Here is a 56,680-nt window from a genome sequence, read left to right as displayed (position 1 = left end):
AGCGGATGAGCTGCATCTCGCCGAGCATTGTGGCGAGGAGCTGCGGATCCGCCTGCTTCCAGTCGTCTGCGGTGGTGGTCAGCTCGACCCAGGGAACCCCGGTATCGAGTTTGCGGCGTCGCGGCATTGACTTCTCCGTTGATCTGTCGGCGGGTACGTGACCGACCTTACGTCGAATTGGATCCAATCACAAGCAAAGCGACCGTAACACGGGACATTTGTCCCATCTAGGCCCCTTCTTTGGATACAATAAAACGCAATCAGAGCGAGGAGATGTCATGGCAATTCCAGGACTGCGCGGGACCGACCACATCGGATTCACGGTGCCCGACCTCGACGAGGCGCATCGATTCCTCGTCGGCGTCCTCGGCTGCGAGCAGATCTACACGCTGGGCTCCAAGCAGTCCGACGACGACTGGATGGAAACGCATCTCGGCGTGCACCCGCGGACGGAGATCACCGAGATCCGCTTCTACCGGCTCGGTCACGGTACCAACTTCGAGGTATTCCTCTACGAGTCGGCCGACGGGCAGCAGCCCGAGCCCCGCAACAGCGACATCGGCGGTCACCACCTCGCGTTCTACGTCGACGATCTCGATGCTGCGGTTGCCTACTTGCGCACAGAGGGTGTCGAGGTGATGGGTGATCCGACCGCGAGCAAGCAATCAGCGGAGGGCCAGCGCTGGATCTACTTCCGCTCGCCCTGGGGTATGCAGTTCGAACTCGTGAGCTTCCCCGGCGGCAAGGCGTACGAAGCGGAAGCCGATCGGTTGCTCTGGCACCCGGCGCATCCCCACCGATGACATACGGTGAGTGGGTGAAGAACTCCCGAAGAGACGATATGGCAACGCTTGAGGCTCCCGGCCAACGAGGCGGCGATGCTGGCGAGCGCGTCGCCGTCCTGCTGCGCGACGAGATTCTCCGCGGGGTGCTGAGCCCGGGCGAACGGATTCGTCAAGAACATCTGGCCGAGAGATTCGGGGCGAGCCGAGTGCCGATTCGAGAGGCGATCCGGATCCTGGTGCATGAGGGTCTCGTCACTTCCAAGGCCAATGCCGGCTCGTGGGTCGCGCGGCTCACTCTCGCCGAGTGCGAAGAGGTCTACATGATGCGTGAGCGCCTGGAGCCATTACTCCTCAGGTGCAGCGCCCCGTCGCTCACCGACGCCGATTTCGTCGAACTGGAAACGCTCGCCACGCAGGTCGCCCGCGCATCGGACGAGGGAGACGTCGACGGCTTTCTCCGGCTCGATCGCCAGTTTCACCTCGTGAGCTACGCGCATGCTCACACGCAGCAGCTCGGCGATGTCATCTCGAAACTGTGGAACAGCACGGCTCCGTATCGGCGCGCCTATATCGCGACCTGGTCGCCGGAACTGCGCCGGCTCGCGAACGACGAGCACAATATGTTGATCGAGACCCTGCGCGACGGCGACCTCGACGAGGCAGAACGGGTGCTCGCGGGTCACATTCGTCGCACACGCCGTCAGCTCTCGAAGCACCCCGAGATATTCGAGGGGGCGGGCTCCTAGTACTCGTTCGCGATGAAGAGCTCTTGCGCCGGAAACTTCGTCAGCACGGTGGTCCCCGTCTCCGTCACCACGAGCTCCTCCTCGATGCGGGCGGCCGAGAAGCCATCGGCAGCAGGAAAATAGGTCTCCATCGCGAAGACCATGCCCGGTCGAAGCTCAACCGGGTCCTCGAACGAGTTCAGGCGCGAGATGATGGGCCGCTCGTGCAACCCGAGTCCGAGCCCATGCGCGAACTGCAGCCCGAAGGCGGCGAGTTCGCTCTCGAATCCGAAGTCACTGGCTTTCGGCAGAACCTTCGCGACATCATCGCTTCCCACACCAGGTCGGATGGAATCGATCGCGGCGTCCATCCACTCGCGCGCCTGCTGATACGCGTCCTTCTGCACTTGGGTCGCCGACCCCACGCTGAAAGTGCGGTAATAGCACGTGCGATATCCGTTGAACGAGTGAATGATGTCGAAGAATGCTTGGTCACCCGGCCGAATGACCCGGTCGGTGAAATTGTGGGGGTGCGGGTTGCAGCGCTCGCCGGAGATCGCGTTGACCGCTTCGACCTGCTCCGACCCCATCTCGTACAGGCGCTTGTTGGCGAGGGCGACGATGTCGTTCTCCCGGATGCCGGGCTTCAGCACGTCGACGATATCCTGATAGACGCCATCGACCATCGCAGCGGCCTGATTCAGCAGCGTGATCTCGTCGATCGACTTGATCACGCGGGCGTCCAGCATCGGCTGCTGGGCGTCCGCGATCCTCAGTCCCTGGCGTTCCATCTCGAAGAGGAACGGCGGTTCGATGATGTCGACGCCGATCGGCGCGTCAGCGAGCCCTTCCGAGGCCAGGATCGAGGCGATCTCCGCCACCGCCGTCTGCATGAGTCCGGCGCGCGGCGCGACCGCTCCACGGAAGCCGAGGAATCCGGCTCGGTAATGGTCTTCGGGAGTCCACTGCGAGTAGAGCTGATGGTGCTTCACGGCAGACCCGAAATCCCAAAGGATCGGCTCCTGGCCGGGCAAGAGGAGCGCGTAGCGGATCATCTTGTCACCGAGCGCCCCGCCGATCCACGTCTGCGTCGTATAGCGAATGTTGTAAAAGTCGAAGAGCAGGAAGGCGCCGCATCCGGAGCGCTCGAGCGACTCGTGCGCCCGCGCCAGACGGTACCGCCGCAACCGGTCGAAATCGACGCGCGACTCGTAGTCGACCCCGCTGTGCCCCGGAGCGGGAATGGGTCTCGTCCAGTCGTAATTTGGCGACAGGTCCGGTCGAGCCGGTCGCTGCGTCGCGTCGTGTGCTGACATGTCACTCTCCTCACGTTCGGACGTCACTGAAACGCACCGCGCTTACTGCGCGGTGTACCCGCCGTCCAGCACGAGTTCTGCGGCCGTCATGTAACTCGATTCGTCACTCGCGAGAAAGAGTGCGCCGTTCGCGATCTCTCTCGGTGTACCCAACCGTCCCAGAGGCGTCTTCGCCAACACGTCGGCCGTGATGTCCGCATGCTGAGCTGCGATGAGCGGAGTGTCGATGAGGCCGGGATGCAGCGAATTGCAGCGGATACCGTCATCGATGTACGACAGCGCCACATTCTTGCTGAGCTGACGCACCGCCGCCTTCGAGGCGGTGTACGCTGCGACCCCCGCCGCACCGGCGATCCCCCAGATGGACGAGGTGTTGATGATCGATCCGCCCCCCGAAGCCTGCATGTGCGGAATCACGGTGCGGCACCCGTAGAAGACTCCATTGAGGTTCACGTCGATCACGCTGCGCCAGTCCTCGAGCGGGATCGTCGCCACCGGCTCGTACGACTGCACTACGCCGGCATTGTTGAAGAGTATGTCGATGCGCCCGTGCTGCGCGATGACGAGGTCGACGGTCTTCTTCCAATCCGCCTCCGACGTGACGTCCAGCACCACCGGAGTGATGCGCGTCGAGGTATATCCGGTCGCCGGCTGCACGTCCGCGGCGAAGACCGTGGCACCCTCTTCAGCGAACCGTTCCGCGGTGGCCCGCCCGATACCCCCGGCCGCTCCAGTGACGAGCGCGATCTTGTCATTCAGTCTCATTGCGTTCCCCCCAGCGACCCGGTGATACTGCACGGCGTTCGGAGCGCGCTCAGAGCGCCGCGCTCAGTTCGACGTGAACCTTGAGATTGCGCGAAGCGTCCCTCGACGCGTCCAGCGCAGTGATCGCATCGTCGATCGCGAACCGTTCCGTAACGAGCGGCGACAGGTCGATCCCGGTCCGCTCGAGGAATCGGATCGCCTCCGGCCACACCCCGGGAGACCCGATGGTGCCGACAATGCGCAGCCCCTTGGACTGGATGAGGCCCAGGGGCGCGCTCGCCTCGCTCCCGACGTTGATGCCGATGAATCCCAGACGCGCACCGTGTGCGGCGATGCGGATCGCGTTCGCCATCACCGCCGGGTTGCCGCTCGCCTCGATCACCACGCTCGGCCCCCGACCGTCGGTCAGGGTCGCCAGGAGAGCTTCGGCTTCAGCAGGATCCACGGCGTGGTCGGCTCCCAGCTGCAGTGCCGCCTCGCGACGCGGAGCAGAGGGTTCCACCGTGACGACCACCGCGCCGAGTGCGTGAGCAGCAGCGGTGGTCATGAGACCCACGGGACCGGCTCCGAGCACCGCTACCGTATCGCTCGCGTTGATGTTCCCCACCGACATGAGCGCGTGATAAGCGACGGTGAACGTCTCGATGAGCGCCGCGCTCGAATAGTCGATGCTCTCGGGAATGCGATGCAGCCACTCCGGGCGCGCCACGAAGAAGTCGGCGATCGCACCGCTGATCGAGAACCCGAAGTGATCCTCGCCGATCACGCACTCGCCTACGACGCGGTCGCCCACGGTGAAATCCGTCACCTTCTCGCCCACGGCGACGATCTCGCCGGCCCATTCGTGCCCGGGAATGATCGGGTAGCTGAACGGAATGATGTATCGGCCCTCGAGAAGCTCGATGTCGGAATGGCAGATGCCGACCGAACGAGCGGCGACGAGCACCTCGTCCGCCCCGATTTCGGGGGTGGGCAGCTCGGATACTTGGGGCTCGTTCTCCGAGACGAACTGCAGCGCTTTCATCACATCACTCCTTTGTCGGTTCGACTTGCCGTTCAGCCCGCAGGGCCTCCCGCGGAGACCCACAAGGATTCAGGCTTACTACGCAAAACGTACAGTGCTAGCGTACACTGAACTGCGATCCGGTCCATAGCTCACACGCTCGAAGGGCATCAATTCATGTCATCCAATCATCGCGCTCCGCGCGCGCTCGTCGTCGGCGCAAGCGGCATCTCCGGCCAGGCGGTTTGCCGAGAACTCGTCGCACAGGGGTGGGAGGTATTCGGGCTCAGCCGGTCGCCCCGCCCTCTCGAAGGCGTCACGCCGGTCGGAGCAGATCTGCTCGATCCCGAGACGCTGACTAGGCTCGCCGAGCTCAAACCGGAAACTGTCTTCATCACTACCTGGATGCGCATGAGCACCGAGGCCGAGAACATCCGGGTGAATCGTTTGGCGATGGCGAACCTGCTGGCGGCCCTCGAACCGGCTGGAACCGTGTCGCACATCGCCCTCATGACCGGGCTCAAGCACTACCTCGGCCCCTTCGAGGCCTATGCGAGCGGCGCATCAGCCGACACGCCCTTTCACGAAGAGGAACCGCGGATCGAGATCCCGAACTTCTACTACGCGCAGGAGGACGAGCTGTTCGCGTCCGCAGAGCGCGCAGGCTTCACGTGGAGCACCCATCGGGCGCACACGATCGTCGGTTTCGCGACCGGCAACGCCATGAACATGGCCCTCACGCTCGGCGCGTACGCGGAGATCTGCCGCGCGACCGGCGAACCCTTCATTTTCCCGGGCTCGGAGACGCAGTGGAACGGGGTGACCGACGTCACCGACGTCGACCTCCTCGCCGAGCAGATGGTCTGGGCGGCGGCGACCCCGGCCGCGGCGAACACGGCCTTCAACATCACCAACGGCGACGTCTTCCGCTGGCGGTGGATGTGGCGGCGCATCGCCGAGTACTTCGACGTGCCGTGGGAGGGCCACAACGGCGAGGATCGGCCGCTCGAACCCCGGATGGGGAGCGCTGCCGCCGCGTGGGATGAGATCGTCTCCGCCCATGAGCTTGTCGAGCCGGATCTCTCACGCGTCGCCTCCTGGTGGCACACCGACAGCGATCTCGGACGCCCGATCGAGTGCTTCGCCGACATGCGCCGCAGCCGCGAGCGCGGTTTCGACAACAATCGCATTTCGCTGGAGAGTTTCCGCACCGCCTTCGACCGGTATCGCGCCGCCGGCATTCTTCCGCAGCGCTGACGATGTCGGGGGCACGGCAGCCGTTACCCGGCCGCCGCGCCCCCGAACCGTTCTCGAGCTATGCAGCCGAGACTCGATGCTTCACGCGAGCGCGAACGACCGAGTAGACGACGGCGGCGACCAGGATCATGAGCCCCTGCAGGTAGTACTGCCACGACTGATCGAGCTTCAAGAAGAACATCGCGTTGAGTACTTGGGTGAGCAGCAGCGCGCCCAGAAGACTCCCCACGAACGTGCCTCGCCCGCCGAAGAGGCTGGTCCCGCCGAGCACGACCGCGGTCACACTCGTGAGCGTGTAGTTGACCCCCTGGGATGCGTCGCCGACACCGAGCTGCGCCATGAGCATGAGCGCTCCGAAGAACGTGAGCAACGAGGCGAAGATGTACGCGCTGATGACCGTGCGATTGATCTTCACGCCGACTCGGCGCGCATTGGCCTCTTCCGAGCCGGTCGCACGAAGACGCCAGCCCCACACCGTCTTCTTGAGCGCGAACTCGAGCCCAGCGGTGCAGAGCAGCAGGACGATGAACGCGACCGGCACCATGTCCAGCACCTTGAACTGGATCACGTCGGAGACCGCGCTATCGATGTTCCCACCAGGAGTAGGGCGGAGGATGAAACTGAACCCTTGGAGGGCGAAGTACATCGCGAGCGTCGCCGCGATCGCCGTGAATTTCAGATAGCGGATCAAGAGCCCGTTGATCAGCCCGGTCAGGATCGACACGAGAATCATCGCCGCGAGTCCGAGCAGCATCGACGCCGCATGAGCCCCGCCGGAGAAGTGGAATGAGGCGATGACGACGAGCACCCCGGCCAGGGGGCCGACCGACATGTCGATGCCGCCGAGAAGCAGCGCCATCGTCTGCCCCAGCGCGATGAACCCGAGCGCGGTGGTCAGCATCAAGACAGAGGAGACGTTGAAGGCATTGAGGTATTTGTCGTTCAGCCCGAGGATGTAGGCTCCGAGCCCGATGATCACGACCCCGAGCAGCAGCACCGGCGCATAATCGCCCTGCAAGAATCTCGACAGCTTGCTCGTTCCGACATCGCGCTTCGCGACGGTCGAGAGGGTCTCGGTCGTGGAGCTCACCGCGGTGTGCACCATGCGATCCTCCTGGATCTCATCCCCGACGAGATCCGCAACGACCTGCCCGCGCGAGAGGACGATGACCCGATCGCACAGGCCCTCGAGCTCCTTCGCGTCGGACGAGGCGACGATGACCGGGGTGCCCTGCGACGAAATCTCTCGGATGATGCGGTACAGCTCGGCGCGGGCTCCGACGTCGACGCCCTGGGTCGGCTCGTGTGCCAGGACGAGGTTCGGCTGGGCGAGCACCGTTCGAGCCATGACGACCTTCTGCTGATTTCCACCCGACAGAGCCGACACCTCTGCGTCGAGCGATGGTGCCTTCACCGCCAGTGCGCGCAACTGCTCGGTGACCAGGTCGTGCTCGGCTCGGCGACTCAGGACGGGCCCCTTTCGGAACCGCTTCAGCGCAGCGATCGCGGCGTTCTCGCGCACGGTCAGACGCATGATCAGACCTTCGTGGTGGCGGTCGGCCGGCATGTAGCCCGAAGTCTCGAGGAGCTGCTTCGCGCTGAATTCGCGTCCGTCGATGACGACCGAGCCTTCATGCGGAGCAAGACCGGCGAGCGCGCGCATGAGTTCTTCCTGCCCGTTCCCGACGACGCCCGCGATGCCGATGATCTCGCCCGGTCTCGCGGAGAAGGAGACATCGTGCACGCCCTCGGCGCTGAAGTGCTCGATCACGAGGTTGGGAACCGCATCACTCGGGGCGTGGTACTTCTCAGGGAACGCGGACGCCAGGCGTCGACCGACGATCAGCGCGAGTAGTTCGTCATCGGTGACCTCCGACATCAGCGCGTCAGCCCGAGCGACGTGACCGTCACGCAGCACCGTGACACGCTGGGCGAGCTGGCGCACCTCCGCCATGCGATGGGTGATGTAGATGATCGCCGTGCCATCCTCGGTCCATTCGGCGATGAGATCGAACAGCATGTTCACCGCATCGCTGCCGAGCGGGGCTGTGGGTTCGTCGAGCACGAGCACCCTCGGCTGCACCGCGAGCGCTTTCGCGATCTCGAGCAGGTGCTTTTGGGCGACGCTCAGGTTCTCCACCCGATCGGCGAGGTGCACGTTCAGGCGCACGCGTCCGAGCAGCTCCTGAGCGACTTCATTCGTGGGACGTCCGGCGAAGACCGAAGTCGGCAGTGCCACGCGCAGGTTCTCGAGCACCGTGAGGTCGGGGAGCACCGCGGGGTGCTGATGCACGATGGCGATCCCCAGCGCGGTCGCCTGGGTCGGCGTCATCGCGGTGAACGTCTCATCTCCGACCGTGATCGACCCCGTGTCCGGGGTCAGCGATCCCGTCGCGACATTCATCAGCGTCGACTTGCCCGCGCCGTTCTCGCCCAGGAGCGCGTGAACCTCACCGGCGTGGATCCCCAGGGACACATCCGTGAGCGCCGGGACCCCCGAGAAGCTCTTGCCGATCCCAGCGAGTGACATGACCGGCTGTTGCGCGTTGGCATCGCTCTGCTGCACGTTGGTTTCCTTCGATTCTGATTGCGAATCCGTCGGCGACGGCCACGGGGCCCCCGCCGACGGAAACGGTTCTCTGACTAGTTGCCGATGAGTTCTGCCTGCTCCTCGCCCGAGAGCGCGGCGGAGGAGAGGTAGATGTCGTCCGGCAGATCCGGCTCGCACTGCACGGGCTTGTCGTCCGACGTCGAGTCCTCGAAGACGCCGCCCGCGTACGCCGTCTCTGCGGGCACCTCGCCACCGGTCGCGCGTGCGATCGCGTGTTGCACGGCGAGCGCGATGTTGTCGGTACCCGTCTTGATGGTCATCATCTTGAAATCGGGGTTCGACTCCTGGTTGTCCGTCCAGAAGCAGCCGAGCACATTGCCGTCGGATGCCGCGAGTGCCGGGATCGAACGTCCCGCCTTCTCGAACTCGGGAAGCGCGCCGACCAGCGAAGGCCCGTAATCGGAGACGATCACGTCGATCTCCGGGTACTTCGCGATTGCAGCGGTGAGCACCTGCTGAGTCTTCGACGGATCCCAATCGGTGATTTCGAAGGGCTGCTCGCCGATGAATTCGTACTTCTCGTCGCTCAGGACCTCGTCGAGTCCGGCCTTCTCGTCGAGGCCTTGGGTCGTTCCCGCCGGCCCGCTGAGGAAGAGCACCTTCGCTCCGTCGGGGAACTGCTCCTTGATCCAGTTTCCGAACGTGCGCCCATCCTCGACGTAGTCGGAGCCGATCCAGACGTCGTAGTCCTTCTCGTCCTCGCCGCCAACCCCGTCGCGGTACGGCACCGTGACGACGCCCGCGTCGTGCGCCGACCGGAGGGCGGGCAGGATCGCCTCGCCAGACGCTGTATGCACGACGATCGCACTGGAGCCGGTCGCCACTGCGCCGTTGATATCAGAGATCGCCTTCTGCGTGTCGCCCTGACCATCGATGATCTCGAACGACGTGACACTCGGGCACATCTCGGCTTCGATCTTGCCCGTCTCGGCTGCGATCTTGCGCCAGCCGTTGACGATGTAGCCGTCGAGGAACGTGACGCTCGCCTCATCGGGCCCGCACCACGCGGGTGCGTCGCCCATGTCGGCACCCGATTCGCCGCCGGCCTCATTTGAGCCGCCGCCCGAACACGCGGTGAGCAGCAGCAGGCCCGCCGAGAGCGCCGCAGCTCCGGTGAGCAGTTTCCTGGAGATTTTCATGTTTTTTCCTTTCACATCACGTGCGAGTTTCGGTCGGAGCGTCGTTCAGAGGAGCATCGGGTCATGCCGCCGCGGGCTGAACTGACGCCCGACCTCGAGACCGCAGCCACCGCCGCACTCGACCCCAGTTGATGGTGTAGATCGCGACGCCGAGTACGAGCGCGCCAGCCTGCATCAGCGTGCGCGCGGCGTACGGGACGCCGAGCGCGAGCGAGAACTGCTCCAACTGGGTCAGGAAGAACGCCGCGACGATCGTCGCGATCGGGAAGCCCCGACCGCCGAGCAGTGATGTTCCGCCGAGCACCACGACGGCAACGGACGGGAGCAGGTAGTTGTTGCCGAGATAGGCCGTGGGCTGTGCCACGATCCCGGCGAGCATGATACCCGCGAGCGAGTAGAGCAGTTGCGCCCAGACGTACGCGCTGACCTTGTGCGTGCGCACCCGGAGACCCATGGCCCGGGACGCGGCAGGACTCGCGCCGATACCTTCGAATCGACGACCAGGAACCGTCTTCTTGAGGAGAAGCGACACGAGCATCAGCGCCACGGCGAGCAGGAGCAGGCTGTTCGGGATCCCGAGTACGGTGCCGTTGGTGATACTCGCGAGGAGCGATGTCGTCGTTCGCGGAACGCCTCCCGAGATGGCGAGGATGACTCCGAACATCAACCCGTTGCTGCCGAGTGTCGTGATCACGGCGTTGAGCCCCATCACCCCGACGAGGAATCCGTTCACGAGACCACCGACCACGGCGAACGCGATGCAGAGCAGCACGGCGATTCCGAGCCGGCTCGAGTCCCCGTTCGGCACATGGGTGGTGAGCACCACTGCGATGGAGACGGCCCCCGGCACTGACAGATCGATACCGGCCTGCTGGACGACGAGCATCTGCCCGAGGCCTGCGATCGCGAGCACCGACGCGAACGGGATCATTCCCAGGAGCACTCCGGGAGCCAGGCTCGAGGGAGCCACGAGGAAGCCCAGCACCAGCACTGCGACGACGGCGATGACCATGGTCACCAGCCCCTGCGAGATCTGCAGACGTGAGCCGCTGAGCGCGGGTCGCTGGGACTCGGGTGCCATTCTCTCTCCTTTGAAGATCGTCACCCGCGCGAGTGAACACACAGCGCGCGTTATGTTGAGTGTGACTTTACATTCTGTGTGCCAGCGTTCACAAACCCGAAACAATAACGAATTGGTATCGACTCGGGTCCCGGCATTCCCTCGCCGCCGCCGGTTCAGCTCGGAGTCGCCTGCACCAGCACCTTCACCTGGTCACCGGCCGGGTCGAGCAGTGCATCGAAACCCTGCTGCACGACGTCGTCGATCGATATCTGTGCGCTGACCGCCTTCTCGACGGGCAGCCGCCCCCGACCGATGAGATCGATGATGCGCGGCCAATCGGTGACCGGGAAGCACCAGGTGCCCGCAAGGGTAATGTCGCGCTCCGACAGCACCATCGGATCGATCGCTGCCGCCTTGGTGTGCAAGCCGGTCTGAGAGACGTGGCCGGCAGCTCGCACTGCGGAGAGCGCGGTCTGCAGCGCACGCTCATTTCCCGAGCATTCGATCACCGCGTCGACACCGACCCCCTCGGTCCGGTCTCGAAGCTCCGCGACGACGTCGGTGCTCGTGGGGTCGAGCACCGCTCCGACGTCGAGGCTTCGCGCAAGTTCGAGACGCCTCGGGTTCACCTCCGAGATCGTGACGTTGGCTCCAAGCGACGCGGCGTAGAGCGCCGCCAACACGCCGATGGGCCCGGCGCCCGTGATCAGCACCTCGTCTCCAGGGCGCACTCCCGCGCGGTCGACGCCGTACGCTGCGACAGCTGTCGGCTCCACGAGGGCGCCCTGCAGGTCGGTCATGCCCTCGGCCAGCGGTGTCACCTGCGCGGCAGACACGACGCACTGCTCGGCGATGCCGCCCCAGCGGTAGCTCAGTCCGACGCAAGCCATGGTCGCGCAGAGGTGTCCGCGGCCCCGTCGGCACTGATAGCACGTGCCGCAGAAGATGAGTGGCATCACGGAGACTTTCTGGCCGACGCGAAGTTTCGTGACGGCAGCACCGACTTCGAGCACTTCGGCAGAGAACTCATGTCCGAGAATCTGCGGCGCCTCGGCGTGAGTCAGCGGGTGGGGGTGACTCGGGATCACAATCGGACCCTGCGCGTACTCGTGCAGGTCTGTTCCGCAGATGCCGCACCAGATCGGCCTCACGCGCACCTCGTGCGCACTCACATCCGTCGGCTCCGCAACCTCTTCGACCCGTACATCTCGAGCACCGTAGAACACTGCTGCCTTCATTTCAGTCTCTCCTTCGAGTTCCGGTAGACGACCTCTGCAAGACGACTTCCATGCGTCATCGCAGGGGCGTTCGACTGTTCAGTATAACTACACTTTTTGCGCATTCCGCGACCTTGTTCGAGCAAATTCGAGCGGGCGATATTTGCTCTTCGTTACGTGGGCAGGGATCTCCCGCACTTCTCAGCTGTAGCCCTTGATCACAGCCACGAAACCGTGTTAAGTAGCGGTGTCCCATTCCACCACCACAGGAGCTCATATGGCATTCGTCGTCGAAGGCGTGCACCACGTCGGGATCACCGTGCGCAGCATGCAGCGCTCGTTCGAGTGGTACTCCCGCATGTTCGGGTTCGAGCCCGGCCCCGTGAATCACAACGAGGGCCCCGACCTCGAGGCCGGCGTGCAGGTACCCGGAGCCGTACTCGACTACTCCATGATCCGCATCGGGTCGGTGAACGTCGAGTTCCTCGAGTACGCGGAGCCGGACGGCGAGGAGCATTCGCCGCGCAACTGCGACATCGGAGCGACGCACCTCTGCTTGCAGGTGGATGACTTGGAGGAGGCGTACCGCGTGCTGCAGGAGCGCGGGGCGGTGTTCAATGCTCCCCCGGTCGAGCTGACCGAGGGAGCATTGGCAGGATCTCGCTGGGCGTATCTGCGCGACCCTGACAACGTGCAGCTGGAGCTCTGGCAGTATCCACGGCCCCAGTGAGTCCGCTCGCGTGGGCTACTGCGCCGTGTACCCTCCGTCGACCACGATCTCCGTGCCGGTGACGAACTTCGACTCATCGGAGGCGAGGTAGAGCATCGCGTAGGCGACGTCCTCCGGGTCGCCGATGACACCGAGGGGATGCTCCCCCCGCATCTTCTCCAGGTACGCGTCGACCCCGCCGGGCAGCAGCTTGCCCTTCTCGAGGTTGAGCGGCGTGAGTATCGTGCCGGGCATTACCGAGTTCACGCGGATCCCCTCGGAGGCGTACGTGATCGCGTCGGTCTTCGACATCATGCGAATCGCTCCCTTCGTCGTGTGATAGACGGGAACGTCCGCATTGCCGATCAGGCCGTAGATCGACGACGTGTTGACGATGCTCGTCATTCCCTCGGTGCGCCGCAGGTACGGGATCGCGTGCTTCGTGCACAGAAACGGCCCACCGACGTTGACCGTGAACACCGTTTTCCAGTCCTCGAAATCGACGTTCTCCACCGGATCGGTCGGCCCAGAGATGCCCGCGTTATTGATCAGCACGTTGAGGGCCCCGAAGCGTTCGAACACGGCCGCGAACACCTCCGCGACCGTCGCCTCGTCAGTCACGTTCATCTGCCAGAACTCCGCGTGACCGCCACTGCGTCGGATCTCTTCGGCGACCTCCTCGCCCCTCGGCGACATATCCGTCAGCGCCACCACGGCTCCCTCCGCGGCGAAGAGCTTCGAGATCGCCTCTCCCATTCCGTTCGCCGCTCCGGTGACGAGTGCCACCTTCCCGTTCAGTCGTCCGCTCATGGTCAGTACCTCTCCTTCTTCTTCATTGAGCTTCGGGTTCCCCGCCGCGCATGATTCCGTGCGCCTGGTCCAGCAGTTCGAGCACGCCCGCTTCCAACCGAGGCGCGAATGCCGTGTCGCCGGGCCGTTCTCCGGCCAGCCACCGGGAGTAGATCGCTTCGCAGAAGACCGCTGATTTCCACAGTGCCAGCACCTGGTACCACGCGATCGCCGAGAGGTCGAGACCCGTCCGCACGGCGTACCGCTCCGCAAGGTCGTTCCGGGTCAGATACCCGGGAAGCGCGGTGACCGAGCTGAGTTGCATCACCGATCCCGCTCGCCCGGGCTCCGCGTAGGTCGCCATCAGATACCCGAGATCCGCGAGAGGATCCCCGAGGGTCGCCATCTCCCAGTCGAGCACGAGGATGACGCGCGGACCACCCCCGTCGGGCTTCGCGAACATGACGTTTCCCAGGCGATAGTCGCCGTGCACGATGGACGCCGCCTGCGGCGTCGGAACGCGCGCAGCGAGCCACGAGCCCAGCTCCGAGACGAGTGGGACGCGACGGGTCGAGTTCACGTCCCACAGCGCACCGAATCGCCGCACCTGGCGCTCCAGGTATCCGGCTGGGCGGCCGAGGCTGGCAATCGGCTCGGCCGCGATGGGCAGCTGATGGAGATCGACGAGCGTATCGACCAGTTGCGCACTCACGCTCGTGCGCGATTCGGCGTTGCACCAGGGTTCGGGCTCGGTGTCGGTCAGGATCACGCCCTCCGAGAAGGGCATGACGTAGAACGGCACGCCGAGCACGTGTTCGTCTTCACACACGGCGAGGATCTCGGGAACGGGCACACCGCTGGCTGCGAGCGCACGCAGCAACCGGGCCTCCCGCACCATATCGTGCGTCGACTTCGGGAGCGGAGGGCGGGGACCGCGGCGGAGCACCAGGGTTCGATCCCCCTGCGTGACTCTGAAGGTCACGTTGGACTGCCCGTCGCCGATGCGTTCGGCCTCGACCGCTCCGCTGCCGAGGCCGTGAGACTCGAGGAAGCGCCTCACCCGCCCACGATGGAACAGCTCGTCAGGTCCGCGATCATGCATCTCCGACCCCCCATTCGCGCAGGGCATCCAGCGCAGGTTCGCCTGCCGCTCGCTCCCGGGAGCGAGACTTCACCGCTCGTCGGGCGATCGCCCATCGCTGCGTCTCGTTCGAGCCGTCGTAAATGCGGAACGGGCGCACCTCGTTGAAGAAGCTCGCGAGCGGCAGGTGCTCGGAGACCCCTTCACCGCCGAGCAGCTGCATCGAGCGATCGACGACCCGCACGATCGCCTCGGAGCAGTGCACCTTCGCGACCGACGAGAGCGCCGCACCGGCGCGCGGGTCGTTCGCGAGCAGCGCGGCCGTGCGCGAGATGATCGCGTCGGAGGTCTCGATGTCGATCACGGAGTCCGCGAGCATCCCCTGCGCGATGCCGAGCTCGTTCACGCGGGAACCGAAGAGCTCGCGCGCCGCCGCCCGGTCGAGGGCGGTGCTGTGCGCACGCCGGGCGAGACCGAGCCATCGCATGCAGTGAGTGAGACGGGCCGGCCCCAATCGCACCTGCGCGTAGCGGAACCCCAGTCCGACCTCGCCGAGCACCGCGGTCTCGGGCACGCGCACGTCGTCGAAATGCACGTGCGGGTGGCCCCCGACGATGGCACGATCCATGGTGCGCAGCGGCGCGCCCACGCGAACACCGGGGGTGTTCATGGGCACCAGGAACATCGTCGCGCCGTCCCCGCCGTCCCCGTCGTCCCCGAGAGTTCTCGCCATCACGATGGCGAGGGCCGCCCCGACGGCCCCGCTGCTGAAGCGCTTCACTCCCGAAATGACCCACCCGTCCCCGTCGCGCGCTGCAACGGTGCGGAGCGCCGACGGGTCGGATCCTGCGCCTGGGTGCGGCTCGGACATGCCGAAGCACGAACGGGTCTGGCCCGCGGCGAGCGGCCTCAGGTACTCTTCGCGCTGTGCCGCGGTCGCGACCTCTCCGAGCATGTGCATGTTCCCCTCGTCGGGGGCCATGCAGTTGAGGGCGAGCGCGCCGAGCGGGGAGTACCCGGCCTCTTGGAATACCGGAGACCAGTGCTCGATCGGGAGGCCGAGGCCGCCGAACTCGGTCGGAACCTGAGGCGCGAATACTCCGGCAGCGCGAGCATCCGACTGCAACCGGACCCGGAGCTCGTCGTCGACGTGCGTGCCCGGTGCGGGTTCATGGGGCATCACCCGATCTCGGATGAACCTCCGGGTTTCGATCCGAAGATCTTCGACGCGGTCGGGCGTCCAACGGGCGGTGGCGTTCATGATTCGTCCTTCGTCTCAGGCGGTGCCGCCGACGGCCGCCAGTCCGCCGTCGAGCGTGAGCACCTGTCCGCTCACCCAATCGGCATCGGCAGATGCCAGGTACGCGATTGCGGCGGCGACATCTTCGGGTTCTCCCAGTCGTCCAAGCGGGTACTTGGCCGCGACCTCGGCTTCCTTGTCCGCGTAGAGGGCCGAGGCGAACTGGGTTCTCACGACCGCCGGCGCCACGGCATTCACCCGAATCGCGGGACCGAGCTCCGCGGCCAGAGTGCGAGTGAGGTGGCTGAGCGCGGCTTTCGCGACGCCGTAGAGGCCGATTCCCGGCGACGGCGTCTCGGCTGTCGACGACGAGATGTTGACCACCCGCCCGCGTCGCGCTGCGAAGTCCAGACCCTCGTGGCGCACCGACCCCTGCACCCAGGCCAATGCCGCGAGAAGATTCACCTCGATCGTTTTGCGGGCGGCCGCGAGTTCGAGATCGAGGAGGGGCCCGAAGGCCGGGTTCGCGCCGGCCGCGTTGACGAGCACGTCGAGCCCGCCGAAGCGGTCGCGCACGGCGTCGAGCACCGCGGTTCGGTGATCGGGATCATCCGCTTTGCCCGCGACGCCGAACGCACGCCCCTCGGGCAGACGTTCCAGTGCGCGGTCCAAGCCCTCAGCACCTCTCGCGGTAATGCACACGGACGCCCCTTCGTCGGCCAACCGCATCGCCGTTGCGAGACCGATGCCGCGGCTCGCCCCAGTGACGATCGCAACCTGTCCGGCGAATCTGCGGCCGCTCACGGCAGGGTTCGGGGAGCGTTCCATCGGTCTTCCTCCTGGATGTGACACGTTCACAGGGACTGGTTCAGCGGCATCAACCGCTCCAAGAACCACTCGGTCGCCGCGGTAGCGCACTGCAGCAGCAGTGTCTGCTTGCTGTACAGAGCCAGATGATCGGATTTGTCGATCACCACGAGCTTCTTCTTGGCGGTGGGAATGGCGTTGTACGCGCCGATCTCCTCCTCCCAGAGTGTGATGTCGTCTTGCTCGGCGACGATGACGAGGGTCGGGGTGTTGACGATACGCGGCAGAAACGATTTGACGTTGTACGACATGAGGAGGTCGACCGATTCGAGCGTCGCGTCGTACTGATAGTTGGGCGCCACGGTCTTCTGGAAATTGCCGAACACCTCGTATCCCTCGGGGAAGGGCCACGCAGAGATCTCGTTCTCCGTGTCGAGCGTGAAATGCGGCACCATCGTGTCCTCGCCGGTCGAGAAACGTCGTCGCCGCGCTTCGAGGATCGCCTGCTCCAGGCGCCGGAAATTCACCGTGCCATTGTTCAAGCGCATGTTGAGATATCCGTCGATGACGGGGATCTGCGACACCGCGCACTTCACGCGCGAGTCGATCGCTGCGAGCACCAACGAGTGCCCGCCGCTGTAGGAGAGTCCCCAGACACCGATGCGATCCGAATCGACTTCACTCAGGGTTTCGGCGAAGCTGATCGCATTCCGGTAGTCCTCGATCTGCATGGTGGGATCGATGTGCTGTCGGCGCTGGCCGTCGCTGTCGCCGAAATTCCGATAATCGAACAGCACTGCGGCGAAGCCGTTCTCTGCGAACATCTGCGCGTAGTGCGGTTGCACGATCTCCTTCACGTAGCACCACCCACCCGCCATGACGATGGTGGGGAAGGGGCCCTCTCCACCGTCCGGGGTGTAGAGCCAACCGCGCACCGCGTCCCCGTTGCTCTGAAATTCGATCTCCTGTCGCATTGCGACTCCTCTCTCTCTGCTCACTGCTCTCTCTGCTCACTGTGCGCAGCTCCGACTGGTGCCGGCACTACCCGGGTCTCCGCGGTTCCCTCGGCGATCGCTGCGCGCACTCGCGCTCGCAGCTCGAACTTCTGCACTTTTCCGGAGACCGTTCGCGGAAGCTCGTCGACGAGCAGCAGCGCCTCCGGGAGTTTCTGCATGGCGACCCCGAGCTTCTCGAGCCCGCGAGCGAGACGGGATAGGCGCAATTCGGGATCGGAACTCACGATCACCGCGCACGCTCGCTCCCCCATGACTTCGTCCGGGTATCCGACAACGGCCGCATCCCGGACCTCGTCGAACTGCACCAAGAGGTCCTCGACCTCTTTCGCGCTGATGTTCTCACCGCCGCGAATGATCAGGTCCTTCACCCTGCCGACGATGGTGAGCGCGCCGTCGTCGTCGATTCGCACGAGATCTCCTGTTCTGAACCAGCCGTCCGCCGTGAAGGCGTGCGTGTTGTCGTTCGCGTCGAGGTAGCCGGCGAACATCTCCGGGCCCGAGACCTCGAGCTCGCCGGTCCCGAACGAGGCTCCTCCCGCGAGCCGCGCTCGCGCTTCACCGATCGGGGTGCCGTCCGTGCTGTATCGGTGGGCGTCGGTCGCGCCCGGGTGCACGGTGGAGAGGGTCGGAAACTCCGTGGATCCGTAGGTTCTCGAGATGCGCGTCCCCATCGCGAGTTCTGCACGCTCGATCAGGGACGCCGGAATCTCGGCGCCGCCGCAGAGGAAGTAGTGCAACGACGACGGTGCCCCCGACTCCGTGTAGGCATCAGTCAGCCCGCGAAGAAACGGCGTCGCGGCGACCGTGATCTCGCATCGGTGGGTCTCGATCAGCTCGCGCGCGGCGTCCGGGTCCCATCTGTCGAGCAGCACCACCCCACCCTCGGTGAGCACCGGCATGAGCACTCCGTACAGCAGCCCGGTGATGTGCGTCAGCGGCGAAGGCATGAAGACCAGCGCACCGCTGGTCGCGAATGCGTCGGCGATCGATTGGGCTTCGACGAGCAGCGAGCGGTGCGTGTGGAGGACTCCTTTCGGGCGGCCGGTCGTTCCCGATGTGTACATCAACATGCACACATCGTCGGGAGCGCCCGTTTCCGATCGGTACCGGGGAGGGTTCGGCGAGGATTCTCGCGAGCCCTCGGCTCGCCCGCGCACCTCGAGAACCGCTGCGCGGCTCCCGCAGTTCCGGAGCACCTCGGAGATCATCGATGCATGATCGGTGCCCCGGTACCGGTGCGGTGCGACGACTGCGTCGGGCGGTTGCATCGTGAAGAGCACCTGCAGGTCGTGTTCGCGATAGATCGGCGTGAGGAGGTTGACGGTCGCTCCGAGGCCCCACACCGCGTACATGATCGCGACCGTCTCCCACCAGTTCGGAAGCTGGACCGCGACGAGGCTTCCGCGCGAGATCCCGTGTTCGCGCAGGCGCGCTTGCCATCGGGCGGCCTCCTCCACCAGTCCGGCGAGTGTCAATCGCGCCGTGCCGTCGATCACGAATACGCGATCAGGTTCCCGCTCGGCCGCCTCCCGCAGTCGCTCGGTGATCGTCCGATCCTGCGCCGCGGAAGCTGCGAACGCGTGGCCACCTCGCCACGTCGGCGTGATCATCGTGCTCCTCCAACGGTCCGTCGCGTGACCATCAGATGCTCACCGTGCGCCGGATCGCCGCAGCGATATCATCGTGCCCCGGCAGCCACTCCCGCTCCAGCACGGGCGTGTACGGCGCGGGCTGAAATCTCGCGCCGACGCGCTCGATCGGGGCGTCCAAGAACCAGAACCCGTCCTTCGCCACCGTCGCCACGATCTCCGCCCCGACGCCGAAGTCGGTGACCGCCTCGTGGACGACGACGAGCCGACTCGTGCGCTGAACGGAGTCGAGTACGAGATCACGATCCCACGGCGCCACGGTACGCAGGTCCACGACCTCGACGCTGATTCCCTCTTCGGCGAGCTGCTCAGCGACCTCGACGCACTCGAGGACCATGCGCGAGTACGAGACGACGGTGACCTGCGTTCCGGGCCGCGCGACGCGCGCGACGCCGATCGGCACGAGCGATCCGGGGACGGGAGCCGGGGAGCGTCGCCCGTACAGCATGCGGTTCTCGATGAAGATCACGGGATTCGGATCCTGCATGGCACTGCGCAGCAGGCCGTACGCATCTGCCGAATTCGACGGCATGACCACGGTGAGTCCGGGAATATGGGCGAGAATCGCCTCGAGACTCTGCGAGTGCTGGCTCCCGGCGGATCGCCCGGCACCGAATTGGGTGCGGATCGTGAGCCCCATCTTGGCTCGCCCGGCGGTCATGAAATGCAGCTTCGCCGCCTGGTTCAGTATCTGGTCGAACGCGACTCCGATGAAGTCCAGGTACATGATCTCGACGAGCGGATTCAGCCCGGCCATCGCACCGCCGACCCCGATTCCGAGGATCGCCGACTCCGAGATCGGGGTGTCGAGCATTCGATCGGGGAACACCTGCGCGAGGCCGCGCGACACCGCGAACACGCCGCCTCCCGCCGCCACGTCGATACCCGCGAACACCGCGTTGGAGTCGGCGGTGAGCTCGTCGTGAATGGCGAGTTGGATGGCGGCGAGGTATTTCATCGGCTCACCGCCGGGGTGGGGCTCCTCGACCGCGGCCGGCTTCCGGGGCTCGATGACGTAGTCGCCGACGCTCTCGGGTTCCGGATCGGGCATCGTGAATGCGCGCTCCGCGTCCGAGGCCACTGCATTCCGTTCCTCTTCCTCGATCGCCGAGACGGCGTCGGCGTCAGCACCGCGTTCGAGCAGCTGTCGTCGTGTGATCTCGAGGCAGTCGACCTCAAGACCCGCGCGAAGATGACCGGCGTCGCGGTACTTCTGCTGGTCGCCCTCGTAGTGACCGTGCCACCTCACTGTTCTGGCCTCCACGATCACGGGACCACCGGTGCGCGCATAGCTCGTCGCCGCGGTCATCGCGCCGATCACCTGCGCGACGTCTCCGCCGTCGACGCCGACGTACGGCACGCCGTACCCGCTCGCCCGCTGTTCGAGCATCGCGGGGTGCCCGTCGTCAGCCGCGGTGAACTCCGCATACCCGTTGTTCTCGCAGAAGAACACCACGGGGAGCGACCAGAGCGATGCGAGGTTCACCGCTTCGTGGAAGGCGCCCTGCGACACCGCTCCGTCTCCGAAGAAGGAGACGGTGACTCGGCCGTCGCCGAAGTGCTGCGCTGCGAGCCCGGCGCCCACCGCGATCGGGAGCCCGGCGGCGACGATGCCGTTCGCGCCGAGGATGCCGAGGTCGGGGTCGGCGATGTGCATCGACCCCCCGCGCCCGCCGACCGTGCCCGCGGCCCTCCCGTAGAGCTCGGCGAACATGCCGAACGCGTCGAGTCCTTTCGCCAGGCAGTGCCCGTGACCTCGGTGGTTCGACGTGATCATGTCCGACCGTTCGAGTCGGAGGCACGCGCCGACGGCCGTGGCCTCCTGTCCCAGGGAGACATGCACGAACCCGGGGATCTTCCCCGCCGCGTAGTCGCGGGACACCGTCGTCTCGAAGGCGCGGATCCGTGCCATGACGCGGAACGCTTCGAGCAATTCGTCGATCTCGATCTCCGAGGTCGGTACGATCGACGCGGATGCTTCGGTACTCGCCATGCTGCGTCCTCTCTGACGCTGAAGTTCAACCGGCTGGCCGGTCGGTTTTTTCCGCCCGTCGCGTGCTGGGTGGAGCGGCCACGGGCCGCTCTCAGTGGAAGAGCACGCCGCCGTTGACGTCGATCGATGCTCCTGTGATGTAGCTCGCCTTCTCGGAGGTGAGGAACTCAACAGCGTCGGCGATGGAACCCGCCGGACCGGCGATCCCGAGCGGGATCTTGGCCCATTCGATCGCCTTCATCTCCTCGAAGGTGATGCCGCGCTCCTTCGCCTCGGCGGCGAGCGCGTCGCGGTGCATCTGCGTGTCGATGTTGCCCGGGCACACCGTGTTCGCCCGGATCCCGTCTTCGGCGAGCTCATCGGCCAGGCTCTGCGTCAGGCTGATGACACCGGCCTTCGAAGCGCAGTACGCGGCGAAGTAGCCGTGCCCCGAGTGGCCGTACCACGACGCGATCGTGGCGATGCTCGACGCACCGCCCTTCGGCATCAACGGCACCAGGAACTTGGCCATGAGGAAGACGCCGCGAACGTTCACATCGTTCACACGGTCCCACTCGTCGATGTCGATGTCGGTGACCTTGTTCGCGCGCTGCAGCACTCCCGCGATCAGCGCGAGCACATCGACCCGGCCCGCCCACTCCTGCACCTGATCGGCCACGTTTCGCACCGATTCGGGTTTGGAGACGTCAGCCGGAATCAGCAGCACCTCGGTGGTCGGCCATTCCTGTCGGAGCGCCTGCACGGCACGATCCAGACTCTCCTGGGTCAGATCGACGAGCACCAGACGATCGCCCTGGGCGGCGTAGCGCGCTGCGACCTCGCGGCCCATGCCCCCGCCCGCACCGGTGACGAGCACGACTCGTGAATCGCTCATACGAGGATCATCCCTCCCTCGATGGGCACGATTTGACCTGTGATGTAGTCGGAGTCGGGCGCGGCGAGGAAGATCGCCGTCGGCACGATGTCGGCGGGCTGCGCGGGGCGGCCCAGAAGAATATCGCCGGCCATGGAATCGAAGCCGGCGTCGCCCTCGCCGATGCGCTCCAGATCCTCATCGAGCTTCTTCCACAGCGGCGTCGCGACAACGCCCGGCGCGAACCCATTCACCGTAATGCCGTGTTCTGCGAGCGCCCTGGCCCCCGCCTGCGTCAACGAGATGACCGCGGCCTTCGCGGCCGAGTACGGAGCGAAGCTCGGGAACCCCGTGCGGCCCGCGATCGACGCGGTATTGACGATCTTGCCGCCGCCGCCCTGCGCGATGAACTGCTTCGCCGCCTCCTGCGCACCGATCAGCGTTCCCAACGCGTTCACCTCGAGCACTTTCGAGAAATTCTCCTCCGTGATGTCGAGGTACTTCATGGGGACGTTCATGCCCGCGTTGTTGAAGTACGCATCGATGCGTCCGAAGCGCTCAACCGCGGACTGGATGCCCGCCCGGACCTGGTCGCGGTCGGTGATGTCCACCTGCACCGCAAGCGACGACCCGCCTGCGGCGCCGATCTCGTCCGCGATGACCCCCGCGGCTTCGGCGTTGAGGTCGGCGATGACGACGTTCGCCCCCTCGTCCGCGAAACCGCGCACGATTGCCTCACCGATTCCCGAAGCCGCTCCTGTCACGATGACGGTCTTGCCTGAAAGTCTTGACGCCATTGTCTGCATTCTCCTTCTTGGGCCGCACGTATTCCGGCCGCCGTGCAACGGGCGCCCGCAACACTGCAGCACACCGCGCAACCGCCGCAGCCGGGGTCACTGAGGCTACACGCCTCGAGTAACACTTTACAGCCGATACCACCGATGTCCAGAGACGCATTCCAATCTATACCGCTGCCATCAGGATTTCTGTGCAGAACTTGCGCCTCCTGTACGCTCGGGTGCCGCCCGCGTAGATGTTTAACCGAACTCTACATTCTGACATTCTCACCCCTCATCAGGGCCTTTTCCCGGCAATGACCGGCCAGCCGGTCGGTCACGGTATCTCCCTCTACAATCGGAGGACTCAGAGTAAGGAATGCGATGCGCCAGAGCCCGAACGATCTCACCCCCGGCGGCCAGCAGCGGCGTGCGGCGATCATCGATGCCGCTGCGCAACTGTTCAACGAGCACGGCTATCACCAGACGTCGACGGCGATGATCGCCGAGCGGGTAGGGTGCGCGAAGGCTACCGTGTACCACTACTTTCGCCAGAAACCGGAGATCCTCTTCGAAATCCATGACCAATGGATCGAAGAGCTCTCCGCCCACGTCGCCGACACCTCGGACGACGTGCCGCTCTCGGAGTTCCTGCGTCAAGTCTTCCGTGACATCCTGCAACTCATGGAGACGAAATCCGACCACGTGCGGGTCTTCTTCGAGTACTACCGCGAACTGCCCGACGAACTCCGCGCGGTCGCGACGTCGAAACGCGACCACTACGAACGCGTCATCGAATCCCGCATTCGCACCGGCGTCGACACCGGAGCACTTCGCCCGCAGCATCCCCGCATCGCCGCCTTCGCGCTCTTCGGCATGTGCAACTGGAGCTACCAGTGGTACCGCCCCGGTCACGAGCTGAGCGACCGTGAAATCGCGGACGAGCTCTTCGAGATCTACTTCGCCGGTGTGCGTGCGGAGTCGCCTGCCTCACCCTGAGCGCTCGCTCGCGAACGCGACCAGCAGGCACGGATGAGTTGCATGAGCGTGGCCCCTCCGATGAGCGCGACGGCGATCGCCCCCACCGATGCAGCACCGGCGACGGCCAGACCAGCGCCGCCGACCGCCGCGCCGAGGAAGCTGCCCAGGTTGATCGTGCCCGGTGCGAGCGATGCGGCCAACCGGGAGTCGGGCCGAGCGGTGCGCATGTAGAGCACCTGCGCCGCGGGCGTCAGGAGCCCCAGGCTGAGACCGACACCCCAGATCCCCAGACTCATCGTCACTCCGGACGCCGACGGAATCAGCACGAGTACCGCGCCGGCGATCCCCGCAATCCCGCTCGCGAGCAGCGTTCGATCCGCCGACCGGTCGGCCGCCCACCCGCCCCCGACGTTTCCGAGGTTCATCCCTATCCCGAACAGCAGCATGAGCACCGCCACCGGCACGGGCCCTCCGACGCCCCGAGACAGATCTGCGAGTGGGGCGACGAAGGTCGTGACAGCGAAGCACCCGCTCGCCAGCACAGTGACGACCACGACCAGCATCCAGAGTCGATTGCCGCCGGGAGCCGCACGACCGCCGCTCAGGCGAGGACGTTGCGCGGACAACGGCGCGTGTGAGATCCACAGAGTGACCATCGGAACCGCGAAGAGTACCGCGCAGATCGCGAGCACCGCACGCCAGTCGCTTCCCGAGCCGAGTGCCGTCAGCACGGGCACCCCGAGCAGGTTCGCGACCGACAGCCCGCCGACCACGATCGCCGCCCCTCGACCCTGATGCGCGTCACCCAGCTCCCGGCCGACGACCGACGAAGCGATTCCGACGTACGACGCGTGAGTCAGCGCCGAACCGAAGCGCAGCACGACAGCGATGAACAGACTCGGGCTGACGGCGGTCAACCCGGTGCCGACCAGCATCACCGCAGCGCACACCAGCAGAATCGTCCGCTCAGAGCACCGCCGCAGCACGAGCGGAGTCACGAGCATCCCGACCACGACGCCGAGCGCGTACCCCGACACCATGCCCCCCGTGAGCGCCAGAGCCGTGCCGGGTGACCCAGCAGTCAACGCGGGTTCGAGATCGGCAGCGATGTCGGGCAACAGCCCCATGACCACGAACTCACTCACTCCGATGCCGAACGAACCGCAGACGAGCGCCGAGACCAGGCTCACGCGGCGTCGTCGGCCGCCATTCGAGCGCCTCCGCCCGGTCAGGGCGTCACGCCGATGCTCCGTCGCGCCACTCCCAGCGATTGTTCTCAGGAAGACCGACCGACCACTGCTGCTCTTCGAGCGGCAAACGCGATGCGAGCAGCTCCGCGAGGAGCTCCTCGTCGATCGGCGTTGTGAGCGCGGATACGGCGGAGGTCAGGTGCTCGATGTTCGTGGAACCGATCACGGTCGTGTCGCACTGCACCCGCTGGAGCGCGTACTGATTCGCGACGAATGCGATGTCGGCACCTCTCCGCTCGGCGGTGCGCGCCATCGCCTGCGCCGCGCGCAAGGAGACGTCGGATGCGATGTTGTGCTTCTCCATCCCCAGCACCCCGGGCGTCAGCATGCCGAGCGACACGGCAGCCGCGTTCATGAGCCCGACGCCTCGCTCCTTCGCGATCGGTGCGAGCTCGTCGGTCATGGAGTCGTCGAGCAGCGTGCCGTGCGAGTAGTTGAGCACTACGTCGACGTCGGTCTCCAGCAGGACCCGTCGGATCGTCGGAAGCGAGTAGCAGGTCATCCCGATGAACCGGCACTTCCCCTCCTCGCGCAACTTCACGAGTTCGGCGAACCCGTCCTCGAGTACCGGGCCGAGCGGCACGAAGTCGATGTCGTGCAGTTGAAAGACGTCGACGTGATCGCGGCCGAGTCGTTCCAGGCTGGCTTCGAGGCTCGACCGGATCGCTGCGGGGGTGAAGTCGAACTCGTCCCATCCCAGCCGACCGCCCTTCGTCGCGGTCAGCACATCGTCGGGCAGGTCTCCGATGATCCGCCCGAGGCGCTCCTCCGCATCCCCGTAGTACGACGAGGTGTCGATGAGGTTCATGCCGAGATCGACCGCAGCGAAGACCGCGTCTCGCGCCTGCTCGAACGGGACGGGACCGAACAATTGCCCGAGCGGCGAAGTGCCGAACGAGATGGCTGAGACGTCAACGCCGGTGGTTCCGAGTGGGCGATATTCCATTGCGGCTCCTCTACTCGTGGGTGCGGGTCAGACCATATCGGCGACGAGATCGACCTCGGTGAGCGGGGTCTCGGGAGCGACATCGTATTCCGCGCGGATCCTGCCGTCCTTCATCACAAGAATCCGGTCACTCATCGTGATGAGTTCGGGCAGATCATCGCTGATCAGAATGACCGAGATCCCCTGAGCGGTGATGTCATCGAGTATGGAGTAGATCTCGCCCTTCGCGCCCACGTCAACGCCGTTCGTCGGGTTGTCGAGCACCAGGATCTTCGATCCGAGCGTCAACCACCGTGCGAGGATCACCTTCTGTTGATTCCCGCCGCTCAAGTTGCGGATGAGCGTGTTCGGGCCGGGCGTCTTGATACTCAGTTGCTCGATCGCCGCGACCGTTTGGCGTTGCTCCTGCTTTCCGTCAATGACCGGTGACGGCGCGATCGCAGCCCCGACGTACGGCAGCGAGAGGTTCTGCGCGACCGTCATCCCCAGCACGAGACCTTCACGATGGCGTTCGGTCGGTACATACCCCACCGACTCTCGGATCCCATACCGTGATCCTGTCTTACGGGGGCTGCTGCCGCGAACCTGAATCGTGCCGGTGCAGCCCTCTCCAAGTTCGAAGATCGCGCGACCGAGATGTGATTTCCCGGAACCGACCACACCCGCGATGCCAACGATCTCGCCGGGAACCACCTGCAAGGAGACGTCCGTGAAGCTCTCACTCGAGAACTCCTGCAACGAGAGCACGGGCTCCGCAGCGGCACGGACCTCAGCCGTCACTGCGCGCCTCCGGCTGTGCATCGCGATACTCCGACCCACCATCATCGAGTGGATCTCGCTCTCGCTCAACTCACGGGGGCGGTCATTCTCCGCGACTTTCTCGCCGTCCTTGAGCACCACGAGTCGGTCGCACAACGCGACGATCTCTTCGAGGCGGTGCGACACGAATACTTGCGCCGCCTGAGGCTTGATACGGTTCACGAAATCGAAGAAGAAGTCGATCTGACCACGAGTGAGTGCGCTTGTCGGTTCGTCGAGCAGGATCACCGGGTGGGCGATTCCGAGCAACCGCGCCTGGGCGAGGCAGCGCACGATCTCCACCACCTGCCGTTCGGCGAAACTCAATCGGCTGAGCTGCGCGCTCGGCTCGAGCGTCACTCCGAGATCATCGAAGATCTCCTGGGTACTCCGCTCCATCGCGCGCTTGCTCAGGACGCCGAAGCGGGTGAACTCGGTCTCCTGCGCCAGATAGATATTCTCCGCAATGGTCACATTCGGAACGAGCGCCTGGTGCTGATAGACGCGGAACACGCCGCTCTTCGTCGCCTGGTGATAGGTGCCGAACTTCACCACCTCACCGTTGAGTTCGAGCGTGCCCTCATCAGCCTCGAGCGTTCCGCTCAACATCGACAGGAGCGTCGATTTCCCCGCACCGTTCTCGCCGACAAGGCCGAGCACTTCGCCGACGCGGAGATCGAGATCGACGGCCTTATTGGCGTGCACCGGCCCGAAACGCTTGTCGAGCCCTCTCGCGACCAGGATGGGTGTCTCATTCATGACTGCTTCTCCGAATCTCGGAAGCTACTTGATGACCGTGAGCTTGGCGCGATCGAGCGTCAAGGCGACCGCCGCCACAACAACGAGACCCTGGATGATCGCCTGCATGTAGGGCTGCACGCCCATGGAGTTCAGGCCGACGCTGAGGATCGTGATGACCAGCACGCCGAGCACGGTGCGCTGCACCCCGCCGACGCCGCCGGTGATCGCGGTGCCGCCCATCACGACGGCCGCGATAGCGTCCAGCGTCAGACGATCGCCCATCCCGGGAGTGGCAGCACCGATGCGAGACGTGAGCAGAATGCCCGCCACCGCCGCGCATAGACCGGCGATGGTGAGCGCCCAGAGCTTCACTCTCCGATTGGGAATGCCGGCAAGGGAGCTCACCGCCTCGGCGCCGCCAATGGCGAAGGCGTACCGACCGAACCGTGTCTTCATGCCGACGAAGGAGAAGATGAGCCACACGAGCACAGCCCAGATCACCAGTGTCGGAATGCCGGGAATCAACTGCGACTGCGAGACCCAGCGCATGCCCGGGTCGGAGACCTGCACGGGACGGCCGTTCACCAGCCAGGTGCCGATACCGCCGACCACCATGGACATACCCAGTGTCACCAGGAAGCTCGGCACCTTTCCATACGCGAAGATGAGACCGTTGACCAGTCCCACCACGAGACCGACGGCGAGCGCTGCAAGCACTGCGACGAACACATTCGCCTCCTTCGTGACCGACGCGGCCACAAGCCCGGCGAGCGATACGGTTGCGCCGACCGAGAGGTCGATGCTTCCCTGAATGATGACGAGCGTCATGCCAACGGCGACGACGAGGAGTACCGATGACTCCCGGAGAATCGTTACGAACGTGCTGCCCTGCAGAAACGTGGGACTCAAAATCGAGAACAGAACGAGCAGGAAGACGATGGCGACGAGCGGAAGTCCGACCGACTTGATCGTCTCCTTTCTTTCAGCACGCCCGATATTGATGGATTGAGTGAGTGTCATGGGAGATGGGTCCCTTCAGCTGGGTGCTACTGCGTTCAAGTGAGGCTGTGATGGCCGAAGGTGCCGATGGGCACCGATCGACCACCACAGCCGCGGAAAGACGAACCGTACGAGGCGTCGAGCTCAGTTAGTCGCGTCGAAGCATCTTCCAGTGCTCATCCCACTCGGCGTTGACCGCGTCCAGGTCTCCAAGTGCACCGGAGTACTCATCAGGCAGCTCGTACCCTGACGGCTGCGGCTCCCACGACCACATGTCGTCCATGACGAGCGCCTCGACCTTGTTCTGCGGGTCCCAGTCATCGGGGTGCGCCACTCGGCTCATCTTCACCCAGTCGTACGGATCGTTGTCGCCCACATACGTGTCCAGGTAGTCCTGCACGTTGTCCTCCGACACGAAGATGCCGCCCGACCAGAGCTGTCGGTTCAGCGGTTCGGGAGTCTCACCGCTCATGCAGGCGTCGAGCGCTTGCACGAACGAGAACCCGGCGGACCACTGCGGAAGCGAGGAGTATGCGCCGAAGATGTCGCCCGACTGGATAAGCTCCATGGTCCCCTCGTTGCCGTCCATGCCCGTGATCGGCACGTCTTCGACGCCGGCTTCGGTCAGTGCATTGAGTGCACCGATCGCGACATCGTCGTTCTGACCGAAGACCCCATCGATATCTTTGCCGCTCCGGGAGATGATGCCGGCCATGGCGTTGCGGGAGTCATCGCGGTTCCACTCGCCCGGCTGCCGGTCGACGAGCGTGATGTCGGGGTACTCCTCCAGCGCATCATCGACCGCGAGGGTGCGCTGCGTGTCGGGCGTCGATCCGGGATGGCCGGTCAGGTGCACGAAGTTGCCCTCACCGCCCATCTCCTCGAACAGCGCGGTGACGGTTTCGTACGCCGCCTCGTAGGAGTGATTCGTGTGGTAGGTGACGTACTGATCACCGAAGTCGAAGGGAGACTCCCAAGGCACCATCTCCCAGGTATTGGCGAAGCAGACGTCATTCTCGTTCGCGATGCGAGCCATCTCCCCCACGCTCGACGGGTCCGGTGCGGTCACGAAGATAATCTTGACGCCCGCATCAACCTGTTGCTGGAACTGTGAGATCTGAGTGGCAGGGTCACCCTCATTGGTCATAGCGACGTATTCGCCGTTGAAGGCTGCGACTGCGCGACTCGCGCCCTGGTCCCAGCTGGAGTAATAATCGTTGTTGAGACTGGTGAACAACGAGGCGACGGTTTCGCCCTGCAGGTCGACCGATTCGGGCAGATCAGCGGCAGCTTCGCCACCACCAGCACCGCTTCCACTGCATGCGCTCAGCACCAGCATGCCGGCGGCGACTGCGCCAACGGCCGCTGCGGAGCGTGAATATTTGTTACGCATGAATCCACTTCCTTGTGTAGGTAACCAAGCCTGTTCAGTAGCGCGCAAGCCTGTTCAGTAATGATACACATGCGGCCTGTTTTCGCCGGCATGTTTCGTAACGGCTCGGTAAAGGTTCCGAAATGTGTGCTTTCAGTTAACGAAGCGGTCAGTTGCTGCGAAGTTGCAGGCCCGCGTCGATGACCTCACGCGTTGTTCGCGCCGAAACCTCGAGCGCGTCGCGCAGTGGCAAGGCCCGAAGTTCGGTCGAGATGATCTCGACCCCCCACGGGCCCTGAAAGCCCGTTGCAGCGACCCATCGAACGAACTCAGCGACACTCGCGTCGCCCTCGCCCGGGAGCCGCCGATTGTCGACAGTGTCGGCCCAGAGAGATCCAACGGGCTCCTCGGCGCAGTCGTTCAGCTCGACGACCGCGACGAACTCCAGGGGCACGATCTCGGGGATACGCTCGTACGGCGTCCCTGCTCGAAACACATGCCAGGTATCGATGGTCAGCCCTGCGGCGGAGTGATCCACCTCCTCCAGCAACCGCACTCCCGCCTCAAGGGTCGCTACATTCGAAGAGAAGGGCATGGGCTCGAGCGCGAGCACGACACCTGCATCGGCCGCCCTCCTGCTCAGTTCCCGCAATTCCCGTACGAAGCGCTCGTGCGGCGGAGGCGATGCGTCGAGACACGACATGACTTTGATGCGCTGCGCCCCGAGCTCTGCAGCCGCTTCGAACAGCTCGTCGCGCAGTCGATCTGCCCGTTTCCGCTCCTCCCCCACCGTCCACCAGTTGTCGAGGATCTCCACTTCTCGATACTCGAGGCCGGCTCGATCCACGGCCGTCCGCAGTGCGGGGTATCCCAGCTCGCGCTTCGCGCGTTGCAGATCCGCGTTCACGAGCCCGATGCCGTTCCATCCCGCACGGGCGAGCTCTTCGACGCGTTCGAGAATCGGGAACGAGCTCTCCTCGTTCCCGCGCTGCGGGGCGGCATTCCCCGCACTCGTCCAGCAGGTGGCGAGAAGATCTGCCCTCACCGACGCGCTCATTTCGAGCGGCCTTCCTCCCAGTAGTGCGTCGACACGAAATGCGGTTCCCTGCCGTCGGTCGGGTGCGCGGTGTACCCGACCTTGTCCTCCGGCATGTAACTCACGGCGAAAGCGACGGCCCGGATATCAGAGCCCTGATCGGCACGAATCGAGTGGATCAGGTTCGGGCGGATCCGAACCAGTTCCCCCGCCCGAAGCACTTCGCTCTCGTCGGCGACCGTCATCGTGCCGCTTCCCTCGAGCAGGTAGTAGAACTCGTCGGAGTCGTGCGAGTGGGGTTCGAGGGCGCCACCAGCCGCCAGCGTGAACTCATCGATGAATTCGAGATAGCCCCCCATCGTCTCGGTGCGAAGTTCTTCCATTTTGTAGAAGAACAGGCTCTTGATGGTTCCGCCGTGCTCGGAAATGAGTTCAGTATCGCGTCGTCGAATATCCATAGTGGCTCCCCGCCTCAGAACAATGCTCGGATACTGCCGCCGTCGACGCCGAGCGTCGCGCCGGTCGTGAACCCTGAAACCTCGGAAGCGAGGAAGGCGACCGCGGCGCCGACCTCCTCTGGCGTCCCCATGCGAGCCATCGGGATGCCGCGGTCCTCGATCAGGGCGTCGAGCGCCGCCGTGCCCTCCTTGCCGTACGCCCCCTCCACCTTCTTCTGCCATCCGTATTGCTCATCGGACCAGAACGGCGTGTAGATCGGCCCTGGGGCGACGCAGTTCACACGAACGGTCGGCGCGTAGAGGCGCGCGAGCGATTTCGCCACCGAGGCGACGGCCGCCTTAGAAGCGGCGTAATCGGTGATCGAATCCTCCGGTTGCCGCGAGAGATCCGACGTCACTGAGACCACCGAGCCGCCCCCGGCTTCCTTCATCTCCGGCAGGAACGCCTTGCAGATGCGGACCATCGCGAACAGGTTCAACTCGAGCGTGCGGTGGAAGTCCTCATCGCTCGTCTCATCGAGCGTGCGGAGCGTCCCCGTGCCGACGTTATTGATGAGAATGTCGGGCGCCGCTCCGAAGATCGCCGCACCTTCAGAGACGACGCGGTCGACTCCTTCCTGTGTCGACAGGTCGGCGACGATGCGTGCAGACGGCAGATCGAGGCGTTCCAGTTCGCTCGCCTGCCGCTCGAGACCCGCTTCGTTGATGTCTACCGCGATCGGAAAGGCCCCCTCGTGCGCGAACGTGCGCACGATGGCATCGCCGATGCCAGAAGCACCGCCCGTCACCAGTACTCGTTTACCGTTGAGCTTGAGATCCATCGTTCTTTCTCCTTTGAAACACGTGGTCGAAACTGGGGCGAGGCCGAACGTCCGGCCTCGCGGCCGCTGCCGGCTTACGTCATGACGACGCCGCCGTTGACGTCGAGCGTTGCGCCGGTGATGTACGACGCGTGTTCGGTCGACAGGAAGTAGACGGCGTCCGCGATCGAACGTGGAGGGCCGGCGGCCTTGAGCGGGATCTTCGCCCATTCGATATCTCGCATCTCCTCGAAGGAGATGCCACGCGTCTCGGCTTCCTCCGTCAGTGCTTTCCGGTGCATGTTCGTGTCGATATTGCCCGGGGCGACCGCGTTCACGCGGATACCCCGGTCCGCGAGTTCGCCGGCCAGGCCTTGCACGAAACTGATCACACCGGCCTTCGACGTGCAGTAGGACGCGAAGAACGGATGAGCCTCCCGGCCCCAATAAGACGCGATGGCGATGATCGAACCTGAGCCACCCGTCGCAATGATCGGAATGAAGTGCTTCGAGGCCAGGAACACGCCGCGAAGATTGACCGAGTGCACGCGATCCCACTCCTCGACCGAAAGTTCCTCGACCGGTACCCCTTCGGCCTGAACGGTTCCGGCAACCAGCGCGAGAGCGTTCAACTCGCCTCCCGACCAGGTACGCACGGTCTCCGCGGCTGAACGGAGTGAATCCTCGTCGGATTGGTCGACGACGAGAGGCAAGACGTCGATGCCAGAGAATTCGCCGCGCAATTCTTCGGCGAAGGCATCGACTCCTGCTTGCGCGAGATCCGCTACGACGATGCGGTGACCTTCTTGGGCGAACCGGCGGGCGGTCTCGCGCCCGATTCCGCCGGTAGCGCCGGTGATCAGAACCGAGGGTGCTGCGTGAGTCATGTTGCTCCTTTGCGGTGGCGGTATCGGCGGGGTCGCCGATACCGATGGACGAATATTGCGAGAAGATGTCACGTCGGTGTTTCGCCTGGCGCCGTGCGCGGCGCGATGTGCGGATATCAATACATGACTTCTCCGCCGGTTACCGGCGCGATCAGCAGCCGCGGACTGTCGAGTTCGACCAGCAGCCGCGCCGCTCTGGCGAGTTCCGCTGTGCTGCCCAGACGACCCGCAGGTGTCTGCGCGTTTCGAGCGGAGAGGAGATCCTCGTAACGGATTCCCTGCGCCTCGGCCATACCCCTGAGCGCGTCCTCGAGAAGCGGAGTCTCGGTCGCGCCGGGACAGAGAATCCGCAACCGTCCGCGTCCGTCGTCGAGTCGCTTCCGCGCCCAGCCGACCAGCGCGAACTTCGACGCGCAGTACGCGCCGTTATTCGCCTCGCCGACCAAGCCTGCTTGACTCGAGATCGCGACATAGGCGCCATCGCGATCCTCGATCAACGTTTCGAGAGCGTCGAAGAGTTCGATGAAGGTGAGGGTGTTGATCCGCATGGCTCGGTCTGAGAACTCACGGGAGGTCTGCGATACTGCGGCAGCAGCTGCAATGCCGTGAGCGGCGATGACCGAGGTCACCCCGTCCTGGCGGCAGCGTTCCACCACTTCGCGCATCGTCTCGGATTCGAGCAGGTCTCCCACGATGTCCGGCGTCAACGCATCCGTCGCTCTGAGATCCTGGGTGATGACTTCGTGGCCCGAGCATTGCAGTTCTCGAACAATCGCGCCGCCGATACCTCCGGTTGCGCCGGTTACCAACACGCTCACTTTCGCTCCTCCCGAAGGTCGAACAGAGAACCTCGCGAGAATGCGCCGAGTTCGCTGGTGAAGTACTCGACCGCGGCCTCTCGGGCCGCGTCCTGGCCGCTCTCGGAGACAACGACGTTGGCGGGGCTCGAAGCGGATCCGCGCTCGAGCGTCCAGCTCTGCACGAGGCCTTTCGCGGCGTGCACGAACGCTTCCGCTTCCGCGGCTTGACGCGCCCCAGTGAACGGCGGGAGTCGGATGTCGATCACGGCCGAACCCTGAGGCGGGGCGTGCTCGACTGCAGCGAGGAACTCGACGACGGAGTACACCGTCGCAGTGAGGAGCGCACTGCGAGCCGGCGCAATCGCATCACCGACATGCACGGTGAGCCTCGTTCGCTCAAACCCGTCGTCCGCATGCGTCTCAACCCGCGTTCCGACGATCGACTGCGTTTCACTCATGAACCGCTCCATTCACTTCTTGCGCCACGAGAAGGAGCCGCGGCTGATCACAACGTCTGACAGCGTCGCGACGACGAGCACGGCGCCCGTGACGACGAGTTTGGCCTCGGTCGGCAATCCGAGGAGATCCATGCCGTTGCTGATCGAACCGATGAGCAACGCACCGATCAGGGCAGACCACACTGTTCCGCGGCCGCCGAACAGGCTCGTGCCGCCGATCACCGCCGCCGCGATTGCCTCGAGGAGCAGCGAGCCGCCACCTGACTGATTGGAGACTCCCAGGAGGCGAGAGGCCGCGAACACGCCTCCCAGTGCAGCGAAGAGTCCGGCGAGGGCGAAGCACCACAGGATCGTCGAGTTCACAGGAATGCCAGCGCGACGTGCCGCTTCGCGGTTGCCCCCGACGGCATAGATGTTGACACCGAACTTCGTCTGGGTCGTGATGAACGAGAGCGCACCCATGATCGCGATGATCACCGCGAATACCGCCGGCATGCCTCGGTGGCTGTTCATGACTGCCACCACCCCGAGCACGACTACCGCGGTCGCCACGATCGGCACGATGAGGTTGCGACGGAAGTGCACGGTCACCTGCTGTCGCACGCGCGACCGGTACTGCCGTACATAGAAGAGCGCAGTTACGGCGACCCCGAAGGCGCCGAAAGCCCAACCCGCCCACACGGGAAGGTAGCTTCCGGCGATCAATCGAAGATCGTTCGTCGCAAGGCTGATCTGCCCGCTGTCTGGCAGCAACATCAGAAGCACTCCTGCGAGCGCGAGTGATCCGGCCAGAGTCACAATGAATGACGGCGCACCGTACAGCACCAGCACCGCTTGCACGAGCGACCACCCGATCCCCACGGCGAGCGCGACGAGCACCGCGAGCAACGGATTCCACCCCGAGTTCACAGCGAGCCCTCCGGCAGCTGCGCCTCCTACCCCACTGAGCGCCGCAACGGACAGGTCGATCTCACCCAGCAGCAGAATGAAGACGAGCCCGATCGCGAGTGTCGCCGTCACGGCAGTCTGCTGGGTCAGGTTCGAGATGTTGCCCGGCGACAGGAAGAGCGGGTTCTGGATTGTGAAGAACAACCAGACGATCGCGAGCACCACGAGCGCCGGCCCCAGCCGAAATTGGGTGAGCAGGAGTTTGATGCGCTCGCGACGTGGCAATGACGCATTCGACTCAGCGACCTTGACCGCGCCGGTCCGATCAGTAGTAGACGTCACGGTCATGCAACGGCCTCCCGTTCTTGAGTTGTGGCACCAGTCATTGCTCCCAAGAGGTCCGTCGTCGAGTAGTTGCCTCGTGTGAACGTGGCCGCCTTCGCTCCGAGCCGCAGGACTTCGATTCGATCTGCCAGTTCGCGGACATCTTGCATGTCATGGGATATCAGCATCACGGCGAGGCCCTGGTCGCGTAAGCGGTTCAGCAGGCTCCTGACCTGCGCCTTCTGCGTGACGCCGAGTGCGGCCGTCGGTTCGTCGAGCAGCACGATGGCCGGATCGGTGAGGATGCTGCGTGCGATGGCGATGCCTTGGCGCTGCCCGCCGCTCAGCGTGGCTATCGGACTCCGCAGATTGCGGATCCGCACGCCGAGGTTCGAAAGCGTCTCAATGGCGCGACGTTCCATTTCTGCCCACGAAAGCTGCCCGAGCGAGAGGAAGCCTCCACCGAGTTCGCGTCCGAGGAACAGATTCTGAATCGTGTTCAGATTGTCGCAAAGTGCGAGGTCTTGGTACACCGTCTGGATCCCGTGTTCGGCGGAATCCGCGGGACCCGAGAAGCGGACCGGTTTCCCGTCCATGAGGGTCTCACCGGCGTCTGCAGCGTAGATTCCCGAAATCACCTTCGTCAGCGTTGACTTACCCGCGCCATTGTCGCCGACGAGCGCTGTGATCTCTCCCCGTTTCAAGGTGAGATCGATATCTCGAAGCGCGTGCACCCCGCCGAAGTGCTTATTGATTCCTCGGAGTTCGAGCGCTGGCGCGGCTTCCATCCCATTTCGATTCGACATTTCTCACTCTCATTCACAGGCGCGGGGTGCGCCCCGCTGACGAGGCGCACCTCTCGAACCAGCTAGTCGCAGAATCCGGAGGCGGTGACGCCTTCGCAGATTTCTTCTTTCGTGTAGAGCCCGGCGTCGACAATGTCGCCCATGGATTCCGCGTCGACCGCCTCCACTTCGAACATCGCAGCGGGTATCTCGCCGAACCCGTTGTCGAACGTCGAGTTGATGAGCTCGGAATCATCGACGCCCATCAGCGCATCTGTCATGAGCTCGGCTGCGCCAGCACCCATGACGGGGAAATTCTTGAAGACGGTCATCTCCTGCTTGCCTTCGAGTACGAACTTCAGTGCTTCGAGGTTCGCGTCGAGGCCGCCGAATACGGGCACGGTTCCCGCCATATCCTGACCCTCGAGAGCGGCGATCGTGCCGGAGGCCGTACCGTCGTTCGAGGCCAGCACCGCATCGACCTCGTTCTGCGTCTTTGTCAGGCACTGCTCGACGAGTTGCTGAGCATTGGCAGGATCCCAGCCGGCGGCGTTGTCTTCGCACACCACTTCGATCTCTCCGGAATCGAAGAGCTCGGTCAGCACTTCGTCTTGACCACGTTGCACCTCGGTCGTGTAGTTGTCTCCGGCGTTGCCGTACACACGTGCGAGTTGCAACGGTCCGTCTGTCTCGGGGAGATGGTCCCGCAGGTACTCGCCCTGAGCGATACCGACGCGGTAGGGGTCGAACATCAACTGATACGCGACAGGACCGTCGAGCGCTTCATGCTCGTAGCTGATCACCGGAATATCCGCATCACCCGCGCGCACCAGGCCTGCGGCCGACACGAGCGGATCCGCCGTCACCAGCACGATGCCATCCACGCCCTGATTCACGGCAGTCTCGATCTGCGTCAGCTGCTTCGCTGCGTCACCCTCGGCGTTCTGAATGTCCACCTTGACATTCGGGGCGATTTCGGCCATCGCCTTCTCGAATCCCGGACCATCATGCTCGACGAATCGGGTGGTCGTCGTGTTCGGAAGGAGCATCACGACGGTACCGGTGAGATCATCGGCACTTGTCACCTCGTCCCCCGCGGCGTCACCGGCAGCGCCGGAGCATCCCGCGAGGCCGATGGCTCCCACCAGGGCGAGCCCGGTGATGCTGGTACGGATTCTGGCCATAATTTCTCCTCTTTGAGATGAGCTTCATGCATCCGACACGGCGTTACTACCGCGATTATGTTTAGTAGACATGTACAAGCGTACGCTATTTGTTACCATGCGGCAACAATTCGTGCAGTTTGACGGACCTTCACTCACCGAAGGTCATGAAGACGAAACGTCCGCGTCTCGGGCCGCGAGACTCCCGCTACAGGCGAGGATCGAACAGCACCTTGCCTTCGAGCTGTCCCGTCGCCAGGCGGTCGAGTTGCGCGGGCAACTCCTCGAGCGCTCGGACGGAGTCGATCATTTCGGCGGCGAGGCCGGTCGTTTCAAGAATGCGAAGCGCGTCAGGCATGTCGTCGGCGCACACGTGAGCAAGGGTCGTACGAATAGTGATCTCTCGGAAGACGAGCTGGTGGATGTCCACCTCCTGCAGGCTCGTGGGAAGACCCACCTGGAGCACCGTGCCGCCGTCTCGAGTGAGTCCGATCGCCCGGTTGAGCTGGCCGCGCGCCCCGCTCGCTTCCACGGCGACGTCGAGCCTTCCGTGCAGCTGCGCGATCTCACTCTCGAAATGCTCACCATCGACCGCGATCGCCCTTGCGGCCCCGAGGCGAAGCGCGCGCTCGAGTCGACTCCCGGCGAAGTCGATAACGGTCACATCCACGTCCGCGAGATGCGTGAGTCCCGCGAGCACGAATGTTCCGATCGCACCAGCTCCGATGAGCACAACGCGATCGCCAGGCTGAACGCGGGCGCGTCGCGCTGCGTGGAGGCCGACGGCGAGCGGTTGAGCGAGCCCTGCGGCGTCGTCCTCGAGCTCGTCAGGAATCCGCACCAGCGTCTTCGTCGGCACAGCCACGTACTCTGCCATGCCACCCTCGACATTCAATCCGTGCGTGCGGTACTTCTGACAGAGGTTGGTTCGCCCCTCGACGCATCTGGGGCATTCGCCGCACCAGACTCCGGCGCCGCTGGCGACCCGTTCGCCCGGTGTGAACCCCGGACCCTCGCTCTCGACGATCTCGCCGATGAACTCGTGCCCGAGAATGAGCGGCCCGTGATGGCCGCTGTGCGGGTGCGTGCGATTGACCGGAAAGATCGTCGGTCCCGATTTCCACTCCGAGGCATCGGTGCCGCACACTCCGCTTCGCGTGACTCGGATCAGTGCTTCCCCGGGCTTCACGACCGGAGCTTCGACAGTTTCGACGCGCACGTCACCCGCTCCGTAGTAGACGGCGGCTTTCATGTGATCTCGCATTCCTCTCGGCGCCCTAGGCTTCGCCGCGGCCCCACGTCGTGTTCAGGTGGGACTGCGAATCGCGCATGGTCGGGAGGTCGAACCCGACCGCGTGGTACTTCGGCCCGGCGACCAGCAGCTCTTCTGCCGGGAACTTCGTAATGACCTCGCAGCCGTCAGCGGTGACCACGACTTCTTCCTCGATTCGGGCAGCGCCGATGCCGTCGGCAGAGGGCCAGTACGTCTCCAGGGCGAACACCATCCCCTCCTTGAGCTCCTCTGGATGATCGAACGAGACCAGTCGCGAGAAGATCGGCTTCTCCCAGATCGAGAGGCCGACGCCATGACCGTACTGCAGGGCGAATGCGGCCTCTTCATTCGGGAACCCGAACTCCTCCGCCTTCGGCCACACCGCAACGATGTCGGCAGTGGTGGCTCCCGGGCGCACGAGCGCAATTGCGCGATCCATGTACTCGCGCGCACGCTTGTAGGCATCGACCTGAGCCCGGCTCGCCGAACCGACCGCGAAGGTGCGGTAGTAACACGTTCGGTATCCCTGGTGACTGTGAAGGATGTCGAAGAAGGCCGGGTCGCCCGGTCGAATCAGCCGGTCGGAGAACACATGCGGGTGCGGAGAGCACCGTTCGCCGGAGATCGCGTTGACGCCCTCGACGTACTCCGAGCCCAAGTCGTACAGCACCTTCGAGACGAGCCCGACTGTTTCGTTCTCTCGAACGCCCGGTCGCAGGAAGCGGTACAACTCGTCATACGCAGCATCGACCATCGAGGCGGCCTGGGTGAGCAGCTGAATCTCTTCCGTCATCTTCACTGCACGAGCGTTGAGGAACACCTGCTGACCATCGACAACCGAGACCCCCGCCTTCTGCAGCGCGAAGAGAATCGGCAGCTCGACGATATCGATGCCGAGCGGTTCGCCGAGCAGACCGTACTTCTCGAGCTCTCGACGCACCTTGCGAGCGACCTCCTCGGCGATGCCGGCGTCAGGGTGAAAGGCGCCGCGCAATGTTGAAATGCCAGCTCGCGCGCCGGACTCCGCTCGGGGCTTCACTGCGCCATGATGCGGTTGGTGCGGATCCGCGTCCATCTCCGCAGTGGTCGTGTGCAACCACGGGTTGAAGAGGTCATGATGTTTCGCCGCCGAGCCGAAATCCCACACCACCGGGTCGCTATGGCGCGTGACCAGGGCGAATCGAATCGCCTTGTCCATGGCCCAGGTTCCGATGTGCGTCGCCGACATGTAACGAATGTTCGAGAAATCGAAGGCGAGCAGCGCCCCGAGGTCGCTGCGTTCGAGTTCCGCCCGCAGTTTCGCGAGCCGACCCTCACGAAGCACGTCACGGTCGATGCGCTTCTCCCAATCGACGTCATTCGTTCCGAATGTAGGAATTGCCATGACCCACCAAATCCTTTTGCTCTTGTTCACCGTGACGGCATTTTTCGAGTGCGCCTCTGCACTTGTGTACAGGTAGACTAAACTCAGCGAGAACACATCTGCAAGTCTTGGAAGCGAGGAAGCGAGGAAACCCATGAGTGCACGTGTCGGGTTCATCGGCCTGGGAACGATGGGATCAGCGATGGCGCTGCGCCTCGCAAAGGCGGGGCTCGAGCTTCGCGTGTGGAATCGGAGCCGCGGTAAAGGCGGGGAAGTCATCGCTGCCGGTGCGATCGAGTGCGACACGGTTGCCGACGTGTTCGAAGCTTCCGACATCGTCTTCTCGATGCTTGCGAATGACGCAGCCGTCGACGCCGCGTTCGATGCGCCGAGTCTCGACGCCGCGTCCGGCAAACTCCACGTCAACATGGCGACCCTCAGTCTGAAGACGAGCCGCGATTTACTCGACCGCCACACTGCGGCAGGAGCCGGATACATCTCCGCCCCAGTGCTCGGGCGACCGAACGTTGCGGCGGCCGGTCAACTGAACATTGTGGCTGCAGGATCCGCTGAACTCATCGATCGCGCCGAGCCCATTCTCGCCATTCTCGGCAAGCAGGTGTGGCGCGTTGGCGATGATCCAGCGCAGGCGAATCTCGTGAAGATCGGAGTCAACTACAACCTCATCCACGCCCTCCAGGCGCTGGGTGAATCGCTCTCCCTGGTCGAACACGGCGGCGTCGACTCGCGCATGTTCGTCGACATTTTGACGGATGCCGCATTCACCGGTTCCGCATATACGGGGTACGGAGCGCTCATCGCGAGCCGCGAGTACCGACCAGCCGGGTTCTCGGTCGAACTCGGCCTGAAGGATCTCTCCCTCGCGGAAGCCGCGAGCGATGAGCTCGGCGCCTCGCTTCCCACGGTCTCGATCATGCGCGGCATGTTCACCGAGGCCCTCAACGACCCCGACCTGTCCGATGGCGATTGGTCGATCATCGCCGAGGTCATTCGCCGCGGGCCTGCGGCCGCCTGAGGCTGACGTCTCGGTTCAGCGAAGCTCCTCGCGTCTGGGAGACGAGGGCTGGGCAGCGCGCGCCGGAACGAGCATCGGTTGCCGAAGCGCGTCCCGCATGAGCTCCACGTTGACGGTGCTCGGAATGAGTTCGCCCTCCTCGACCTTGATTCCGAGCTCCCAGACCTTTTCATTCACTGGTGCCGCGACGCCGTACTCTCTCGCCAATCGCACGACCTCGCCATGGAGCTCTGAGACCTCGCTTCGACGGTGCTTCATCCAGTCCTGCAGTACCGTTGCCCGGGAATCAGTACGAATGTAGTTGGCGACGAGGTTGTCCAGGATTGCAGATACATACGTCTCGGGCGACGCCGCAGCTTCGCCCTCCATGCCGAAGATGGGTCTCACCTGATATCCATGTGCTTGAGCCACTGCAATCGCCTCGTTACCAGCGGCGAGCATCACATCGCGCATCCCGGGGTGTCGCGCGCAATCGGAGATCGAGAGGTCGAGCACGGCGGAGGTCACCAGTTCCGCGACGTTCAGGACCAGCTTCATCCACTTCGCCGACTGGATGTCGTCGGCCTCCTCCACGATTCCCACGTGGCTCAGCAGGGCCGCCACCGTCGGCACGTGAGCCGCCGCAGTTGGATCGAGCGCACCCACCGCGAACCAGCAACGTTCATGGGCCGAGTGCCGCTCCGACAGACCGGGCGTGTACATGGCCGACGTCACCTCGATGACCGCGGCGAGTGCACGTTCGCGACCGACGACTTCGGCGATCGCGTCCCCGGTCATGCCGTTCTGCACACCGACCACCACCGAGTTCTCGTGCAGCAGCGGCTTGATGAGTTCTGCGGCCCACCTCGTGTCGTACGCCTTGACCAGCAGGAAGACGACGTCGAACGGTTCGCGCAACTCGGCCACCTGGCAGAGGTGATATGCCGGAACTGCGGTCGCCCGAACCGTTTCTCCGAGCTGTACACGGATCCCATGAGCGCGCATTGCCTCGACGTTCGCAGGCCATTGATCGATAACGGTGACGTCGACTCCTGCCTCCGCGAGGTCCGCGGCTACGATGGCGCCGTTCGAGCCGGCGCCGAGTACCGCAACGCGAAGTTCTTCTGGGGTGGCGATCTCACTCATGATGCTCCTCATCGAACAGTGTTAGTGTATGTTTTGTTAATCTTAACTGCACAACGACGTGAAAGGGATGGCACTCGATGACTCAGCTCAACATCGCCGTGCTCGGCGCCGGCGCGAACGGCGCCTCGATCGGAGCGGATCTCGTGCGGGCCGGGTTGGACGTGACGTTCATCGACCAGTGGCCGGCTCACGTCGAGGCGATGCGCGCGAACGGACTCACTATTGAAATGCCCGATCGCACCGAGGTCACTGAAGTATCGGCGTACCACCTCTGCCAGGTCGCCGAGCTGCGAGAACCGTTCGACATCGTATTCCTCTCGACGAAAACGTACGACACGCGGTGGTCGGTGCAGCTCATCGAGCCGCTCCTCCATGAGCGCTCCGTCGTCGTCGGGCTGCAGAACGGTATGACGATCGATGCAGTCGCTGACATCGTCGGCCCAGAGCGCAGCATCGGCGCAGTGCTCGGCATTGCGGCGAACGTATACGAGCCCGGGCACGTTGTACGTCAGGTGCCTCCGGAGGGCACCTGGTTCACTGTCGGCACCCTGGACGGAACGCGTACGCCGCAGCTCGAAGCCGTCGCAGAAGCACTGAGCCACGCGGGCACCACTGAGGTCTCGGATGACATCCGCTCCTCGAAGTGGATGAAGCTCATCGCCAACATCCCTGAGATGCTCCCCTCCGCCATCCTCGGTGCGCCGCTGCTTGCAGCCGTGCAAGAGCGCGGAATCCGACGGGTCATGGATGCCGCCTCTCGAGAGGCCTACCAGCTCGCCATCGAAGCAGGGGTGACCATGATGCCGATCTTCGGAAAGACGGAAGCAGACGTCCCTGACTCCGATCAGTACGCACTCGATCTGCTCGACGCCGTGCTCGAATCCTTCTCGCTGCCCGACACCCGAGTAGCGGTGCTGCAGGACTGGCAGAAGGGCCGCAGAGCAGAGCTCGACGGTTTCAACGGCTACATCGTCGAATTGCGAAAGCGCTTGGGCGGCGAAGCCCCCGTCAATGAAGCGATACTTCGTATCGGCGAACGCATCGAACGCGGAGAGCTCGTGCCCAGTATGGCGAATGCCGAACTCATGCGTGCGATCATCCGCGAGCCGATGCTCGTCCCCGCGCGCGAAGAGTCGCGCCCAGCCCTCAAGAGAATGGACCGAGAATGATCCGCCACGTCGTGACCTTCAAGTTCAAGGCGGAGCACGCCGAGCAGCATTCGGCAGCCGCGTCACAACTGCGAGCGACGCTCGAGCCACTCGGTTCGCTGGTGCCAGGGGTGCGATCGCTCGAGATCGGAATCGACGACGGCAGTGTCGAGGGGCACTGGGACGCCGTGCTCATCTCCGTCCATGATTCCGCCGATGCGCTCGCCGCGTACCAGGTGCATCCAGAGCACGTCGCCGCGCTCGACGTCGTCGCAAGCCTTGTCGATATGAAGTCCGTGGTCGACTACCCGGTTCAGGGGCCCGCTGCCGAGCCTGCGCAATGACCTCACCCCGCATCGCCGTTTTCGGCGCCGGGGCGAACGGCGGAGCCATTGCCGCGGCGCTTGCGCGATCGGGTGCGGAGGTCGTCGCCATAGACCCGTGGCCCGCCCACATCGAGGCGATGCGTGATCGAGGCCTCACGGTATCAACCGGCCTTGCAGCAGTGACAACGCGGGTGGAATCGCTGCATGCGTGTCAGTTGGCCGAAACGAGACGACGCTTCGACCTCATCGTGCTCGGGGTCAAGGCGTACGACACTGGTTGGGCGTCCCTGTTGCTCGAGCCCTACCTCGCTCCCGATGGCACCGTCGTCGCAGTGCAGAACGGGATCACGCTCGACACGGTGGCCGCGGTCTTCGGGCGCGACCGAGTCGTCGGTAGCGTCATCGAGGTGGCGGCGAACCTCTTCACGCCGGCCGAGATCGTGCAGGAAGCCCCGATGTGGCTCGCGCTCGGCGGGGAAACTGCAGCGGCGCAGGAGCGGTCTCTCGTCGCTGCCGAGATCCTCGCGCCGACAGCGAGTGTCACCGTGGTCGACGATATTCGATCAGCCAAATGGATGAAGCTCGTCGCCAACGCCTGCGAACTCGTCCCCTCGGCGATTCTCGATCTGCCGCTCGCCGAGGCGATCGCGCAGCCAGGCATGCATGAGTTCATGCTGGCCTGCGGTCAGGAGGCTCTCGACACGGCGCTCGCCCAGGGCCAGCGCATCGTCCCGATCTTCGGCGCGGACGCTACCACGGCGGTGCTGACCCGAGAATGCTATGTCGAGCATCTGCTCGACATCGTGCTGAGCGAGTATACGACCGCCAGCACACTCACCACCGTGCTGCAGGACTGGCGCAAAGGACGCCGGGCCGAGGTCGACGCACTGAACGGTTTCGTGGTCGACGCAGCTGGAGGGCCGGAGCATGCACCATTGAACCATCGAGTTCACCGTCTCGCTCGACGCATCGAATCGGGAGCGCACACCCCCGGCCCCGAGAACGTACGGTGGCTCATCGCCTGATCCCGGGCAGTACCTGCCCACTGTAAGCTGAAACTAAACACCGACGTTGAATACTCCACGGTGTGGATCGATTGAAGGAGAGCCATGTCAGACTCCATCGGCGCGAGGCTTCGCGAAGCGCGCGAAGGCAAAGGAATGAGCCTGCGGGCCTTGGCGTCCTCGATCGGAGTCTCTCCGAGCCTGCTCTCCCAGGTCGAAACGGGCAAGACCAAGCCCTCGGTCAGCACACTCTATTCGCTCGTGTCGCAGCTCGACATATCGACGGACATGCTGCTCGGACGTGAATCCCACATGCAGACTCCCGAACCGGTCGCCGCGGTGGCCTCCTCCCCGCAGCAGCTCGCTACTTCCTTCCTGCACCAGGGGTCCGAGGACAACCCCACGTTGGAGATGGACAACGGCGTGAAGTGGGAACGTCTCTCGGTCATCGAAGGCACCGACGTCGAAGCGCTTCGCGTCACCTACCAGCCGGGCGCCTCGAGCTCGATCGAGGGTCGCCTGATGCGCCACTTCGGCATCGAACACGTGTACCTCATCAGCGGCGAGCTGACGCTCCGGCTCGACTTCGACGCGCATGTCATTCAGGCGGGCGACTCGATGGTATTCGATTCTCAGCGCCCGCACCTGTTCGTGAACCACGCCGATGTCCCCGCAATCGGCGTGTGGTACATCACCGGGCGCGCGGCTGCTGCGCGCCAGGGGTCATCGTCGGGTGAAGGGGTCGTCGCTCCGGTCACCCGCAGCGAGACCCTCAATTCTGCCGTGGACGTGCTCCGCTCCTTCCGGGGCTGACCCGCATGAAGCGGCCCACCCCGTAGAATCGTCCCGTGCTGCTCTCAGATCGTGACATCAACGCCGAACTCGAATCAGGACGCATCGGCCTCTCGCCGAGCGAGCCGTCGATGGTGCAGCCCTCGAGTGTCGACGTGCGACTCGATCGCTACTTTCGCCTCTTCGACAACCACAAGTACGCGGTGATCGACCCGTCCGAGGAGCAGCCGGAGCTGACGCGCCTGATCGAGGTCGACCCGGAAGAAGGCTTCATCCTGCACCCGGGCGAATTCGTGCTCGGTTCGACGTACGAACAGGTCTCGCTGCCCGACGACATCGCGGCGCGTCTCGAAGGCAAGAGTTCGCTGGGGCGGCTCGGCCTGCTCACGCACTCGACCGCCGGCTTCATCGACCCCGGTTTCGAGGGCCACGTGACGCTCGAGCTCTCGAACGTGGCCACCCTGCCGATCCGCCTCTGGCCCGGCATGAAGATCGGCCAGCTCTGCTTCTTCAAGCTGACCTCGCCTGCTGAGCGCCCGTACGGATCAGGCGCGACGTTCTCTCGCTACCTCGGTCAGCGGGGCCCGACCGCCTCGCGCTCGCACCTCAACTTCCACCGCGCCGATGTGCGCTCCACCGAAGCCGGCGCGATCGGCGCTTGAGCACGGGGCTGGGCCCCGTCGCGGCTGCCTATGGCTGGCGCGATGCCTCGATCCGCACCGCTTCCTGACGCGCCTCCGACGCTGCGACGATCGCCTGCTGCCGCTTCATCTGACGTGACAGCACGACCGACAGCACAACGCCGCCGACCAGCGCGACCCCGATGAGCAGATACAGGCCGAGATCCGGGTCGATGATGCGCGCGGCGTACATGAGCACGATGAGGATCGCGAGCACTGCGCCCTCCGTCAGCGCGAACCGCAGAAAGAACCGCATGCGCTCCCGCGTGAGCGCGTGCATCTCCTGCCTGCCGGTCGCGTCGAGGGGCGGTGCGCCGTGCACGTCGTGTTGCGTCATGACCATGAGGCTATCAAGCGTCGGAGGCCCGCATGCCGCCCCGCTCCGCCCGCGTCGCGCGCGCGGCTAGCGGCGCTGAGGGTCGCTCGCGCGCTTCCCGTCGCGGCGGGCCTGCTGGGCGAGCATCTCGTTGTACGCCTCGAGCTCGGCGCCGCCGGAGCGGTCGTCCGCGCGATCCTTGCGCTTCTGCTCCTTCTCATCGCTCCGCGACCACTGCACGGCCACGATCAAGGCCAGCGCGAGGGTCGGCAGTTCGCCGATGCCCCAGGCGATGCCGCCGCCCGTCGACTGATCCTCGAGGGGAGGAGCGCCCCACGTGCGCCCCATGGCCCCGTACCAGTCGGAGAGCAGCAGTCCGTCGCCCGTCATGATCGTGACGCCGAAGAAGGCGTGCGACGCCATCGTGGCGAACAGGGTGACGATGCGCAGGGGATACGGGAAGCGGTAGGGCACCGGGTCGACGCCGATCATCGACAGGTTGAAGAGGTAGCCGGAGATCAGGAAGTGGATGATCATCCACTGGTGCCCCAGGTGCTCCTCGGCGGCCCAGCGGGCGATCGGCGTGAAGTAGAACACCCACAGCGAACCGGAGAACATGACGGCGGCGAAGGCGGGGTGCGTCACGATCTTCGAGAAGGGCGTCTGCACGGCCCACAGAATCCATTCGCGACCGCCCCACGAGCCGTCGGATCGCTTGTGCGTCGCCCGAAGCGCGAGTGTGACGGGAGCGCCGAGAACGAGGCAGAGCGGGATCAGCATCGCGAACATCATGTGCCCGAGCATGTGCACGCTGAAGAGGTACTGCTCGTACGCGTTGAGCGCACCGTTCGTCGTGTAGGCGAGCAGCAGAATGCCGAGAATCCAGGCGGTCGTGCGCCCAGCCGACCACCGGTCGCCCCGGCGGGCGAGGCGCACCACCGCGGCGAGATACATGCCGACCGCGAAGACGCAGACGAGGACCCAGAGCAGATCGAACTTCCACTCGGTGAGATAGCTCAGCGGCGTGAGCTCTGGCGGCAGGGGGTCGCCCGTGAGCCACTCGGCCGGACTGATCCCGCCCGGCTGGTCGCGCACCGGTTCGAGGGCCACCGGTGTCGCGGTGCGGCCGAGGGCGCCCGCGATGCCGCTCGCGACGCCCATGACGGCGAGCTCGCACACCACGAACCAGGCGAACGGGCGCATGCCTCGTGCGGAGTCAGCGATGCGCGGGATCAGGCGTACGCGCTGTATCGCGCCGAACGCCCCGAGCACCACGAGCGATCCCGTCTTGAGCAGCACGAGCTGCCCGTACCCGGTGCCGAGCAGAGCATCCCAGGTGCCGACGCGCAACCACGCGCTCACGACTCCCGACGCCGCGACTCCGATGAAGGCGAGCAGCGCGATCGAGGAGTAGCGGGCGGTGACCGCGGCGAGTCGCCTGTGGTCGACCGCGCGCGCGATGAAGATGAGCGTGAGCAGACCGCCGAGCCACACTGCGGCGCCGACGATGTGCACGAGGAGCGCGTTCACCGCCGCACCGTGACCCGATGCCCCGGCCGCGTGCCCCTGCTGAGCGAGTGGAAGCGCGGTCGCCAGAGCCGCCACCAGCACGATCAGCATCAGCTTGCGGCCGCGAATCGCGAACGCGAGCACCGTCGTCACCGCCGCGAGCAGCAACTCGAGCAGCCAGAGTTGACCGAGTTCGATCTCCGTCAGGAACTGCGCGAGGCCGGCACCGAACGAGGCGTCACCGGAGAGCGGCTGGCTCGACACGTCGAGGTAAGTGAACAGCGTGGCCGCGGCACTCGCGACGGTGAGCACCGCTGCGGAACCGGCAGCGAGATCCATCGCGAGACGCGTCTCCGGGCGATCGCTCGCGAACACCCACACCGACATCACGATGGAGCCGATGAGAGCAGCCATCGCGATGTTCACGATCGTCCGGGTGAGCGGCAGGCCGACGCGCACGATCGCACCCGGGTCGGCGAGCGAGCGCTCGGCGGCCGCACCGCCGATGCTCAGACCGAGCCACAGCGCCAGGAGGGTCGCCGCGAGCAGCGCAGCGGGGGCGAGAACGCGGACGAAACGGGGCACCCGACTAGCCTACGCGTAGTGCGGTGGGAGCGTGATCGATGCCCCGTCGCCTGCGGTCCGGCTCACCACGCCGCCCGACGGGCCCCGAAACGACGAAGCTCCCGAGCCGCAACGCGGCCCGGGAGCTTTGAGGAAGACGATGTTACTTGACAGCAGCCTTGAGCTTGCTGCCGACCGACACCTTGACGCGCTTGCCAGCGGGGATGTCGATGGACTCGCCGGTGCGGGGGTTCCGGCCGGTGCGAGCAGCGGTGGTCGCGGTCTCGAAGGAGATCCAGCCCGGGATCGAGACCTTGTCGCCCGAAGCGACGGTCTCGGAAACAGCGGAGAACAGTCCGTCGATCACGCTGGAGACGGCGGCCTGGCTCTGGCCGGTCTCGGCAGCGATCTTCGCGACAAGCTCGGTCTTGTTGAGTGCCATGTTGTGTCCTTCCAAGGCGATGCGCCGCAACCGGGCACGCCCCTAGATCTTGGTTCAGGGTTCCCTCCGGATGGAGAGTCCGATCGATTGATCGGTTCGAATCTACCCCAATTCGGCGGAATGATGCGGAACTTCGGTCGGGGATTCCCCAGAGTGACGCACTGCGACCTGGTATTGCGGCTGATCGGAGACCGTTTCGGGTGCGGGGCGCCGGCAACGCAAAATGGCGTGGACCCCGAAGGATCCACGCCATTCTCAGCTCAAGCGCCAGCTACGAGTCGTTACCAGCTCGACTTGGTGATGCCGGGCAGCTCGCCGCGGTGCGCCATGTCGCGGAAACGCACACGCGAGACGCCGTACTTCGTCAGCACGCCACGGGGGCGGCCGTCGATGACGTCGCGGCTGCGCACGCGCACCGGTGATGCGTTGCGGGGCAGCTTCTGCAGGCCGACGCGTGCGGCCTCGCGGCTCTCGTCGGTGCCGTTCGGGTCCACGAGGGCCTTCTTCAGCTCGAGGCGCTTCGCCGCGTAACGCGCAACGATGACCTGGCGCTGCTTGTTCTTCGCAATCATGCTCTTCTTCGCCATGATTAACGCTCCTCTCGGAAGTCGACGTGCTTGCGGATGACCGGATCGTACTTCTTCAGCACGAGACGGTCGGGGGTGTTGCGACGGTTCTTCTTCGTCACGTAGGTGAACCCGGTGCCGGCCGTCGAACGGAGCTTGATGATCGGACGTACGTCCTTATCCTTAGCCATTAGAGCTTCACCCCGCGCTTCTGCAGATCAGCGATTACCGATTCGATACCGCGAGCGTCGATCATCTTGATGCCCTTGACCGAGAGGGTCAGGGTCACCTTGCGGCCGAGCGAGGGCACGAAGTAGGTCTTCTTCTGGATGTTCGGATCGAACCGACGCTTGGTGCGACGGTGCGAGTGCGAGATGTTGTGTCCGAAGCCGGGAACGGCGCCGGTCACCTGGCACACTGCTGCCATGATGTTTCCTCTCATACCGTGAGACCGGACGGCCTCACCCAAGATTTCTTGTCTGCACGAACCCGCGGCGAGATCGAGAATCGATTCGCTGCGATCAGTTCGCGCGGTCTGCGCACTGGGACGGCGCACAGCCAAAGACCGAGCCTACGTCAGGATCGCACGGCGCGCAAGCCGGGCGTGTCGTCCGCAGTGCCGGAAACACGTCGTCTGCGCGCCGGGCCGCCCGCCGTCAGCCACGCGATCGCCGCGGCGAGCGCCACGATCGCACCTGCGGTCCCGCCGGTGAGATAGCCCTGCGTCAGCACCCATCCGACCGACCCGACGAGCAGGCCGGTCGCCGTGAGCGCCGCCCAGGCCGGCATGTCGCGCTCTCGCTCCCGCGGCCAGCGACGCTCGAGCGACGACACGGCGGGGCACAGCACCGCGAGCACTCCGGCGATCGCCAGTATCCAGGGGATCCGCGTCACCCACCACACGGGCGTGAGCGGCTCTGGGAACGGGAGGCCGAGCGCCATCTGCGCACCGACGACGATCGCCATGGCGACGACGTGCCACAGGTAGATCGTCATGCCGAAGGCGCCGAGCATCCCCGCGACGATCAGCACCCGAGGCCGTCGCACGACACGGCGGATCGCGGGCTGCAGCAGTGTGAAGAGGTAGACCTGCGCGAGGCCGAGCAGGAGAAGCAGCACGGTGGGCGGGTTCAGGTTGTCGAGCATGTCGGGCGAGTACCCGAGCCCCCACACCGCAACGGCCATCAGGGCGTACGCCGCGACGGCGAGAGCCACCAGCAGCCAGCGCGGCCGCTTCGCGTACCAGCCGTCCCGCACGCCGAATCCCAGCTGCTGCACGAAGAGCCACACGAGCACCCAGTTCAGCGGCGCGATCGGAAGGTCGGCGAAGCGACTGAGCAGGTCGACCGAGACGGCCGCACCGGCGAGACCGAAGTAGGTGGGCCATGCGGCGAGACGGTGCAGGCGCGCCATCACGGGCACGAACGCGGTGCAGATCGCGTAGACGGCGATGAACCAGAGCGGCTCTGCGAGACGGAAGGCGAAGCTGCGGAGAAAATCGGGATCGGCGCCGCACAGCCGCATCGCGCCGAGGGTCACGAGCACTGCGAGCATGGCCGACAGCACGGGGCGCGCCAGCCGCAACGCCCTGATGCGAAGGTAGTCGCCCGGGGTGCCGCCCCGGCCGCGCAGACGTCGCCACGTCGTGATCCCCGCGAAGCCGCCCGCGATGAAGAACGTCGGCATGATCATGCCGACCCAGGTGATCCAGACGAGCGGCTGCCACTCTGCGAGTGCGTTCTGCGCGCGGAGCGGATCCCCCGAGATTCCCATCTGCAGCGCGTGCAGCAGGACGACGATCGGCAGGCACAGGGCGCGCACCGCGTCGATCGAGAGGTCGCGATCCGGAGGGATCCTGGGCAGCTGCTTCACCACCCGCCCAGCTTAGGCCGCCGCGGTCCCGCATCGGCGATGGGCGTAGGCTGGGCCCGTGAGCGAGCCGCACGAAGCCACTGAACGCGCCCCGATCCGGTACGTCGCCATCGGCGATAGTTTCACCGAGGGGGTCGGCGATGAGCGACCCGACGGCTCCGTTCGCGGGTGGGCCGACCTCGTGGCGCAGGGGCTCGCGGATGCAACGGGCGCCGCCGTCGATTACGCGAACCTCGCCATTCGGGGGCGACTGCTCGCTCCCATCATCGCCGAGCAGCTCGAGCCGGCACTCGCCCTGCAGCCGACGGTCGTGACGTTCAACGGCGGCGGCAATGACATGCTGCGCCCGCGCACGAATATCGCGTGGGTCGCCGCGCAGACGGAGCACGCGCTGATGCGCATCCGCGATTCGGGCGCCGAGCCGATTCTGCTCGCCGGCGCCAATCCGACGGCGGGGCTACCCGGCGGTGCCCGTGTGCGAGTGAAAGGCGACGAACTCGTGCGAGCCGCGCGCGCCATCGCCGAGCGCCTCGACGTGCGCTTCGCAGACAACTGGAACGATCCGGAACTCGCCGGCGGGCAGTACTGGTCGCCGGATCGCCTGCACCTCGCGCCGGTCGGGCATCGCCGCGTCGCCGCCAACGTGCTGCGGGCGATGGGCTACGCCGCGCCGGCCGATTGGGAGCTGAACGCCGCGGCGATCCCGCGCCCGACTCGGAGGGATCAGCTGCGCTACACCCGTGAGCACGTCGTCCCCTGGGTGCAGCGCCGCCTCACCGGGCGCTCCAGCGGAGACGGACGCACCGCGAAGTACGCCGAGTGGACGCGTGTGGAGCCGCGCGCACTCGGCGCCGACCCCGAGGCATGACCCAGCCCCGCGACTCGAGCGCCGGCCGCACGGGGCCGCTCGCAGCGGCATTGGCGCTCGCCGGGCTGCTGCTCGTCGCCGGCAACCTCCGAGCGAGTCTGACCTCGGTCGGCCCGATCCTCGATCGCCTGCAGACGGAACTCGAACTGAGCTCGCTCGCCGCGTCGATGCTCATCAGCCTGCCGCTGCTCGCGTTCGCCGGCGTTTCACCGTTCGTGCCCAGGATCGCGCTCCGCTTCGGGCTCGAACGCCTGCTCGGCGGGAGTCTCGCGCTGCTCGCCGCCGGAATCGCGCTCCGGTCCGTCGGAGGGGTGTGGCTCTGGGCGGGGACCATCGTGCTCGGCGTCGCGATCGCCGCGCTCAACGTCTCCCTGCCCTCGTTGGTGAAGCGGGACTACCCGAAGCGCATCGGGCAGGTGACGGGTGCGTACTCCGTGGTGCAATCGGTCTTCGCGGCGATCGCAGCCGGCGTCTCCGTGCCGCTCGCCGACGCCTCAGAGCTGGGGTGGCGGGCGTCGCTCGGCATCTGGGCGGGGTTCGCACTCCTCGGGCTTGCCGCGCTCCTTCCACGGATTCTGCGCTCGCGATCACCGCGCAACGAGCCGCCGAGTGAGACCATCGCATTGCCCGGCGGCGGCACCTCGCGCGACCGATTCTCCCCGTGGAGATCGGCACTCGCCTGGCAGCTCACCGCGTTCATGGGCGTGCAATCCGTCGCCTACTACATTCTGATTCTGTGGCTGCCCTCGATCGAGATCGCCGCCGGCATATCCCCCGCGGCGGCCGGCTTCCACCTGCTCATCATGAACGCCGTCGCCATCGTCGGCAGCACGGTGTGCTCGGCCCTCATCCCCCGGTTCCGCGATCAGCGCGGCCTCGGCGCCGTCTCCGGCGTCTTCTTCGTGGTGGCGGCGGTCGGGTTGGCGTTCGCGCCCGAATGGGGAGCGCTGTGGGCCGGCTGCGGTGGGCTCTCGGGCGGAATCTCCATCGTGCTCGCCCTCTCCTTCTTCGGCCTGCGCACGCATCATCACCGTCACGCCGCTGCCGTATCGGGCATGGCCCAAGCGGTGGGGTACCTCTGCGCGGCCGCCGGGCCTCCCGCCATCGGGCTGCTGCACGACGCGACCGGCTCATGGGCGCCGGCGCTCTGGACGCTGGGCGGCATCGGCGTGCTGGTCATGGGCCTCGGCGTGCTCGCGGGCCGCGACCGTTACGTGCGGTGACCGGGGCGGACCCGGCGCACGGAGCCACGCGGGGAGCCACCCGGGGAGCGCGAATGCCTCGGAGAATCGGCGTGGGAGCCGCTTCCGGCTTCCCGGAATCATCCCGCGGGATGATCCGAAATGGTACCGGAGCACGATGCCGTCGAACGGTTCACCGGCCAAGCTGAAAGGGTTGATCTCGCCGCTCGGCCCGCGCCCGGCTGCGTTCCCCGTCACGCCGCTCCACGATGCACGGTCGCCGACGAATCCTCGGATCCGTCGGCCCCGATCCATCACGCAGTGCGAGACCCCAGCCGAAAGCGTTCATGTCGTTCCTCACGCGCACCAGTCTCAAGAACCGACTCATCGTCGGGCTCACCACCCTCGCGATCGCCGTGATCGGCGTCGTCTCGATGGGATCGCTCAAGCAGGAGCTGATGCCCTCGATGCAGGTGCCGATGGCGTATGTCATGGCGCAGTCGCAGGGGCTCGCGCCCGAGGAGATGGCGCGCACGGTCACCGAGCCGGTGGAGCAAGCGCTGCTCGCCGTGCCCGGTGTCACGAGCGTGACGTCGACGACAGCCAGCGGTGACGCGCAGATCCTCGCGGAATGGACGTTCGGCACCGACGACGACGAGACGTTGCGCGCCATTCGGAGTGCGGCCGAGGCGCTGCGGCCGACATTCCCCTCGGGCAGCGAGCTCCAGGTCATGTCGGGCGGCGCCGACGACATGCCTGCGATGATGCTCAGTGCTGGAACGTCGGGCGACCAGGAGGCCTTCGGCGACGCGCTCGCCCAGACCGTGGTCCCGGCGTTGCAGAACGTCCCCGGCGTGCGCACGGTCGAGCTCGCCGGGCAGGAGGAGCATCGGATCTCGATCGACCTCCGCCCCGCAGACGTCACCCGCCTCGCAGTCGATCCGTCGACGCTGCAGCCCATCCTCCAGGCGAACGGCGCGGCGCTTCCCGCCGGTCAAGCCGAATCCGCCGAGGGGCCGATCTCCGTCACCGTCGGGGCCGCGCTCACGTCGATCGAAGACATCTCGAATCTGCCCGTGCCCACCGCGGAGGGCGCGGTGCGCATCTCCGACTTCGCCGACGTCGAAATGGAAGCGGTTCCCGCGCAGAACATCTCTCGCGTGAACGGCAACCCCTCGCTGACGCTGCAGATCACGCCGTCGCAGGGCGCGAACGTCGTGGACATCTCGCACGCGGTGAACGCCGAGCTCGATCGCCTCGCCCCCACCCTCGACGCCGAGTTCATCACCATCTTCGATCAGGCACCGTACATCGAGCAGTCGATCCACGATCTCTCGGTGGAGGGCGGGCTCGGACTCCTGTTCGCCGTGCTGGTGATTCTCGCGTTCCTCTGGTCGTGGAGGTCGACCATCATCGCCGCGGTGTCCATTCCGCTCTCCCTGCTCATCACCCTCATCGGCCTCTGGTCGAGCGGCAACACGCTCAACATCCTGACCCTCGGCGCGCTCACGATCGCGATCGGCCGTGTCGTCGACGACTCCATCGTGGTCATCGAGAACATCAGCCGCCGGAGGGGCGACGGGCCGCTCACGATCGAGGGCGTCGTCGCCTCGGTGCGGCAGGTGGCCGGCGCCATCACCGCATCGACGCTCACCACCGTCGCGGTGTTCCTGCCGATCGCATTCGTGTCGGGCATCGCGGGCCAGCTCTTCCGGCCGTTCGCCATCACGGTATCGATCGCGCTCCTCGCCTCGCTCGTCGTCGCACTCACCATCGTGCCCGTGCTGGCCTTCTGGTTCCTGAAGAACGCTCCCGCCCATCGGGGCGAGCCCAGCGCCGAGACCGACGCGTCGGACGACGCCGAGCAGGATCCCGCCGCGGTCTCCGAACTCGACGAGATCCACACCGCACCCGACCGACTGCAGCGCACCTTCATGCCCGCGCTCAACGCCACCCGGTGCCACCCGGCCATCACGCTCGTCGTGTCGGGCCTGCTGCTCGTCGCCACACTCGGCATGACCGCGTTCATTCAGACGGACTTCCTCGGCTCCTCCGGCCAGGAGAGCCTGCAGCTCACGCAGGCGCCGCCCCAGGAGACCGGCGATGACCTCGTCGCCGCAGCTGAGCCCGTGGAGGCCGCACTCAGTGAGATCCCTGGCATCGCGGATGTGATGACGTCGATCCCCATGCCCACCCCGGGCACCCCGAGCACCATCAGTTACGATTTGCAGCTCGCCGATGACGCAGAGGTCGCCACAGTCGAATCGGCCGTGCAAGACGCGATCGATGCGCTGCCGGACTCGGGCGAGATCTCGCTCGCCTCGCAAGACGCGTTCGTCGCGGGGGCGGGCGACGGCATCGCGCTGCAGATCTCGGGCAACGACTCCGAGGCGCTCCGCGAGGCCAGCGACCTGCTCGAGCAGCAGCTCGCCGACGCCGACGGGGTCCGCTCCGTGACGAGTGAACTCTCGGGGGAACAACCCGTGCTGCGCGTGCGGGTCGACGAGCTCGAAGCGACGCGTCTCGGGTTCGACCGGACGACCATCGCGACAGCGGTGCAAGAGGCCCTCACGGGATCGACCGTGGGCTCGCTCATGCTCGACGGCCAAGAGCGCGACATCATCGTGCGCACCCCCGGCACTGCGCGCGCCGCCGACCAGCTCGGCGAGGTGCTGCTGCCCGTCACAGCTCAACAGACGGCGGAGGCGCAGAAGGCCGCGAACCAGGTGCTCGAGGACAGAGCCAAAGCCGAAGCGGAGACCGCGCGCATCGAGGCGGCGAACGAACTCGACTCCCAGATCGCCGAAGCGGCGAATCAGCGGGCCGAGCTGGTGTCCCAGATCGGAGCGCTGAACGAGCAGCTCGCACAGCTCTCGAGCGCGCCGATCGTCCCGGAGGAGCCGCGCACCCCCGACGAGGATGCGATGCTGCGGGCGCAGCAGGAACGCGCTGAGCAACTCGCCTCGCTGCAGGGCGCGCTCGAAGGCGCCCAGTCGGGCATCACCGGCATGGATGAGCAGATCGCCTCGCTCCGCCAGGCGCAGAACGATGCGGCGACGCAGCAGGCCGAAGCCGAGGCGGCGGAGGCCGAACAGCGCGCAGCCGCCGAGGTCACCGGCGCCGCGATCCCCCTCT

General features: G+C 65.4%; 55 protein-coding genes (2 of these 55 only partly in view). 14 read left to right on the top strand and 41 right to left on the bottom strand.

Translation table 11 applies throughout. From position 1 onward, the window contains the following. Nucleotides 1-127, bottom strand: the 5' end (the start) of a protein-coding gene (locus tag WFH23_RS09310) for an alpha-ketoacid dehydrogenase subunit alpha/beta (protein ID WP_336662316.1). Its footprint begins 2,063 nt before the window's first position; only the first 127 of its 2,190 coding nucleotides appear in the window; the start codon lies at nt 125-127; the stop codon falls past the left edge of the window. 151 nt (nt 128-278) lie between these two features. Here WFH23_RS09310 and WFH23_RS09305 point away from each other — a divergent pair, with 151 nt between their 5' ends. Both WFH23_RS09305 and WFH23_RS09300 read left to right on the top strand, forming a co-directional pair. Then, nucleotides 279-803, top strand: a complete 525-nt coding sequence (locus tag WFH23_RS09305; protein ID WP_336662315.1) for a VOC family protein — start codon at nt 279-281, stop codon at nt 801-803. A 38-nt stretch (nt 804-841) separates the two neighbouring features. Next, on the top strand, nt 842-1,531 hold the full coding sequence (locus WFH23_RS09300) for a GntR family transcriptional regulator (RefSeq protein ID WP_336662314.1): 690 nt from the start codon (nt 842-844) through the stop codon (nt 1,529-1,531). On the opposite strand, the gene WFH23_RS09295 is transcribed toward WFH23_RS09300, so the two are convergent. The 3 genes from WFH23_RS09295 to WFH23_RS09285 are packed head-to-tail and all read right to left on the bottom strand — an operon-like array spanning nt 1,528 to nt 4,615. Next, on the bottom strand, nt 1,528-2,826 hold the full coding sequence (locus WFH23_RS09295; RefSeq protein WP_336662313.1) for a M24 family metallopeptidase: 1,299 nt from the start codon (nt 2,824-2,826) through the stop codon (nt 1,528-1,530). The genes WFH23_RS09300 and WFH23_RS09295 overlap by 4 nt on opposite strands. A 42-nt stretch (nt 2,827-2,868) precedes the next feature. Then, nucleotides 2,869-3,591, bottom strand: a complete 723-nt coding sequence (locus WFH23_RS09290; protein WP_336662312.1) for an SDR family NAD(P)-dependent oxidoreductase — start codon at nt 3,589-3,591, stop codon at nt 2,869-2,871. 49 nt (nt 3,592-3,640) lie between these two features. Further along, on the bottom strand, nt 3,641-4,615 hold the full coding sequence (locus WFH23_RS09285; RefSeq protein ID WP_336662311.1) for a zinc-dependent alcohol dehydrogenase: 975 nt from the start codon (nt 4,613-4,615) through the stop codon (nt 3,641-3,643). A 156-nt stretch (nt 4,616-4,771) separates the two neighbouring features. Between WFH23_RS09285 and WFH23_RS09280 the strand changes: the two genes are divergently transcribed. Beyond that, the gene (locus tag WFH23_RS09280; RefSeq protein ID WP_336662310.1) at nt 4,772-5,851 is read left to right on the top strand and encodes an SDR family oxidoreductase; all 1,080 of its coding nucleotides are present in this window, start codon (nt 4,772-4,774) and stop codon (nt 5,849-5,851) included. A 58-nt stretch (nt 5,852-5,909) separates the two neighbouring features. Here WFH23_RS09280 and WFH23_RS09275 read toward each other — a convergent pair whose 3' ends face one another. The 4 genes from WFH23_RS09275 to WFH23_RS09260 form a co-directional block, all read right to left on the bottom strand. Continuing rightward, nucleotides 5,910-8,417 (bottom strand): ATP-binding cassette domain-containing protein, encoded by a 2,508-nt coding sequence (locus tag WFH23_RS09275; RefSeq protein ID WP_336662309.1) that lies wholly within the window; start codon nt 8,415-8,417, stop codon nt 5,910-5,912. 77 nt (nt 8,418-8,494) lie between these two features. Beyond that, nucleotides 8,495-9,601 (bottom strand): substrate-binding domain-containing protein, encoded by a 1,107-nt coding sequence (locus WFH23_RS09270; protein WP_336662308.1) that lies wholly within the window; start codon nt 9,599-9,601, stop codon nt 8,495-8,497. A gap of 61 nt (nt 9,602-9,662) precedes the next feature. Beyond that, complete coding sequence (locus WFH23_RS09265; RefSeq protein WP_336662307.1) at nt 9,663-10,682, bottom strand: ABC transporter permease; 1,020 nt, start codon at nt 10,680-10,682, stop codon at nt 9,663-9,665. 155 nt (nt 10,683-10,837) lie between these two features. Next, nucleotides 10,838-11,902 (bottom strand): 2,3-butanediol dehydrogenase, encoded by a 1,065-nt coding sequence (locus WFH23_RS09260; RefSeq protein WP_336662306.1) that lies wholly within the window; start codon nt 11,900-11,902, stop codon nt 10,838-10,840. A gap of 256 nt (nt 11,903-12,158) precedes the next feature. On the opposite strand from WFH23_RS09260, the gene WFH23_RS09255 reads away from it, so the two are divergent. Further along, on the top strand, nt 12,159-12,611 hold the full coding sequence (locus WFH23_RS09255; protein ID WP_336662305.1) for a VOC family protein: 453 nt from the start codon (nt 12,159-12,161) through the stop codon (nt 12,609-12,611). 15 nt (nt 12,612-12,626) lie between these two features. Here the strand turns inward: WFH23_RS09255 and WFH23_RS09250 are convergent, their stop codons facing one another. From WFH23_RS09250 to WFH23_RS09210, 9 genes are all read right to left on the bottom strand, one after another. Then, nucleotides 12,627-13,400, bottom strand: a complete 774-nt coding sequence (locus WFH23_RS09250) for an SDR family NAD(P)-dependent oxidoreductase (RefSeq protein ID WP_336662304.1) — start codon at nt 13,398-13,400, stop codon at nt 12,627-12,629. A 22-nt stretch (nt 13,401-13,422) separates the two neighbouring features. After that, complete coding sequence (locus WFH23_RS09245; protein WP_336662303.1) at nt 13,423-14,481, bottom strand: phosphotransferase family protein; 1,059 nt, start codon at nt 14,479-14,481, stop codon at nt 13,423-13,425. Continuing rightward, on the bottom strand, nt 14,474-15,721 hold the full coding sequence (locus tag WFH23_RS09240; RefSeq protein ID WP_336662302.1) for an acyl-CoA dehydrogenase family protein: 1,248 nt from the start codon (nt 15,719-15,721) through the stop codon (nt 14,474-14,476). Before WFH23_RS09240 ends, WFH23_RS09245 begins: the two co-directional genes overlap by 8 nt. Nucleotides 15,722-15,736: 15 nt before the next feature. Beyond that, nucleotides 15,737-16,528 carry an SDR family oxidoreductase gene (locus WFH23_RS09235; protein WP_336662301.1) on the bottom strand — a complete coding sequence of 264 codons (792 nt, stop codon included), beginning with the start codon at nt 16,526-16,528 and terminating at the stop codon, nt 15,737-15,739. 26 nt (nt 16,529-16,554) lie between these two features. Then, nucleotides 16,555-17,481 carry an alpha/beta hydrolase gene (locus WFH23_RS09230; RefSeq protein WP_336662300.1) on the bottom strand — a complete coding sequence of 309 codons (927 nt, stop codon included), beginning with the start codon at nt 17,479-17,481 and terminating at the stop codon, nt 16,555-16,557. Nucleotides 17,482-17,501: 20 nt separating this feature from the next. Next, nucleotides 17,502-19,133, bottom strand: coding sequence for an AMP-binding protein (locus WFH23_RS09225; RefSeq protein ID WP_336662299.1), 1,632 nt, complete (start codon nt 19,131-19,133; stop codon nt 17,502-17,504). A gap of 31 nt (nt 19,134-19,164) precedes the next feature. Continuing rightward, entirely contained in the window at nt 19,165-21,165 is a 2,001-nt protein-coding gene (locus WFH23_RS09220; protein ID WP_336662298.1) for an alpha-ketoacid dehydrogenase subunit alpha/beta, read from the bottom strand. A gap of 91 nt (nt 21,166-21,256) precedes the next feature. After that, the gene (locus WFH23_RS09215) at nt 21,257-22,039 is read right to left on the bottom strand and encodes an SDR family NAD(P)-dependent oxidoreductase (RefSeq protein ID WP_336662297.1); all 783 of its coding nucleotides are present in this window, start codon (nt 22,037-22,039) and stop codon (nt 21,257-21,259) included. Continuing rightward, on the bottom strand, nt 22,036-22,815 hold the full coding sequence (locus WFH23_RS09210; RefSeq protein ID WP_336662296.1) for an SDR family NAD(P)-dependent oxidoreductase: 780 nt from the start codon (nt 22,813-22,815) through the stop codon (nt 22,036-22,038). The genes WFH23_RS09215 and WFH23_RS09210 overlap by 4 nt, the downstream gene beginning before the upstream one ends. 363 nt (nt 22,816-23,178) lie before the next feature. Here WFH23_RS09210 and WFH23_RS09205 point away from each other — a divergent pair, with 363 nt between their 5' ends. After that, a complete protein-coding gene (locus tag WFH23_RS09205) occupies nt 23,179-23,793 on the top strand; it encodes a TetR/AcrR family transcriptional regulator (protein ID WP_336662295.1) in 615 nt (204 codons plus the stop codon). Here WFH23_RS09205 and WFH23_RS09200 read toward each other — a convergent pair. From WFH23_RS09200 to WFH23_RS09125, 16 genes are all read right to left on the bottom strand, one after another. Then, on the bottom strand, nt 23,751-24,965 hold the full coding sequence (locus WFH23_RS09200; protein WP_336662294.1) for an MFS transporter: 1,215 nt from the start codon (nt 24,963-24,965) through the stop codon (nt 23,751-23,753). The two genes, WFH23_RS09205 and WFH23_RS09200, sit on opposite strands and share 43 nt — an antisense overlap. Before the next feature lie 46 nt (nt 24,966-25,011). Beyond that, a complete protein-coding gene (locus WFH23_RS09195; protein WP_336662293.1) occupies nt 25,012-25,971 on the bottom strand; it encodes an aldo/keto reductase in 960 nt (319 codons plus the stop codon). Between the two features lie 27 nt (nt 25,972-25,998). Continuing rightward, the gene (locus WFH23_RS09190) at nt 25,999-27,528 is read right to left on the bottom strand and encodes a sugar ABC transporter ATP-binding protein (protein WP_336662292.1); all 1,530 of its coding nucleotides are present in this window, start codon (nt 27,526-27,528) and stop codon (nt 25,999-26,001) included. A gap of 24 nt (nt 27,529-27,552) precedes the next feature. Next, nucleotides 27,553-28,530, bottom strand: a complete 978-nt coding sequence (locus WFH23_RS09185; RefSeq protein ID WP_336662291.1) for an ABC transporter permease — start codon at nt 28,528-28,530, stop codon at nt 27,553-27,555. Nucleotides 28,531-28,657: 127 nt separating this feature from the next. Then, nucleotides 28,658-29,902, bottom strand: a complete 1,245-nt coding sequence (locus WFH23_RS09180; protein WP_336662290.1) for a sugar ABC transporter substrate-binding protein — start codon at nt 29,900-29,902, stop codon at nt 28,658-28,660. 148 nt (nt 29,903-30,050) lie between these two features. Beyond that, nucleotides 30,051-30,926: a sugar phosphate isomerase/epimerase family protein gene (locus WFH23_RS09175; RefSeq protein ID WP_336662289.1), complete on the bottom strand. Its 876-nt coding sequence runs from the start codon at nt 30,924-30,926 to the stop codon at nt 30,051-30,053. A gap of 8 nt (nt 30,927-30,934) precedes the next feature. Further along, nucleotides 30,935-31,375 carry a cupin domain-containing protein gene (locus WFH23_RS09170; RefSeq protein ID WP_336662288.1) on the bottom strand — a complete coding sequence of 147 codons (441 nt, stop codon included), beginning with the start codon at nt 31,373-31,375 and terminating at the stop codon, nt 30,935-30,937. 14 nt (nt 31,376-31,389) lie between these two features. Beyond that, the gene (locus WFH23_RS09165) at nt 31,390-32,196 is read right to left on the bottom strand and encodes an SDR family NAD(P)-dependent oxidoreductase (RefSeq protein WP_336662287.1); all 807 of its coding nucleotides are present in this window, start codon (nt 32,194-32,196) and stop codon (nt 31,390-31,392) included. A 74-nt stretch (nt 32,197-32,270) separates the two neighbouring features. Then, nucleotides 32,271-33,062, bottom strand: a complete 792-nt coding sequence (locus WFH23_RS09160) for an SDR family NAD(P)-dependent oxidoreductase (RefSeq protein WP_336662286.1) — start codon at nt 33,060-33,062, stop codon at nt 32,271-32,273. 116 nt (nt 33,063-33,178) lie between these two features. Next, nucleotides 33,179-33,880 (bottom strand): SDR family oxidoreductase, encoded by a 702-nt coding sequence (locus WFH23_RS09155; protein ID WP_336662285.1) that lies wholly within the window; start codon nt 33,878-33,880, stop codon nt 33,179-33,181. Continuing rightward, entirely contained in the window at nt 33,877-34,320 is a 444-nt protein-coding gene (locus tag WFH23_RS09150; protein ID WP_336662284.1) for a hypothetical protein, read from the bottom strand. Before WFH23_RS09150 ends, WFH23_RS09155 begins: the two co-directional genes overlap by 4 nt. Nucleotides 34,321-34,332: 12 nt before the next feature. Continuing rightward, the gene (locus WFH23_RS09145; RefSeq protein WP_336662283.1) at nt 34,333-35,556 is read right to left on the bottom strand and encodes a sugar ABC transporter permease; all 1,224 of its coding nucleotides are present in this window, start codon (nt 35,554-35,556) and stop codon (nt 34,333-34,335) included. After that, nucleotides 35,553-36,320, bottom strand: a complete 768-nt coding sequence (locus tag WFH23_RS09140; protein WP_336662282.1) for an ATP-binding cassette domain-containing protein — start codon at nt 36,318-36,320, stop codon at nt 35,553-35,555. The genes WFH23_RS09145 and WFH23_RS09140 overlap by 4 nt, the downstream gene beginning before the upstream one ends. 80 nt (nt 36,321-36,400) lie before the next feature. Further along, nucleotides 36,401-37,501 (bottom strand): substrate-binding domain-containing protein, encoded by a 1,101-nt coding sequence (locus WFH23_RS09135; RefSeq protein ID WP_336662281.1) that lies wholly within the window; start codon nt 37,499-37,501, stop codon nt 36,401-36,403. Between the two features lie 187 nt (nt 37,502-37,688). Next, the gene (locus WFH23_RS09130) at nt 37,689-38,732 is read right to left on the bottom strand and encodes a zinc-dependent alcohol dehydrogenase (RefSeq protein ID WP_336662280.1); all 1,044 of its coding nucleotides are present in this window, start codon (nt 38,730-38,732) and stop codon (nt 37,689-37,691) included. Between the two features lie 25 nt (nt 38,733-38,757). Next, nucleotides 38,758-40,137 carry a M24 family metallopeptidase gene (locus WFH23_RS09125; protein ID WP_336662279.1) on the bottom strand — a complete coding sequence of 460 codons (1,380 nt, stop codon included), beginning with the start codon at nt 40,135-40,137 and terminating at the stop codon, nt 38,758-38,760. 133 nt (nt 40,138-40,270) lie between these two features. Here WFH23_RS09125 and WFH23_RS09120 point away from each other — a divergent pair, with 133 nt between their 5' ends. Further along, a complete protein-coding gene (locus WFH23_RS09120; protein WP_336662278.1) occupies nt 40,271-41,152 on the top strand; it encodes an NAD(P)-dependent oxidoreductase in 882 nt (293 codons plus the stop codon). A 15-nt stretch (nt 41,153-41,167) separates the two neighbouring features. Here the strand turns inward: WFH23_RS09120 and WFH23_RS09115 are convergent, their stop codons facing one another. Continuing rightward, nucleotides 41,168-42,277 (bottom strand): ketopantoate reductase family protein, encoded by a 1,110-nt coding sequence (locus tag WFH23_RS09115; RefSeq protein WP_336662277.1) that lies wholly within the window; start codon nt 42,275-42,277, stop codon nt 41,168-41,170. Between the two features lie 77 nt (nt 42,278-42,354). Here WFH23_RS09115 and WFH23_RS09110 point away from each other — a divergent pair, with 77 nt between their 5' ends. The 5 genes from WFH23_RS09110 to dcd all read left to right on the top strand — a co-directional run bounded on the left by WFH23_RS09110 (nt 42,355) and on the right by dcd (nt 46,209). Next, nucleotides 42,355-43,446, top strand: a complete 1,092-nt coding sequence (locus WFH23_RS09110; RefSeq protein ID WP_336662276.1) for a ketopantoate reductase family protein — start codon at nt 42,355-42,357, stop codon at nt 43,444-43,446. Beyond that, nucleotides 43,443-43,769, top strand: coding sequence for a Dabb family protein (locus WFH23_RS09105; protein ID WP_336662275.1), 327 nt, complete (start codon nt 43,443-43,445; stop codon nt 43,767-43,769). Before WFH23_RS09110 ends, WFH23_RS09105 begins: the two co-directional genes overlap by 4 nt. Next, complete coding sequence (locus WFH23_RS09100) at nt 43,766-44,776, top strand: ketopantoate reductase family protein (RefSeq protein WP_336662274.1); 1,011 nt, start codon at nt 43,766-43,768, stop codon at nt 44,774-44,776. Before WFH23_RS09105 ends, WFH23_RS09100 begins: the two co-directional genes overlap by 4 nt. An 84-nt stretch (nt 44,777-44,860) precedes the next feature. Beyond that, the gene (locus WFH23_RS09095) at nt 44,861-45,568 is read left to right on the top strand and encodes a helix-turn-helix domain-containing protein (RefSeq protein WP_336662273.1); all 708 of its coding nucleotides are present in this window, start codon (nt 44,861-44,863) and stop codon (nt 45,566-45,568) included. A 35-nt stretch (nt 45,569-45,603) separates the two neighbouring features. After that, entirely contained in the window at nt 45,604-46,209 is a 606-nt protein-coding gene (gene dcd / locus WFH23_RS09090; RefSeq protein ID WP_336662272.1) for a dCTP deaminase, read from the top strand. 28 nt (nt 46,210-46,237) lie between these two features. On the opposite strand, the gene WFH23_RS09085 is transcribed toward dcd, so the two are convergent. The 7 genes from WFH23_RS09085 to WFH23_RS09055 form a co-directional block, all read right to left on the bottom strand. Next, a complete protein-coding gene (locus WFH23_RS09085; protein ID WP_141653188.1) occupies nt 46,238-46,564 on the bottom strand; it encodes a hypothetical protein in 327 nt (108 codons plus the stop codon). A 66-nt stretch (nt 46,565-46,630) separates the two neighbouring features. Continuing rightward, nucleotides 46,631-48,637, bottom strand: coding sequence for a bifunctional copper resistance protein CopD/cytochrome c oxidase assembly protein (locus WFH23_RS09080; RefSeq protein ID WP_336662271.1), 2,007 nt, complete (start codon nt 48,635-48,637; stop codon nt 46,631-46,633). Nucleotides 48,638-48,779: 142 nt separating this feature from the next. Continuing rightward, entirely contained in the window at nt 48,780-49,058 is a 279-nt protein-coding gene (locus WFH23_RS09075; protein ID WP_090145911.1) for an HU family DNA-binding protein, read from the bottom strand. A 281-nt stretch (nt 49,059-49,339) separates the two neighbouring features. After that, nucleotides 49,340-49,645 (bottom strand): 30S ribosomal protein S14, encoded by a 306-nt coding sequence (gene rpsN, locus WFH23_RS09070; protein ID WP_090145910.1) that lies wholly within the window; start codon nt 49,643-49,645, stop codon nt 49,340-49,342. Nucleotides 49,646-49,647: 2 nt separating this feature from the next. After that, a complete protein-coding gene (gene rpmG / locus WFH23_RS09065) occupies nt 49,648-49,815 on the bottom strand; it encodes a 50S ribosomal protein L33 (RefSeq protein ID WP_010155688.1) in 168 nt (55 codons plus the stop codon). Next, nucleotides 49,815-50,051, bottom strand: a complete 237-nt coding sequence (rpmB, locus tag WFH23_RS09060) for a 50S ribosomal protein L28 (RefSeq protein WP_090145908.1) — start codon at nt 50,049-50,051, stop codon at nt 49,815-49,817. Before rpmB ends, rpmG begins: the two co-directional genes overlap by 1 nt. A gap of 149 nt (nt 50,052-50,200) precedes the next feature. Next, a complete protein-coding gene (locus WFH23_RS09055; protein ID WP_336662270.1) occupies nt 50,201-51,499 on the bottom strand; it encodes an acyltransferase family protein in 1,299 nt (432 codons plus the stop codon). A 55-nt stretch (nt 51,500-51,554) separates the two neighbouring features. On the opposite strand from WFH23_RS09055, the gene WFH23_RS09050 reads away from it, so the two are divergent. The 3 genes from WFH23_RS09050 to WFH23_RS09040 all read left to right on the top strand — a co-directional run. Continuing rightward, a complete protein-coding gene (locus WFH23_RS09050) occupies nt 51,555-52,364 on the top strand; it encodes a GDSL-type esterase/lipase family protein (RefSeq protein ID WP_176698242.1) in 810 nt (269 codons plus the stop codon). Further along, a complete protein-coding gene (locus WFH23_RS09045; protein WP_234037121.1) occupies nt 52,361-53,587 on the top strand; it encodes an MFS transporter in 1,227 nt (408 codons plus the stop codon). The genes WFH23_RS09050 and WFH23_RS09045 overlap by 4 nt, the downstream gene beginning before the upstream one ends. A 305-nt stretch (nt 53,588-53,892) precedes the next feature. Then, on the top strand, nt 53,893-56,680 hold the 5' portion of the coding sequence (locus WFH23_RS09040) for an efflux RND transporter permease subunit (protein ID WP_336662269.1). Its footprint extends 959 nt past the window's final position; only the first 2,788 of its 3,747 coding nucleotides appear in the window; it begins with the start codon at nt 53,893-53,895; its stop codon lies off the right edge, out of view.

Source organism: Leucobacter sp. USHLN154 (genome assembly GCF_037145595.1).
GTDB classification, from domain to species: Bacteria; Actinomycetota; Actinomycetes; order Actinomycetales; family Microbacteriaceae; genus Leucobacter; species Leucobacter alluvii.
This window is presented reverse-complemented; position numbering and strand designations above follow the sequence as displayed.

Excerpts from the sequence above, each read along its gene's own strand:
- WFH23_RS09305 (WP_336662315.1), top strand. The coding sequence starts at position 279 with ATGGCAATTCCAGGACTGCGCGGGACCGACCACATCGGATTCACGGTG.
- WFH23_RS09300 (WP_336662314.1), top strand. The coding sequence starts at position 842 with ATGGCAACGCTTGAGGCTCCCGGCCAACGAGGCGGCGATGCTGGCGAG.
- WFH23_RS09295 (WP_336662313.1), bottom strand. The coding sequence starts at position 2,826 with ATGTCAGCACACGACGCGACGCAGCGACCGGCTCGACCGGACCTGTCG.
- WFH23_RS09290 (WP_336662312.1), bottom strand. The coding sequence starts at position 3,591 with ATGAGACTGAATGACAAGATCGCGCTCGTCACTGGAGCGGCCGGGGGT.
- WFH23_RS09285 (WP_336662311.1), bottom strand. The coding sequence starts at position 4,615 with ATGAAAGCGCTGCAGTTCGTCTCGGAGAACGAGCCCCAAGTATCCGAG.
- WFH23_RS09280 (WP_336662310.1), top strand. The coding sequence starts at position 4,772 with ATGTCATCCAATCATCGCGCTCCGCGCGCGCTCGTCGTCGGCGCAAGC.
- WFH23_RS09270 (WP_336662308.1), bottom strand. The coding sequence starts at position 9,601 with ATGAAAATCTCCAGGAAACTGCTCACCGGAGCTGCGGCGCTCTCGGCG.
- WFH23_RS09265 (WP_336662307.1), bottom strand. The coding sequence starts at position 10,682 with ATGGCACCCGAGTCCCAGCGACCCGCGCTCAGCGGCTCACGTCTGCAG.
- WFH23_RS09260 (WP_336662306.1), bottom strand. The coding sequence starts at position 11,902 with ATGAAGGCAGCAGTGTTCTACGGTGCTCGAGATGTACGGGTCGAAGAG.
- WFH23_RS09255 (WP_336662305.1), top strand. The coding sequence starts at position 12,159 with ATGGCATTCGTCGTCGAAGGCGTGCACCACGTCGGGATCACCGTGCGC.
- WFH23_RS09250 (WP_336662304.1), bottom strand. The coding sequence starts at position 13,400 with ATGAGCGGACGACTGAACGGGAAGGTGGCACTCGTCACCGGAGCGGCG.
- WFH23_RS09245 (WP_336662303.1), bottom strand. The coding sequence starts at position 14,481 with ATGCATGATCGCGGACCTGACGAGCTGTTCCATCGTGGGCGGGTGAGG.
- WFH23_RS09240 (WP_336662302.1), bottom strand. The coding sequence starts at position 15,721 with ATGAACGCCACCGCCCGTTGGACGCCCGACCGCGTCGAAGATCTTCGG.
- WFH23_RS09235 (WP_336662301.1), bottom strand. The coding sequence starts at position 16,528 with ATGGAACGCTCCCCGAACCCTGCCGTGAGCGGCCGCAGATTCGCCGGA.
- WFH23_RS09230 (WP_336662300.1), bottom strand. The coding sequence starts at position 17,481 with ATGCGACAGGAGATCGAATTTCAGAGCAACGGGGACGCGGTGCGCGGT.
- WFH23_RS09225 (WP_336662299.1), bottom strand. The coding sequence starts at position 19,133 with ATGATCACGCCGACGTGGCGAGGTGGCCACGCGTTCGCAGCTTCCGCG.
- WFH23_RS09220 (WP_336662298.1), bottom strand. The coding sequence starts at position 21,165 with ATGGCGAGTACCGAAGCATCCGCGTCGATCGTACCGACCTCGGAGATC.
- WFH23_RS09215 (WP_336662297.1), bottom strand. The coding sequence starts at position 22,039 with ATGAGCGATTCACGAGTCGTGCTCGTCACCGGTGCGGGCGGGGGCATG.
- WFH23_RS09210 (WP_336662296.1), bottom strand. The coding sequence starts at position 22,815 with ATGGCGTCAAGACTTTCAGGCAAGACCGTCATCGTGACAGGAGCGGCT.
- WFH23_RS09205 (WP_336662295.1), top strand. The coding sequence starts at position 23,179 with ATGCGCCAGAGCCCGAACGATCTCACCCCCGGCGGCCAGCAGCGGCGT.
- WFH23_RS09195 (WP_336662293.1), bottom strand. The coding sequence starts at position 25,971 with ATGGAATATCGCCCACTCGGAACCACCGGCGTTGACGTCTCAGCCATC.
- WFH23_RS09190 (WP_336662292.1), bottom strand. The coding sequence starts at position 27,528 with ATGAATGAGACACCCATCCTGGTCGCGAGAGGGCTCGACAAGCGTTTC.
- WFH23_RS09185 (WP_336662291.1), bottom strand. The coding sequence starts at position 28,530 with ATGACACTCACTCAATCCATCAATATCGGGCGTGCTGAAAGAAAGGAG.
- WFH23_RS09180 (WP_336662290.1), bottom strand. The coding sequence starts at position 29,902 with ATGCGTAACAAATATTCACGCTCCGCAGCGGCCGTTGGCGCAGTCGCC.
- WFH23_RS09170 (WP_336662288.1), bottom strand. The coding sequence starts at position 31,375 with ATGGATATTCGACGACGCGATACTGAACTCATTTCCGAGCACGGCGGA.
- WFH23_RS09165 (WP_336662287.1), bottom strand. The coding sequence starts at position 32,196 with ATGGATCTCAAGCTCAACGGTAAACGAGTACTGGTGACGGGCGGTGCT.
- WFH23_RS09160 (WP_336662286.1), bottom strand. The coding sequence starts at position 33,062 with ATGACTCACGCAGCACCCTCGGTTCTGATCACCGGCGCTACCGGCGGA.
- WFH23_RS09150 (WP_336662284.1), bottom strand. The coding sequence starts at position 34,320 with ATGAGTGAAACGCAGTCGATCGTCGGAACGCGGGTTGAGACGCATGCG.
- WFH23_RS09145 (WP_336662283.1), bottom strand. The coding sequence starts at position 35,556 with ATGACCGTGACGTCTACTACTGATCGGACCGGCGCGGTCAAGGTCGCT.
- WFH23_RS09140 (WP_336662282.1), bottom strand. The coding sequence starts at position 36,320 with ATGGAAGCCGCGCCAGCGCTCGAACTCCGAGGAATCAATAAGCACTTC.
- WFH23_RS09135 (WP_336662281.1), bottom strand. The coding sequence starts at position 37,501 with ATGGCCAGAATCCGTACCAGCATCACCGGGCTCGCCCTGGTGGGAGCC.
- WFH23_RS09130 (WP_336662280.1), bottom strand. The coding sequence starts at position 38,732 with ATGAAAGCCGCCGTCTACTACGGAGCGGGTGACGTGCGCGTCGAAACT.
- WFH23_RS09125 (WP_336662279.1), bottom strand. The coding sequence starts at position 40,137 with ATGGCAATTCCTACATTCGGAACGAATGACGTCGATTGGGAGAAGCGC.
- WFH23_RS09120 (WP_336662278.1), top strand. The coding sequence starts at position 40,271 with ATGAGTGCACGTGTCGGGTTCATCGGCCTGGGAACGATGGGATCAGCG.
- WFH23_RS09115 (WP_336662277.1), bottom strand. The coding sequence starts at position 42,277 with ATGAGTGAGATCGCCACCCCAGAAGAACTTCGCGTTGCGGTACTCGGC.
- WFH23_RS09110 (WP_336662276.1), top strand. The coding sequence starts at position 42,355 with ATGACTCAGCTCAACATCGCCGTGCTCGGCGCCGGCGCGAACGGCGCC.
- WFH23_RS09105 (WP_336662275.1), top strand. The coding sequence starts at position 43,443 with ATGATCCGCCACGTCGTGACCTTCAAGTTCAAGGCGGAGCACGCCGAG.
- WFH23_RS09100 (WP_336662274.1), top strand. The coding sequence starts at position 43,766 with ATGACCTCACCCCGCATCGCCGTTTTCGGCGCCGGGGCGAACGGCGGA.
- WFH23_RS09095 (WP_336662273.1), top strand. The coding sequence starts at position 44,861 with ATGTCAGACTCCATCGGCGCGAGGCTTCGCGAAGCGCGCGAAGGCAAA.
- WFH23_RS09085 (WP_141653188.1), bottom strand. The coding sequence starts at position 46,564 with ATGACGCAACACGACGTGCACGGCGCACCGCCCCTCGACGCGACCGGC.
- WFH23_RS09075 (WP_090145911.1), bottom strand. The coding sequence starts at position 49,058 with ATGGCACTCAACAAGACCGAGCTTGTCGCGAAGATCGCTGCCGAGACC.
- rpsN (WP_090145910.1), bottom strand. The coding sequence starts at position 49,645 with ATGGCGAAGAAGAGCATGATTGCGAAGAACAAGCAGCGCCAGGTCATC.
- rpmG (WP_010155688.1), bottom strand. The coding sequence starts at position 49,815 with ATGGCTAAGGATAAGGACGTACGTCCGATCATCAAGCTCCGTTCGACG.
- rpmB (WP_090145908.1), bottom strand. The coding sequence starts at position 50,051 with ATGGCAGCAGTGTGCCAGGTGACCGGCGCCGTTCCCGGCTTCGGACAC.
- WFH23_RS09045 (WP_234037121.1), top strand. The coding sequence starts at position 52,361 with ATGACCCAGCCCCGCGACTCGAGCGCCGGCCGCACGGGGCCGCTCGCA.